This is a genomic window from Streptomyces sp. NPDC004610 (genome assembly GCF_040609715.1).
Taxonomy (GTDB): Bacteria; Actinomycetota; Actinomycetes; order Streptomycetales; family Streptomycetaceae; genus Streptomyces.
The window spans coordinates 1-57,671 of sequence record NZ_JBEXLA010000046.1 but is presented as its reverse complement, the minus strand read 5'-3'; the positions used below and the strand labels follow the sequence as shown (position 1 = coordinate 57,671).

Genomic DNA, 57,671 nt, shown 5'->3' with positions numbered 1-57,671 from the left:
TGGGACTCCAAGTACGGAGGCGGCGACTGGCGTTCGTCCATGGTGCCGGAGTGCCTGCGCGTGGAGGCCGCCCCGCTGCTGCTCGGCGCCTACTCCGACGAGGTCGGCCGCGCCCTGTTCGGGGCCAGCGCCGAACTCACCCGGCTGGCCGGCTGGATGGCCTTCGACACCGGCCAGCAGGAGGCCGCCCAGCGCTACTACATCCAGGCGCTGCGGCTGGCCCGCGCGGCGGCCGACGTCCCGCTCGGCGGGTATGTGCTGGCGTCGATGTCGCTCCAGGCGACCTACCGGGGCTTCGGCGACGAGGGTGTGGACCTCGCCCAGGCCGCGCTGGAGCGCAACCGGGGCCTGGCCACCGCCCGCACCATGAGCTTCTTCCGGCTGGTCGAGGCCCGCGCGCACGCGCGCGCCGGGGACGCCCAGGCGGCCGGGGCCGCGCTCAAGGCGGCGGAGGGCTGGCTGGAGCGGTCCCGGGAGGGCGACAACGACCCGTCCTGGCTGGGCTTCTACTCCTACGACCGGTTCGCCGCGGACGCCGCGGAGTGCTACCGCGATCTGAAGGCGCCGCGGCAGGTGCGGAGGTTCACCGAGCAGGCGCTGTCGAGGCCGACGGAGGAGTTCGTGCGGTCGCACGGTTTACGGCTCGTGGTGTCGGCGGTGGCCGAGCTGGAGTCCGGGAACCTTGACGCGGCGTGCGAGCAGGGGGTGCGGGCGGTGGAGGTCGCGGGGCGGATCTCCTCGGCGCGGACCACGGAGTATGTGAAGGATCTGCTGCATCGGCTGGAGCCGTATGGGGATGAGCCGCGGGTGGTGGAGTTGCGGGAGCGGGCTCGGCCTTTGTTGATGATGGCGCCGGCGTAGGTTTTTTTCGGGGGTGGGCGCGGGGCCGGGGGCGGGGCGGCTGTGGGGTGTGGGGTTGTCGGCGGGCTTTCCCCCGGTGGGGGTTCTCGCGCAGTTCCTCCCCCAGAGGGGGTACCCCCAGCGCCCCTGAGGGCGATGGCCGTCCCGGCGTCGCAGCGCACAGGTTCTTCCTGGCCCCGAAGGCACACCGACCGTCCCGGCGTCGCACCGCACAGGCACCTCCCCGCGTCCCGAAGAGCACGCCGCTCGCGCAGCGCGGGTCTGCTTCAGTGCCCCGAAAGGCACACGGTCCCGGGCGTCCGGGCTCGTCGGGTTTGAAGTGGATGTCAGTGGCGCAGTGCACTATCGAGGTGGGAGGTGGTGCAGGTGCGCAGTGCGGGTGGGTACGACTGTGATGTGCTCGTCGTGGGGGGCGGCATCGTCGGGCTGTCCACCGCGTTCGCGATCACCCGTGCCGCGCCCGGTACGCGGGTGACCGTGCTGGAGAAGGAGCCCGGCCCGGCCCGGCACCAGACGGGGCGCAACAGCGGCGTCATCCACAGCGGTATCTACTACCGGCCGGGCTCCCTCAAGGCCCGGTACGCGGTGCGCGGGGCCGCGGAGATGGTGAAGTTCTGCGCCGAGTACGGCATCGCCCACGCCGTGACCGGCAAGCTGATCGTCGCCACCGACCGCGCCGAGTTGCCCCGGCTGCACGCCCTGGTGCAGCGCGGCCGGGAGAACGGCATACCGGTCCGCGAGCTGGGCGCCGCCCAGATCCCCGAGTACGAGCCCGAGGTCCGCGGCCTCGCCGCCATCCATGTCGGCACCACCGGGATCTGCGACTTCGCCGCCGTCGCCCGCCTCCTCGGCGAGGCGTCCGGCGCCGAGATCCGCTACGGGCAGGAGGCCGTCCGGATCGACCGCCGCCCGGAGCGGGGCGTGGCCGTCCTCACCCGCGCCGGCGAGATCGTCCGCGGCCGGGTCCTGGTGAACTGCGCGGGGCTGTACTGCGACGAGATCGCCCGGCTGACCGGCGACGACCCGGAGATGCGGATCGTGCCCTTCCGGGGCGAGTACTACGAGCTGGCCCGCCCCGAGCTGGTGCGCGGACTGGTGTATCCGGTGCCGGACCCGGCGTTCCCGTTCCTCGGCGTCCATCTCACCCGCGGGATCGACGGCGGAGTCCACATCGGCCCCAACGCCGTCCCGGCGCTCGCCCGCGAGGGGTACGGCTGGGGCGTGGTCCGCCCGCGCGAGATCGCCACCACGCTGAGCTGGCCGGGTGTGTGGCACCTGGCCCGGCGGCACTGGCGGTACGGCGGCGGCGAGCTGCGCCGCTCGCTGTCCCGGCGGGCGTTCGCCACGGCGGTGCGCAGATTGCTGCCGGTGGTGCGGGAGGACGACCTGGTGCCCGCGGCGGCGGGGGTGCGGGCGCAGGCCGTACTGCGGGACGGGTCGCTGGTGGACGATTTCCTGATCAAGGAGGCGCCCCGGGCCGTCCATGTCCTGAACGCCCCCTCCCCCGCCGCCACGGCCTCCCTCCCCATCGGCCGGGAGGTCGCGCGAAGAGCGCTGTCGGCGCTGGGGCGTCCCGCCGCGTCTCGCCCGGGGTGAGGGGGTGGGGCGTCCCGCCGCGTCCCGCCCGAGGTGAGGGGTGGGGCGTCCCGCCCGGGGTAGGGCGGGGTCCGGCAGCGCGGCGGTACCGGCGATCCGGCCAGCACCGGTGGCCGTCCCGGCGGTCGGGGTGGTCCGGCGGTTCGGGTGGTCCGGTAGTCGGGGTGGTTCCGGGAGTGCCGGGCATCCGCAGTCCGGGCGATCCAGTAGCCCGGCGATCCGGGAGCCCCGGCAGCCTGGCCGTCCCGGCGGTCCGGCGGTCGCGGTGATCCCGGTAGTGCCAGCAGCCGCAGTCCGGGCGATCCGGCCATCCAACGGCCCAACAGCCTGGTCGTCCGAGCGGTCTGGCAGTCCAGTAGCCCAGCGATCCAACAACCCGGCGGTCCCGGAGCCCCGGCAGCCCAGGTGATCCGGGCGGTCCCGGAGCCCCGGCAAACCAACGACCCCGCAGCCCGCAGTCCCAGCGATCCCAGCCCTTCCGACCCTCCCGACCCTCCCCGGCAGTCCCACAGTCCCGGCGATCCTGCGGTTACCGCGGTCCGTCAGCACAGAGCAGCCCGCCAGCCCCGCGATCCCAGCCCCCGGCAGCCCGCCGGCCCCGGCGATCCCCCGTCCCCGCAGCCCCGGTCCTCCCCGCAGCCCCAGCGCCCCACCGCCCCCGCCACCCAGGTCACCGCCCACCCACCGACCACCACCAGCCCCCCACACCCACACCCACCCCACCCCTCCATCCCCCCACACCCCGTAAAATCACCCCACTGTGTCTGACTCTTCCCCCACCCCCGAACCCCCCCGATCCCCCACCCCGCACCACCTCCCCGCCGGCTCCGTGCGGGGCAGTCGGGTCAAAGGGGAGCCGCGGTTTCCGGATGGGCCGCAGGCCGACCCCGCCGGGTCGCACTTCGAGCGGCGGATCCGCAGCTTCCAGCCCCGGCGCAGCCGGGTCACCGCGGGCCAGGCGGACGCCCTCCAGCGGCTCTGGCCGCAGTGGGGACTGGACATCGACGGACAGCGCGTGATCGACCTCGGCACCCTCTTCGGCAACGCCCACCCCGTGGTGCTGGAGATCGGGTTCGGGATGGGCGAGGCGACCGCCCGGATGGCCGCCGCCGACCCGGACACCAACATCCTCGCCGTGGATGTCCACACCCCCGGCCAGGGCAATCTGCTCAACCTCGCCGACCAGGCCGGACTGACCAACATCCGGGTCGGCAACGGCGACGCGATCATCCTGCTCCGCGAGATGCTCGCCCCCGGCTCCCTGGACGGGCTGCGGGTCTACTTCCCCGACCCCTGGCCCAAGAAGCGGCACCACAAGCGGCGGCTGATCCAGCCCGAGTTCCTCACCCTCGCCGCGACCCGGCTGCGTCCCGGCGCGCTGCTGCACTGCGCCACCGACTGGGAGCCGTACGCGGAGCAGATGCTCGATGTCCTCACCGCCCATCCCGGCTTCGCCAACACCCGGGCCAACGGCGGTTTCGCCCCGCGTCCCGCCTTCCGCCCGCTGACCCGGTTCGAGGGACAGGGCCTGGACAAGGGGCACGCGGTGAACGACGTGATGTTCCGCCGCGTACCCCACGGGGAAGACCCCCTCAACCCGTAAACCGCCCCGGCCCCGGCCCCGGACCACCGGTCCCCCAGCCCAGCCCACAGCCCACAGCCCAGCCCTTAGCCCAACCCACAGCCCAGCCCTTAGCCCAACCCACAGCCCAGCCCAGCCCAGCCCAGCCCACAGCGGAACCCAACCTCCCAACCCCCCAACCCCCAGCCGCGCGCGTCCGCCCGTCCTCGCGCCCTCCTCGGGCATCGTCGCGGCCCGCGCACCGTCTCGTTAGGGTCGATGTCGTGGCCACCAACCCCCCGTACCCGATCCACCCCGGCGGCCCGGCCGCCGAGGCGCCCCGGCGTGGGCGGTGGTCGCGGTGGTGGCGGCGGGGGGAGCGGTTCGCGCGGGCCCACCCGACGGCCCTGCGGCGGACGCGCCACGGCGGGCTGGTGGTGCTGCTGGCGCTGTCCGGGCTGGTCATCCTCGCGCTGGTGCGCCAGGAGACCGGCACCGAGGGCTTTCTCGTCGGGCTGGGCCTGGCCCTGCTGCCGGTGCCGCCGCTGATAGCCGCCTTCCGCTGGCTGGACCGGGTCGAACCGGGCCCCTGGCGGAATCTGGTGTTCGCCTTCTCCTGGGGGGCCTGCGCGGCGGCGCTGATCGCGATCGTCGCCAACAGCTTCGCCACCCGCTGGATAGCCACCGCCACCGCCGACCCGACCGGCGCGGACACCCTGGGCGCGACCGTGATAGCGCCGGTCGTCGAGGAGAGCGCCAAGGCCGCCGCGATCCTGCTGGTCTTCCTGTTCCGCAGACGGGACGTCACCGGGGTGGTGGACGGGGTGGTGATCGCCGGGGTCACCGCCACCGGCTTCGCCTTCACCGAGAACATCCTCTATCTGGGCAGCGCCTTCGGCACCGACCAGGCCGACGGTCACACCGGGGTCGCCCCGGTCACCGTCGCCACCTTCTTCGTCCGGATCGTGATGTCCCCGTTCGCGCATCCGCTGTTCAGCGTCTGTGCCGGGATCGGCTTCGGGGTCGCGGCGCTCGCCGGGGAGAACCAGCGACTGCGGCGGGCGCTGGCGCCCCCGGCCGGGCTGCTGCTCGCGATGGGCCTGCACGCCTTCTGGAACGGCTCCTCGTCCCTCGGCGACCATGGCTTCTTCGCCGTCTACGGCGGCTTCATGGTGCCCGCGTTCGCCCTGCTGACCTGGCTGGTGATCTGGACCCGGCAGCGCGAACTGCGGGTGGTCCGCGAGGAACTGCCCGCCTATGTGGCCACCGGCTGGTTCTCGCCCGCCGAGCCCTACGCGCTGGGCTCGATGCGGGCCCGCCGACTGGCCCGGGAGTACGCCGGCCGCCGACTCGGCCGCCCGGCGGCCCGTACGGTCGCCGAGTACGAGACGTACGCGACCACGCTCGCGATGCTGCGCCACCGGGGCGACCGGGGCCGGGCCCGCGCCGACTTCGTCGCCCGGGAGCGGGAACTGCTCGCGGCGCTCTGGCGGCGCCGGGACATCGCCGGACCCGCCCTCGCCCACGCCGCCCATCTCACGGCCCCGCCGGTCCGGGTGTTCCCGGCGTACCGGCCGCCCCGGTCGGCGGTCGGCGCGCCCCACCCCGCGCACGACAACCCGTACCGCACCTGAAGGGCGGCGGGCGGACGGAACCGGCGGCCCTGACGTCGGGGGGTCGTCGTCAGGACCGCCGGGAGCGGGAGTGGTCCGTCAGGGGGTGAGGCCCTTGTCGCGGAGCCAGGCCAGCGGGTCGACGCTGCCGCCGGAGCCGGTGTGCACCTCCATGTGGAGGTGGGCTCCGGTGACATTGCCGGTGGCGCCGACGCGGCCGATGACCTCGCCGGTGGTGACCTTCTGGCCGACGCTGACACTGATCGAGGACTGGTGGGCGTACCAGACCTCGGTGCCGTCTTCGAGGGTGAGCACGGTCTTGTAGCCGTACGAACCGTCCCAGCCGGCCGAGGTGATGGTGCCGGAGTGGACGGCCTTGATCAGGGTGCCGGTGGGCGCGGCGAAGTCCAGGCCGGTGTGGTAGCCGGAGGACCAGAGCGAACCGGCCTGCCCGAAGGTCGAGGTGAGGGTGTACGACGAGGTCGGCAGCGCGAACTGCTTGGCCAGCTTGGCGAGGCGCTCCTCCTCGGCCTTGCGCGCGGCCTCCTCCTCCGCCTTCTTCTTCTCGGCGGCGGCCTTCTCCCGGGCTTCCTTCTCCGCCTTCTCGGCGGCCTCGGCGGCCTCCTTCTCGGCGGCGGCGAGCAGCGCCTTGGCGGCCTTGGTGTCGACCTGCTCCTGCTGGTTCTCGGCCTGGGCCAGGATGCGGGCGCGCAGCGCCTCACCGGCGTCGGTGGTGCCCTGGTCGGTGTCGACCGGGGTGACGCCGAGGCTGCTGAGCGGGGTGGTGCTCGGCTCGGGCTCGGGCTCCGCCGTGTCGCCCTCGTCGTCCGTGAAGGTGGCGAGGTCGGGCAGGGAGATGGCGACCGGCGGCTTGCCGGTCTGCGCGGTGGCCATGCCGCCCGCGCCGACGGCGGCTATGACACCGACGCCGAGGACCGTGGAGCTGCGGGCCAGGCCGCCGCGGGCGAGTCCGCCGCGCTGCTTGGCCACCCGGTGACGGCCGCCGCGGACCGGACGGACGGTCTCCGCGGTGGGGTTCCATTCCTCCCACGGGCCCTCGTCGGTGCGGGGGCCGCCATAGACGGCGGTACCGGCGGTACCGCCGGTGCCGACGGTGTCGGCCGTGTCGCCGCTGCGCTGGGCGGGGACGAACGGGGCCCCTGGAGCAGGCCGGTTTGACGCCACGTAGGCGTACTCCTTTCCTTCCCTCATCGCCTACCGGGTTAGCTGACGGGTTCGGAGAGGAAGGTCTCCTACGGGCGTCACCGGCCATGTCGCCATGGCGGTGTACGTCCGATTCACCCCAAAGTGGTGGTTCCCCGGTTCCCTTGCGGAATTCGGCGCTTGAGCACGGAGCCGTCTCTTGTGACGGCTGGGACGACCGCGCTGCGTTATCGGACAGTAATAGAACCCAGGGGTGATTTCCAAGCGCTTCCCGGAGATCCTTCACGCTCTTACGCTGGACACACAGGCGATGAACGGGCGAAATTCGGGCGAGTTGACCGCGATGCGGGCGATGGCCGACGGTCCCCAAAATATGACGGTGATTCAGATGTTATGCGGAGGGCGGTCGTTCATTTACTCACCGTGATCAAGCGCGGGTCTCCCCGGCTCCGCCCCGGGCCGCCGTACGGCGAGCAGCGCCATGTCGTCCGCCATCCCGCCCCCGCTGTGCCGCCGCACCTCCTCGGACAGCACCTCCACCAGCTCCGCCGGTCCCCGGAACAGCCGCCCCGCCAGCTCGTCCTCCGGGGCGAAGAACTCCCCGCGCCCGTCCCGCGCCTCGGACAGCCCGTCGGTGAACAGCAGCAGCGTGGCCCCGTCCGGGAACTCCGCCTCCTGCGCCCGGTCCGGCCAGCTGCCCAGGTCCCCCATCCCCAGCGGCAGCGCCGGTTCGGCGGCGGGCAGGGCGCGCAGCGAGCCGTCGGCGTACAGCAGCAGCGGGCCGGGGTGGCCCCGGTTGACCAGCCGGACCAGGTCCCGGCCGGGCGGGATCTCGGCGAGCACGGCGGTGGTGAACCCCTCGAAGGCGTCCAGCCCGTCGCGCCGGGTGCCCTCCCGGGCCAGCGCCCGCTCCAGCCGTCCGGCGACCGCCTCCAGGGTGGCCTCCCGCTCGGCGGCCTCCCGGAACGCCCCGATCACCACCGCCACGGCCGCCACCGCGCTCATCCCCTTGCCGCGCACGTCCCCGACCACCAGCCGGACCCCGTGCGGGGTGTCCTGCACGGCGTACAGATCGCCGCCGATGAACGCGCCCGCCTGGGCGGCCTCGTAGCGGGCGGCGATGTCGAACCCGCCGATCCGGTCGTCCGGTTCCGGCAGTACCGCGCGCTGGGCCGCCTCGGCGATCTCCCGGGCGGAGGCGAGCCGGGCGTCGCTGCGCCGCACCAGCACATTGATCAGCACGGCGAGCGCGGCGACGGTCGCCACCGTGATGACCTCGGTCATGGTCTTGGCGGAGAACGGCTGGTCCACCCCGAGGTGCACCACGAACATCACCGCCACCGCCACCACCCCGGTCAGGACGGTGTACCGCAGCCCGAACAGCGGCGCCGCGATCAGGGGCGCGGCGGTGAAGAACGGCACGGCGGTGAACTGGTCGGGCGTCAGGGACTCGTACAGCGCGCCGCCGACGATCATCAGGGCCGGCAGCACGCGCACAACCGGTCGGATGTACGAGAACCCGCCCTGCGGTGCCCTGCCGCGCGGTGCGCCGCGTCGCACGGTCTTCCCCGGCGGCCCGGTGTACGGCCCCTCGCCCTCCGCCTCACCAGGCCGCACCTCGCGTCTCCCACCGTCGTCCTTGTCAGTCCAGGGTTGCCGGAGCGGGAGTGGCGGGCGAGCCGGGCGGTCCGACCGGATGAACAAAGGAAACGGGGGAGGTGGGGGAGGGGAGCGAGGAGGGGGGAAACACTCAGGGCCGGAATCCGTGATCCGGATTCCGGCCCTGAGCCTTGAGTAGCGGGGACAGGATTTGAACCTGCGACCTCTGGGTTATGAGCCCAGCGAGCTACCGAGCTGCTCCACCCCGCGTCGGTGTTCCACCAGCATACGCCATGGACGGGAGGGGTTGCACACTCACCGGCGACCCACCTGCGCTTTGTCCCTGTTTCGGGGCTTTCGTTCCGGGGCTATTCGCCCGGGTTTCCGGCGTGGGTGAGGGTCTCCCAGGCGACCAGCAGTCCGTCCGTACCGGCCGGGCGGGAGGCGGTGGCCAGCCGGTGCGCGGCGGGGACGGGGGTGCCGAGCCGGTTCTCCAGATGGTTGAGGGCGACTTCGAGTCCGGCGACTTCGGGTCCGGGGTCGGGGTTCCGCTCGACGTCCCCGCCGCACAGCCGGGCGGGGGCGGGACCGCCCTTGCCCTGGGGCGTGTGCAGGGCGAGCGCCGCCCGGAGCCGGTCGGCGGCGTCCCCGTACAGGTCCACGCCCTGGTGCCAGGCCGTCTCGGCGGCGTGGGCGGTGGCGGCGATGGCGTGGCCCACCTGGGCGGAGCTCCGGCAGGTCTCCTGGGTGAGGCCGTCCTGGAAGGTGCGCGGCCGGGACCAGGACGCCCGGAGCTGGTCGTCGGTCCTCGCCGCCGCACCGGCCGGGGTGCGGGGCAGCGGGCCGTCCCGCCGCAGATAGAAGACCGCGGGGACGCGGTCGCGGAAGCGGACGAGGGCGGCGTCGAAGGTGCGGTGGTCGTCCAGGAAGACGGCGAGGGAGAGCGCGGCGGCGGTGGTGACCAGGGCACGGCCGCCCTCGTCGGCGGGCGCGGAAGCGGTGACGTGCGGGAGGTGGGCGGTGCGGAGCATGCTCTCGAAGCGGTGGACCCGGTCCTTCGGCCAGTGGGCGCCCGGGGTGTGCCGGACGATCTCGGCGGCCCGCGCCCAGAGGCCGCCGGACTGTCCGGCCTGGAGCGCGGCACCGGCCCCGCTGTGCCGCTTCAGCCGTGCCGACCAGGCGTCCATGATCTCGGCGGCCTTGGCGGCGTGCTGCCGCTTGCCGGTGACGGTGAACAGCAGGGCCTGGGTGTAGGCGGCGACGGCGTCCGCGCGCTCCTCGGCGCACCCGGTGCCCGGCCCGCCCCCGGCGGGGCAGGAGACGTCCGCGACCGGCCGCGCCCGGTACTTGTACGACCCGTACCGGCTGTCCCGCATGTCGAGGTAGGCCGACAGCCACGGCTGCTTCCCGGCCGTGACCTTCTTCCGTACGGCGTCCAGCTGGGCCTTGCCGACCAGGACACCCGGGTGGGTGAACGGCTGGTCGGCGGCGAGCGCGCGGGCCCTGGTCCGGGAGCCGGGGTCGAGGGTGCCGCAGGCGGTGACGGGGAGGAGCACCAGCACGGCCAGCGCGAGTGCCAGCCCCCGGGCCTTGGCCGTGAACCCGCCCCTGACCTCGGCTTTCCGCCCGGTCACGGCCTTGGCTCCAGGCCGTCCGCCCACCCCACGTCCGCCCACTCCCCGCATGGCCACCTCCGCGTCGTCCGCTGCCGGTCATGGCAGCGTGCCGGGGGGCGGGGGAGGGCGCAGAAGTTGTTGGGCCGATCGGCGGAGCGGGATCGGACGGTCAGTTCAGCAGGTGCTGGTGGGGGGCCTTCGCGTGCGGTTCGTGCTCCGGATGGTCAGTTCGGCAGGTGCTGGTGGGGGGGCTTCGCCTGCGGTTCGTGCTCGGGACGGTCAGTTCAGCAGGTGCTGGTGGGGGGGCCTTCGCCTGCGGCTCGTGCTCGGGATGGTCAATTCAGCAGGTGCTGATTGGGGGCCTTCGCGTGCGGCTCGTGCTCGGGCAGGACGACGACGGTGGCGCCTGCGGCGGTGAGCAGTCCGGTGCCGTCGGCGTCCGTGACGAAGGTGTCCGGCTCGCGCCAGGCGGTGACGACCCGGCGGACACCCGCGTCGAGGATCAGCCGGGCGCAGGGGCGGGGGCGGGAGGCGCGGTGGGCGCAGGGTTCCAGGCTGGAGTAGACGGTGGCGCCGGGCAGCCGGGGGTCGGCGGGGTCCAGCTTGGCGAGGGCGGCCTCCTCGGCGTGGGCGACCGGGTCACCGGCCTCGCGGGAGTGGCCCCGGGCCAGTTCGGTGCCGTCCTCGGCGACGACGACCGCGCCGACGCTGAACGCCGTGCGCGAGGGCGGGCAGTCGGCCGCGAGGGCGCAGGCCAGCCGGAGCCAGTGGTGATCGGCGGCGGACGGGACCCGGCCGGTGCCGGGGGCGGTGGGCCGGTAGCGCATCAGGACGACGTCCTCGATCCGGCGGGTCTCCAGCAGGCGCAGGCGGCCGGGCGGGTAGGCGCCGGGGCCGAAGAGGCGGGGGGCGGCCGGGTCGCCGACGAAGAGGGGGGCGATGACGAGCTGGAGTTCGTCGGCGAGGCCCTCGGTGAGGAGCTGGGTGTGGATCGTGCCGCCGCCCTCGACCATCAGGCGCCGGACACCGCGCCGGTCGTGGAGGTCGGTGAGGAGCGCCCGCCAGTCGAGGGTGGGGCCTAGGGGGACGATCGTGGGGGTGGGGGGGCCTTCGGGGGTGGGGGTGACGCTGGTGGAGGTGGGGGTGGCCAGGCCGGTCGCGCGGGCGCGTTCGGCGCCCTGGTCGGTGGTGTAGAGCAGCTTCTCGCCGCCGGTGTGCCAGAACCGGGCGGCCGGGTCGAGGTCGCCGGAGCCGCTGACGATGACCTTGAGGGGGTAGGCGGGCCGTCCGGCGGCGATCCGGGCGGCGCGGCGCTCGGCGGAGTTCACCAGCAGGCGGGGGTTGTCGGCGCGGAGGGTACCGGCGCCGATCAGGATGGCGTCCACCGACGCCCGTACCTCGTCCACCCGGTCGAAGTCGGCCGGGCCGGAGAGCAGCAGCCGGTCGGGGCCGGTGTCGTCCAGATGGCCGTCCAGGGAGACGGCGGCGGAGAGGAGGACGTGGGGGTGGGGCATGGGCGGGGTCGTCCCTCCGGGGGGCGTGGGCTCTAGGGGGCGGTGAGGTTGATGGGGTGGATCCGGGGTGGGATGGGGTGGGGTGGGTAGGCGGTGGCGGGTGTCGGGCTTGGCTTCAAATTTTAAGCAAACCTACACTGGAGCCATGACGACTCGCTGGCTCACCCCCGAGGAGCAGCGCGCCTGGCGCGCGTACGTCGGGACCGTGCTGCTTCTGGAGGACGCGCTCGACCGGCAGCTCCAGTCGGAGGCCGGGATGCCGCATCTGTACTACTCCATCCTGGCGCACCTCTCCGAGGCCGAGGAGCGCCGGCTGCGGATGACCGATCTCGCCGGGCTGCTGAAGATCACCCGCAGCCGGCTGACGTACGCCGTCGGCCGGCTGGAGAAGGACGGGCTGGTCCGGCGGGAGGGGTGCCGCAGCGACAAGCGGGGGAGCATCGCCGCCCTGACCGACGAGGGGATGGCACTGCTGGAGCGCGTCGCGCCGGGGCATGTCGAGACGGTCCGGGCGGCGCTGTTCGACCATCTGACGGCGGAGCAGGTGGGGCAGCTGGAGGAGATCTTCACGGGGGTGGCCCGAGCGCTGGAGGGGACGGAGGGGGCGGGTGAGGGGGTGGGGGGCGTTCCGTGGCTGCGGCGGTCGTCGGCGTACTCCTGAGGCTGGGCGCGCTTCTTAGGCTGGGCGCGCTCCTGAGGCCGGGTGCGCACCCCGGGGACTCGGCGCGCACCCCAGGCTCGGCACGCACCCCAGGCTCGGCGCGCTTCCGGGCCACTGGGACTTATGGGTTGCTTCAACTTTCAAGCGTGGCGTATGGTCACATTCGTCCGATGGGTTGCTTCAAAACTGAAGCAGCGAGCAGCGATGCGTCCGGAGACCTCCATGCCCCACAGTCCCGCCCCCGCCTCGGTCCGTACCCGCGTCCAGGTCCCCCTCCGCTTCGATGACGGCTACGGCGTCGATGCCGAGTTGGTCACCTTCCACGGGCTGACGGACGGGCAGGAGCATCTCGCCGTCGTCCTCGGCGACCCGGCACCCGGCGCGGTCCCCCTGGTCCGGCTGCACTCCGAGTGCCTGACCGGCGATGTCTTCGGCTCGGCCCGCTGCGACTGCGGCCCGCAGCTGCGCGAGGCCGTCGAACGCATCGCGGACCGCGGCGGCGTCCTGCTCTACCTCCGCCAGGAGGGCCGGGGCATCGGCCTCTACAACAAGCTCGACGCGTACGCCCTCCAGGACCAGGGCCTGGACACCTATGAGGCCAACGCGGCGCTCGACCTCCCGGAGGACGCCCGCGACTACACGGCGGCGGCCCAGATGCTCGGCGCGCTCGGCATCGGTGAGCTGGATCTGCTCTCCAACAACCCGGACAAGGCGGAGCAGTTGCGCGCGCTCGGGGTCACGGTCCGCGAGCGGGTCCCGACGGGGGTCTTCACCACCGCGCACAACGTCCGTTATCTGCGGGCGAAGGTGCTCCAGACGCGGCACACACTGCCGCTGGCGCAGTTGGTGGAGCGGACGGCGGGCTGAGTGGGGGGCGAGACGGCGGGCTGAGCGGGGGTCGGTCAGGGGCGGACCAGGGGCGGGTCAAGGCCGAACCGGTGTCACAGGTCGCACTCCGGCCAGCCCAGCAGCCGGGCGCCGATCACCGCGGTCTGGAGGGTGTAGCGGTGCACGGGGTCGGCGGGGTTGGTGCCGGTGAGCTTGTGGATGCGGTCCAGGCGGTACGTCAGCGCGCGGACGCTCAGGCTCAGCCGCCGGGCGGCCTCCGCGGCCACGCACCCGGCGTCGAAGTAGGCGGTGAGGGTGGCCACCAGCGGCCGGGCACCGCCGCGGGCCTCGCGCAGCGGCCCGAGGGTGTGGCGCACCAGGTCGGCCATGGCCTGCCGGTCCCGGGTGAGCACCGGGTAGACCAGCAGGTCGGCGGCGCGCAGCACCGGTTCCTCCAGCTGGAGCCGGGCGGCTAGGTCGAGGGCGCCCAGGGCCTCCTCGTAGGAGTGCGCGACCCCGCCCGCGCCGGGGTGGGCCCGGCCGATGACGACCTGGCCGCCCGCGGTGGCGGCGTGCGCCTGCTTGGCGAAGAAGGGGAGGATCTCGCCGTCGTCGCCGGGGACGATGCAGATCAGCCGTCCGTCCTTGGTGGCCAGCAGTATCCGTCGCTCGCCGAACCGGGCGAACAGCACCTGTTCCACCTGCCGGGTGGCCGGGTGGGTGTCGTCGACCGGGGTCGCGGCCTGGGCGACGGCGACCGCGTGGGCGTGGGAGAGCAGCAGCCCGAACCGCTCCGCCCGCTCGACGATCCGGCCCACGTCGCTACGGCCGTACAGCAGATCGTCGATGAATTCCCGGCGGGCCGCCTCCTCGCGGCGGACGGCGAGTTTCTGGGCGCGTTCATGGCCCTCGGCGAAGGCGTCGACGGCCTGTTCGACGGCGGCGAGGAGCTGTTCGCTGCCGGAGCGACCGGAGCGGCCTGAGCCGTGGGAGCCGTGGGAGCCACCGGACGACACCGGCAGGGTGGGCCACAGGGCCCGGGTCTCGGCGAGATGCCCGCGCACCAGCGCCCGCAGACCGAGCCCGGCCTCGGCGGCGCGCTCACCCTGGGCCCGCCGGGAGTCCAGCTCGGCGCGGGTCAGCCGGCGGCCGGTGGCTCCGGCGTCGCGGAGTATCTCGGCGTATCCGGCCAGGTAGTCATCGTCTTCCCCGGGCTCCGCCACGGCTTCGGTGTCCTCCCGGTACGGCCCGAACGGTTGATGCGCCACCGGCGCTCGCTCCGGGTGGGGGAGCTGGAGCCAGTGACGCATCAAGTCTGCCGGATTCCGGGAGGAGGGATGAGCGGGACGAGGGAGGAGAGAGGGGCGGGAGGAGAGAGAGGCGGGCCGGTCAGCCCGCGATCTCGATCTTCCCGTTGTTGCCGTTGTTGCCGTTGTTGGCGTTGTTGGCGTTGTTGGCGTTGTTGGCGTTGCCGCTGTCACCGGTTCCGGGGTTCGCGGTGCGGCCGGCGGTGAGGCCCTTGAGGAGTTCGGCGAGATCGACGCCGGTGGTGGCGCCGAGGAGTTCCATGCCCTGGGCGACATTGTCGGTGACGGTCCGGGAGAGCCGGCTCGCCCCGTCGGTGGAGATGACGGTCAACTTGTCCACCGCGCTGAGCGGCTCGGCCGCCTTCGCGACGACCTGCGGCAACACCTCGACCAGCATCTGGAGCACGGCCGCGTCGCCGTACTGCCCGAACGCGTCGGCCTTCTTCTGCATGGCCTCGGCCTCCGCGGCACCCTTGGCGCCGATGGCCGCCGCCTCGGCCTCGCCCTCCAGCCGTACCGCCTCGGCGATGGCCGCACGGCGGGACCGCTCGGCCTCACCCTGCTTGAGACCCTCGACGGCCTCCGCCTCGGCCAGCGCGCTGCGGCGCTGCTTCTCGCCCTCACCGGTCAGCCGGGACCGCTCGGCCTCGGCCTGCGCGGCGGCGATGGCGGCCAGCCGCTCCGCCTCGGCCTGCTTGACCCGGGCGACCCGCTTGGCCTCGGCCTCCTGCTCGGCGGCGTAGCGCTGGGCGTCGGCCGGCTTGCGGACCTGGGTGTCGAGCTGGCGGTCGGTGAGCGCGGCCTGGTGCTCGGCGACCTTCTCCTGCTCGGCGAGGATCTCCTGCTGCCGGGCCGCCTCGGCGAGCGGACCGGCGGCTGCCGCCCGCGCGGCGGCCTCGTCGGTCTGGGCCTTGATCTCGGCCTGCTTCAGGTAGAAGGTGCGCTGCGCGATCGCGATCTCCTCCTCGGCCTTCAGCCGCGCCTGCTCGGCCGCCCGCCGGGCCACCGCCTCGGCGATGTCGGCCTCCTGCCGGGCGCGGGCCGCCTCGGGCCGGCCGAGGTCCTCCAGATACGACCCCTCGGTGGTGATGTCCTGGATCTGGAACGCGTCCAGCACCAGCCCCTGCCCCGACAGACTCGCCTCGGCCTCCTCGGCGACCTGTCCGGCGAAGACGGCCCGGTCCCGGATCACGTCCTCCACCGACATCCGCCCGACGATCGCCCGCAGCGCGCCGGACAGCACTTCCTGGGTGAAGCCGACGATGCCGTCCTGCTGCATCAGGAACCGCTGGGCCGCGGCCCGTATCGAGTCCTCGGTACCGCCGACCTTGACGATGGCGACGCCGTCCAGATTGGCCTTCACCCCGCGCAGGGTGACGGCCCCGCGCACGGCGACCGGGATGTGCCGGGAGGACAGGTCCAGGCTGAACTTCTGCTGCACGAACGGCACGACGAAGACTCCGCCGCCGACCACGACCTTCTGCCCGCTGTTGTCGGTGAAGACCCGGCCGGTCTCGGGATCGGTCGACTTCTTGCCGCGCCGCCCGGTGACGATGAACGCCTCACTGGGCCCGGCGACCTTGTAACGGCTGATGACGACGAGCGCGAGCAGCACGAGGAGCACGACGACCCCGACTACGGCGACAAGAACAGGACTCATGGCGGCACCCCCGGTGGAGATCGGCTGACTGAGGATCGATTGATACGGCTGAGAATGTCTTCGGAACGATCAGGTACGACGATCAGGTACGACGATCAGCACCACCGATCAGCACCGACGATCAGGTACCGCCGATCAGATCGGCGAACGGACGGACGGGCTAGCGAACGGACGGACGGGCTAGCTAGCGGATCGGCGACCGGATAGGTCGGTCGATCACCGGGTGACCGGGCGGACCAGGACCGAGGTCGGTGACAGCACCGACTCCACCCAGACCTCCGCCCCCCGCGCCACCGGCACCGCGCTGCGCGCCGCGAACTTGACCGGCTGTCCGGCGAGCCGCAGCAGCACCTCGCCGAACCCGTCGGCGGGAATGGCCGTGACCACCTTCCCGGACGTACCGATCAAGTCCTCCCCCGTCGGCGTCACGGCCGTCTGATCGCGCATCAGGGCGTGGCTGAACCGATAGGTCAGCCACCCGGTACCGGCCCCCAGCACCGCTCCCCCGCCGGTCGCGGCCACGGCCCCGAGTCCGAACGCCCCGTGCGCGATGGCTCCGCCGAAACCGGTCATCGCCAGGAACCCGGCGACGACCGGCAACGACAGCCACCCGTCGAGGCCGCTCCCCAGGGCCCCGTCGAGCAGTCCCTCCACCACCCCGTCGAAGATCAGCGACAACGAGAGCAGCACGACCCCCGCTATGCCGAGTCCTAGAAACCAGACCATTCGCGCGCCCCCGTCCCCCGTGTCGCTGATCTCCGTCTTGATGGAATCTTGACACGGGTGGCGATGCTCGGACATTGCCTGATCCCGGCAATCTTTACGCGCTCTTAATGCCGCCTTCCGGCGACCGGTACCGCCGGCCTGCGATCAGCCCGCCGCCGTCCCCTCGCCGTCCCCCGCCGCCTGGCCACCGCCCTCCCGTCAGCGCTCCGCCTCGCCACCGAGCGGGCGGGAGGGGTAGCCGGTGTCGAAGTGCATGTAGTCCGGGACGTCGATGTCCTGCCAGACCCAGCCCTCGTCGTCGAACGCCCGCCAGACCGCGCCGCCTTCCAGGATCTTCCCCTCGCCGGGGGTCCGCTCCCGGAACTCGGCGCTGGGCTGCCAGCAGTCGCAGCGCAGGTCCTTCCAGGGGTTCTCCAGCGGATTGATGTCGATGGCCCGCCCGTTGGCGTGCGGGGAATCGGCCGGGGGCGCGTTGATCTGGTTCGGTCGGCGGCAGTTGAAGGCGGCGGTGTTGTCGGCGGCGAGACTCGCGGTGTTGTCGCCGTCGTACTCCTCCATCGGGCGCATGCTGCGGATCGGGAACTCGGCCTCGAAGATCGCGGTGAAGATCCGGGCGACGCTCTCGGCGGTGTCGGCGTTGACCACGAGGACACCGCGGTGGACGCGGCCGTCGAACCCGTAGTGGTTGACCTCGACCCGCCGCAACTGATCCGGCGAGGTCACCGGACACCCGTTCCGCACCATTCCCGCGTCCTCCATCGCGTCCCACTGCTCCCCGGACACGGGCCGGACCTCGGCGTCGGCGGAGGGGGTGGGTGAGGGAGTGGGCGTAGGGGTGGGACTGGGACTGGGGCTTGGACTGGTACTCGTACTCGTACTGGGACTGGGACTGGGCGATACCGGCGCGGGCCGCGATGTGCTCGGTACCGACTCCGGGTCGGGTTCCGGGGTGGTGGTCGTCGTGCAGGCGGTGGCCAGCAGGAGGGCCGCGGTCAGGATGAACGGGGCCGTTCGGCGGGCGGGGCGGATCATGGTGCGGTACCTCGGCGGGGCAGTGGGGGGCGTGGGGCGGTCGAGGGGAGCGGGAACTCGTAGCTGAGCAGCAGCCGTCCGTCGGGGGTGCGGTGTTCGTCGGTACGGTGCCAGCCGAGGCGCTCGTAGTAGGGGCCCGCGCCGCCCGGACCGGCGGCGGTGACCAGGCAGACCCGGGCGCACCCGGCGGCCGTGGCGTCGTCGAGGAACCGCCGGACGAGCGCCGACCCGAGCCCGTACGACCGCAGCCGGGTGCTGACGACGACATGGGCGAGGACGGCGCTGGCGCCGTCGGGCGGGGTGCCGATGGCCGGAGCGGGCTGCGGCGGACGGACGCCGGGCAGCAGTTTGCGGGCGTAACGGCCGAGCCGGGTCCGGGTGAAGTGCAGGGCGAGACCGGGCCGTACGCAGAGGGCGACGCAGGCGCGCAGGGCGAGGCCGCGGCCGTGCTCGGCCATGAGATGGGTGCGGTGGGCGGCCGGGTCGGTGACCCCGACCAGGAACCCGACGGGCGCGCCGTCGCACTCGGCGATGTAGGCGCGGGCGTGGGCGCTGGTCAAGTAGGTGCGGGTGTAGGCGGTGAAGTAGCGGCGGCCGAGCCGGGCGAAGAACCCCTCCGGGAAGTGCGCCAGATGCTCGGCGACGACGTAGTCCAGGTCGTCGGCGGCCATGGGGCGCAGCGCGAAGCGGCCGGGGGCGCCGGAGGCCGGGGAGGGGGCCGGGGAGGGGCCCGGGGTGGGGGATACGTGGACGACCGGGCCCATGGCTCTGGCATGGCGCAGCGACCCGGCGGGGCTGGCCGAACCGGCGGCGCCAGCGGCGCTGGCGGCGCTGGCGGCGCCGAACGCGTCCGGGAGGGGCCGTCGTTGCGGGCCGGGGCTCGATGCGGCGAGGGCGTTTCGATCGGCGTCCACATCGGCAAATTTGCTGGCCGGAGTAGAAAAACAAGGTAAAAATCGGCGCCCTGCTGACAGCGACCGCATCGGACGCGTACGGGCGCTCAGCCGGGCCCGGTGGGAGATGCCCGTCCCGGCGGACCGGAGGCGAGGGGGGTCGGGCGGGTCATTGACCAGGTCGGGGCGGGGGCAGGGCTAGTGAGTCGGGCGAGCGGGCCGGCCCGGCGGGGTGGGCGCAACGCCGAAGCGAACCTCGGCGCCTCCCGCCCGATGGTGCTGCTCATCACAGGGCCGGGAGCGCGAGGAGGGGGGCCGCCCGACCGTCCACATGCGGGCCCCCCGCGCCCGACCTAGCGTGGAAGAGCTGGAAGAGACATGGCACACCTACCCCGCCTACCCCACCCACGCACACACCGATCGACCCTTGGAGCCGGTATGTCCCTCGCCGCGCAGTTCACCGAGTACGGGTCCATTGAGGCCCTGGACGTCGTCGATGTGCCGCCGCCGGTTCCGGGGCGCGGGCAGGTGCGGGTGGCCGTGCGGGCGGCGGGGGTGAATCCCGCCGACTGGAAGATCCTGGGCGGGCTGATGAAGGAGCAGATGCCGCTGGAGTTCCCGGCGGGGCTGGGCAGTGAGGTCGCCGGGGTGGTGGACGCGGTCGGCGCGGAGGTCACGGCCTTCGCGACCGGCGACGAGGTCCTGGGGGCGCCCCTGACAGGGGCCTACGCGGAGTACGCCCTCGCCGATCCGGCGACGCTGGTGACCCGGCCGCGCACGGTGCCGTGGGAGGTGGCGGGCGCGCTGGCGGTGGCGGGCGGCACGGCCTGGACGGCACTCCAGCGCCTCGGGGTCGGGGCGGGGGACACGCTGCTGGTGCTGGCGGCGACGGGCGGGGTGGGTACGTTCGCCGTCCAGCTGGCACGGGCGCGGGGCGCGCGGGTGATCGGCACGACGGGCCCCGGCAGCCACGACCGTCTCCGCGCACTCGGCGGCGAACCGGTGACCTACGGCGACGGCTGGGAGGCACGGGTGCGGGAACTGGCGCCGGGCGGGGTGGACGCCGTACTCGACGCGTCGGGCCGGGGTGAGATCCCGGGCGCGATCGAGCTGGCCGGAGGCCCGGGGAGGGTGCTGTCCCTGGTGGCCTTCGACGCGGCGGACACGGGCATCATCCTGCACGCGGGCGGGGCGGCGGGCGGCACGGTACCGGCCCTCCACGAGATCCTGGACCTGATCGCCACACACCGACTGGAGGTGCCGGTGTCGCGGGTGTACCCGCTGCGGGAGGTACGGGAGGCGCTGGAGGAGAGCAGGGAGGGGCATGTGGGGGGCAAGATCAGTGTGGTGCCGTGAGGGTCGGGGGGGTAGTGCCGTGGAGGTCAGGGGCGGGGCGCCGTGAAGGTCAGGGGCGGGGCGCCCTGAGGGTCAGGGGCGGGGTGAGGCGGGAGGTCGACTGCGCTGAGCGGAGACCGCCGCCGTGCGGGTCTCCCGGTACGTCTCCCGGGTCAAGTCGTCCGGCCCGATGCCGAGTTCGGCGAGGACGGCCCGGACATCGGCGAGGGCGGAGGCCACGTCGTCCTCGCCCGTCATCGTCTCCACTTCGAGGAACGTGCCGTCGATCTGCGGGACCCGGACGAGGGTGGCGAGCATCTTTCGACCGCGGGCCTCGAAGGCATAGTTGCGGCACCGCAGCGGAGTTGCTCCCCCTCACCCCTGATCAAACCTGCGGCGCCGTCGGCGTCTAGGACGTCACCGAGACCCGCCTGTCCCCCGAGACCGCCGTCGACCTCGGCGAGCGCACCGACGACAGTGGCCGCCACGCCACTGGCTCCCCCACGCCTGCCGCCGCCACACGACGAAGAAGGCGTACCGCGCCCTGCTGGACCACTCCGACCTCTACGAACAGTGCACCCGAGGACGCGAGCACCCGCTCCACCGGCATCACCCTGCGCCCCCTAATCCGCGAGGGCCGCCGCCGATGACCTGCCGACGCCGCGCCAGACCCACCCGCCCGGACACGCCGGAACCGCCACACGCATCACTCACACCCAGCCCGGAAAACGAAACAGCGCCCGACCCGACCGAAGCCGACTCAGGCGCTGCACAGCAGGTCAGAAGGGGTAACCCCTCCCCCGCATCCGTAGGCCCTGTGGGACTCGAACCCACAACCAATGGATTAAAAGTCCTGGCCAAAGCTTGTTGGGTGGTTCCGGACGGTTCTTCGGTATCCGGAACCACCTGGTCAGAGCAGACGTGGCTCACGCCCCGGTCTTCTCCGTCGTGACCTGTGCGGCTCCGTCCGCTCACGCATCGCTCACGCATCTGTCGACGCGGCCATTGCCGCCGAGCTGCGGCTTCTCGGTACTCACGGACCCACGCGCTGAGGGGATGAGCCGGACGGGCGGGTGCACGCCGCCTGTTAGGCGAGCACGCTGCCGCACTCAAGATGCTCACCGCCGGCCCGGGGAGCGAGCGGGTCTGACCAGGGTCGTGCCATTGTTGAGCCCGTTGATGACCGGTTGGCGCGAGGGGAACGGCGTGCGGCTGTCGCGGGACCTCACCGGGTGGGCGTTCATAGTGGAGGTGGACGGTGTTCGGCATGCCGGACTGGCAGTAGGACTGGCCAGCATCAGCCCGTTCACCACCGGTGACGGGGCCGGAGGCAGCCTGTTCACCCGCGCGAACGGCTGGTGGGGCCTCCCGGTGCTCCTCTCGCTGAACGAACTGCCGTTCGGCCACCCCGTTGATCACAGGTGGCGTGTCACGCCGGATGATGGAGGCTTGCTGTCCGTCCTCAGCCCAGACGGTGCGTACTTTGTGCACGACCTCCGCCTGGAAGAGCCGCTGGGCTGGCGGGACACGGCAATCTCCGCAGGCTCGGTCATGCTGGTCGTCTCCCACATCCTGTCTGCCATGGACGATCCGATTGGCACGCTCGACTTCGAAACGCGGCAGGGGATGGTATGTGCCGGCCCTGTGCGCTTCGGCGAGCCGGCCTACGAACCGCGTGGCGAGGAGGACGGCGCACCGACGGTCAGGTTGCTCATCGACCCGGTCGGCACGCTGATGGAGCTGGCACATTACGCGTGCGACCGCATCCTGTCGTTGTCCCAGGCGAAACAAAGGGCGCGCGAACTGGAGATGACGCGACAAGCCTTAGCTGAACACACGGACCAAGCGCTGCCCGCCGAGGCGATGGTGGAACTGCTGTTCCGGGACGAGTTCCTCAACCACCGCGGTCTGGTCGAGCTCATGTACGTCTACTGGAGACTGGTTGCCGAAGTCGCCGACGCTTGCGGGATGGGGGCCGCCTGGCGGGACGCGGTGCTCCGTACCGTCGAGTCGGCCGTCCACCTGGTGGCGGACCGGTGTGATCGCGCGGTGTTCGAGGAAGCCGACGCGGTGGTGTCACGGCTGATCGACAAGTCGAGCGATCCCGCCGAACTGGAAGCCGGGTTGCTGGCCGCCGCCCGGCTACGGATGGCCACCCGGGGAGCGGAGGACTTCGCCGCTGACTACTACGCCCGCGGGATGCGTACCGTCTGGTCCGCTCGGCTGGACGCGGACCTGTACCGCACGTGGTTCACCAACGAGGAGCCCTTCCAGGCCGAGTCCCACCGGCTGGTGGCGGACGCTGGGCACCTGGTGGTGCGCGCGCTGGAGCTGGACGGCGGGACGCGAAGGCCCCGGCTCCTGGCGTCGTTGGCGCAGATTCTCGCGGGCGGGGAGGGAGTTCACCGGGATGCCGCCGATGCCGCGCTGTCGGCATGGCTCGACTCGTCCACCACCGACGATCCAGATGTCGCCCTGTTCCTACTCAGGGTGATGAACGGGATTCCTCCGGCTCTAGCCGACGGGTTACCCAGGGCGGTGTTCGGGTCGCCCTTGGCTGATTTCGTCGCTGCCAATGGCAGCAACGTAACCGCGAAGGTGATCAGCCAGGGAGTCAACCTGGCCCGGGAACACGCCGACCGACCACTGCTGCGCGCCGTACTGGACTGGGCAGAGCAGCTCGACCTCCGCTGGGACGCCGCCCACCGCCGGCAGTTGATCGAGGCGCGGCTCCACGTGCTGCCCGACGACCCCACCGACTGCCCGGGTCCCGACCATCCGCTCGCGGCGTCGTTCCCGCAATCCTGGACCCCGACGCAGCGGTCGGCGGCGCTCCTGCATAGGGCCGCACACGCCCGCGACCTGCGGCAGCCGGCGCTGGGGCTAACCCTCCTGAGGCAGGCGGGCGACGTACGGAGCGAAGAAGCCAGGCTGCTGACGGCGGACCTGTACTACCAGTCGGCCCAGGCGGGCGAACCGGTCTCCAGCCCTGTCCCGTTCCCGTGGGGTTACTACACATACGCGGCACTCGGCTACGCCTCGCTCGGCTTCGAGGAACTGGCGCGGGCGAGCCTGGTGCCGTTCGTGCAGCAGGTGGGCAACCTCCACGGCGAAGAACTCAAGGCGGCGCTGTCCGCGATCATTGTGGACGTGCCGAACTTCGACACGAGCCGCACGCCCGAACTCGGCGAGGTACTGCGCGACCTCGTGCACTCGGCGGTCTGGCAGCTCACCGCGGATTCCGAGACACTGCCGCTGGGGCTGATGCTTGGTCTGCACCAGGCGGGCAAGGGACCGGAGCTGGGCGCATGGTGGCGGATCGACGGTCCGCTCGCGCTGCCCGCGCACATCCAGCACCTTCTCGGCAAGCTGCGCGACCTGGAGGAACCCGCCGCCGCCCATGGAGCGTCTGGCGCGTCGCCGCACCTGCTGAACGTACTGGACTCTGACCGCCGTCCCGGTGGTCACGACACCCAGCAGATTGCCCGGAACGTGCGGTGGCGCATCTCGTCGCTCATAGACGATGAGCTGAGTCACCGCTCGGCACCGCTCATCGACGACCAGCACCTCTGGGCGAAGACGCACGAGCTGCTGGACGACCGCACAGTACTGCTGACCTGGTTCCTGCCCGCCGCTGTGAGCGGCGCGGCCGTGCTTCTCACTGTAACCAGGCAGGGCCAGGAGCTCGTCGTGCACCTAGGCGACGGCGCGGACGAGAACAATGACCGGCACCCGGTGGCGGACCGGGTCGAGGCGATCCGGACGGAGGTCGAACGCGACCCGTTGTTCGGCGACGTGACGCCGGAAGGCAGCCGACTACTGCGTCAGCCGAGCGACATGCCGCTCGGCGTCAGCGAACTGTGGGACACATGGCGGGCCCAGGGCAAGGACCGGATCCTGGCCTGGCCGCACGGCGCGCTGCACTACCTGCCGCTACCGCTGTGCCGCACCGGGGATCGGATGATCGCCGACGACTGGACGGTCACCACCATCGCCGGTCTCGAAGCCCTGACGCCCACCGCAGGCCCCGTACGGCCGCGCCGCACCGCCGTGCTGGCCTCCGCCGTCGGAGGCGTGCCCTACGGGCTGCACGCCGAACCGGCGCTGGAGGAGCACGCCCGGAAGGTCGCCGATACAGTCGGCACGGACGCCGTCATCGGACTCGCGGCCACGCGTGGCAGGCTGCTCGCTGAATTGTCCACGGCAGACGTGGTCCACATCGCCGTACATGGGACGCTGGACCAAGACGCGCCGTGGCTGCACTGCCTCTATCTCACCCCGGACCGTGACGACGACGGCCGGGTCTTCGCTTACGACTTTCTGGAGGTCGATCTGCGCGGTGTCCGCCTAGTCACGCTCGCCGCGTGCGAGTCCGCGCTGGGCCGGTTCGACCGGGCGGACAACGTCCGCGGCATCCCGCCGGCGCTGATCACCGCTGGCGCGCAGGCCGTCGTCGGGTGCCTCTGGCCCGTACGCTCGGAGTCAGCCACGTACTTCTACCACCACATGCACCACAGGATCGCGCACGGCATGGACCCGGAGCACGCCTTCCGCGAGGCCCAACTCGCCACTCGTGCCCGGCATCCCCACTACCGTGACTGGGGAGCGTTCACCTACCTGCACGGTCGGAGCAAGGGAGCCGCTGCATGACCGAGGTCCGGTTGCACGATGTCGAGCTCGTGCCGGAGCGCACACTCGGCAGCTCGGCCGAGGACGAGCCTCTGCGCGGCAGGCTCACGTTCGGCTGGGACGTGCTGTCCGCCGACCACGACGGCGTCCCCGCCCAGTGGTCGTCCTATGTCAGGGCAACGCCTGACCGCGACTTCCGGCAACTGCTGATGGTGTGCTCGTTCCGTCCTGAGACACCGGCTAGCAGAGGTTCGTTCCACCACGCATCCCTGGGCGTGGCACTGTCCACACCGGACGACCGGACACGGCCCGTCGCGCGGCTGATCGACCCCGGCGAGCGGTCCCATCCGGTCGGCGGCTCCGGCCTGGGCATGAGCTTCACGGTCAAGGCAGGTCTGCTGGACGTGGGCGTGGAGAAGCCGCCGGGTGCGGGGCCGGAGAGGGACGAGTGGATCGTCCGCGGCCACGGCGCGTCCCAGCCGAACCCGCAGTGGGAGTTCCGCCGCGTCAAAAATTTCCCGTTGATAGGCGACCACCCGGTGGCCGCGCTGGTGGAACTCGTTCCCGACCGGCTGAACACAGCGGAGGTCCTTCTGGCAGCAGAGCTGGAGCACCGCAGTTGGGGAATCCGCCGCTACCGGGCACGGCTTGCGCCGTCGCGGCACGCCATCGTGCTGGCTGGGTGACCCCGCCACATCCGTCAGCGGCTGGCGCGGACCATCACGGTGAGGACGAGGCCAGTAACGGCGGGCTCTGGCCGATGCCTTCGTACCCCCACGATGTCCGGGCCCGCGACGCGGAGAAGCCCAGGACTGCACCTCTACGGACCCAGAACCCCACGCCTCGCTTGACGAAAGGCATAGAGGCACCCCCCACAGGAAGAAGTGGGATGCCACCCCGTCCACTGTTTCCGATAGGGTGCAGCCCGTTCAGCTACCTGCGGAACTCGATACGCGCAGCCCGCACGGCATTCACAGTCCGCCGCCCCCACGATCGCGAGGGAGCGCCGTGGGGATTTGCCAGGGCTGCTTGTACAGCCGCATCGTCACGATCGACCGCTTCATCAGAGGTAATCAGGGCCAATAGTGCGCAGGCTCGCAGACCAAGAGCTGCCGTCTCACGACCCACTTCATTCATGAAGCCGTGAGCCATGAGGTTGCGAACGTTCATCCCCTCCCCAAGCAGGAAGGTTGCGAGGAACCGACTCCAGTCGGGATCAAAGCCATTCTCTGTCAGGGGTTCGAGAAGGACTCCCAATCCAGGAAATTGGCCACTCTTGTCGCCGACTGCCGTTCGATACATTGGCTCATTGAGCTCCAGTAGAAGCGCGCGAGCTGCCGCTTCAACCTTGGGAACTGCCAAATAAGCACTGGCTTCAAACTCGCCCACCCAGTAGAGAACGAAAGATTTTGCCAGGGCACGCGCCAAGCCAGGATGAGCTCCCGATTCAACCAATGACACGTTTAGATCTTCGAATGACGGAATACCAAAGCGCGTCTTGATGAGATCCAGAGCATCCGCCAGAACAATCCCGTGCAAGTGGATGTTCATGGTCTCAACACGGATGAGCTCCCGCTGGAGGGCGTCATCCTCGCCGTCAAGAACGCGCTTCGGCAGATCGTTGTCGCCGAACATGACAGTGGTCGCCAGTCGACTAAACACAGACTGATTGAAAACATCGCGCGCCGTGCGTTCATTGACCGCAAGTGTACCGCTCGGCGAATCAGTATGAAACCAGTACCCTAGGGCAGCTAGCCACGTGTCCGCGCGCTCAAACGGACGCAAATAACTGCGAAACAGAGCGTTCGGAATCTTGATTTCAGACTCTATCGTCTTCCATTCCACGGGCGGTGCCGACTGCAGGCGGGAGACCGCAATTTTCTCCAACTCAGGCACATCTAGCTGGCGCGCCCTGGAGGCCGCATTGCTGAGGTGGGTTCTGACAACAATCGCATCGGTGGCTCGGTCGGCGTCGTTCAGATAAGCCATCACCTCAGCCTCACTAGCATTCCGAATACGAAGGCCGTCACCGACGGCTCTTCTACGCACCAAGGCAGCAACACGAGCGACAATATGTGTATCGGTGTACGTCAACAACGCCCGATCGAGCAGATCGTCCACTCTCGGATCCACTTGCTGTGCATTCTTTTTGCGCTGTGGTGCCGTAAGCGCATCCAGCAGGTACACAAACACATAGGGGTCGACTTGGCGCGTCAGTGCGTCTCGTGCCATATCGAACATGACGGAGGCCACTTGCTTAGCTAGTGGCACGAGCTTTACCGAACGAGCCAGCGTCCATGCGCGGAGCAACGCATGGCTCTGCTCGGTCATCCGAAGGCTTCCACCGACCAAGTCGAGATAACCGCGAGCAGCCTGCTCGGCCGCATCGCGACGATTAGCAAGGCGGAGAGTGAAGACAATATCAGCGCAGCGAGCCCGCGCCGCAGGATGCGCAACGGCACCTGTTAGCTCGCGCCACAGGGAACGAACTTCATCATCGGAATCATTCAGTGCTCCAGAAAAAGCGGGTCCGTCTAGTGGAACGAGGGATGCACCAGGCCGAGCTGATCCGAGTGGTGTCACCATAAGGTGACACATGAAGATCGTCGCCAGTTCGCGCACCGCCGCAGGATCGAGAGGCGGCGTCAACTTTGCAGCGATCTTCTGTACATTGATACTCACCTCGTGGAAGCCCTCGGCTCCTTCGCAGGCCACGTCGGCAAGTTGAGCCAGGGCTGGTACGACGGCAGAGTCATGCTGGTATGGGGCGAGGCCCGATGCAGGAGGCTGATCACGCGACGCGCTGTCAACGAGATTTACATCATGATCTTCAGTTTCAGCACGTTCCACTTCTTACCCCGCTCACATGACACAGTCGGCGTCGGCGTGTTCAGTCAACCAGAGCCGAACCTCGCACTCAAAACGGGTATTTGCGCGATCTTCTCCGCCGTGAGGTCGTTCCAGACGAGCCCGAGGGGCCGCCTCAGGTGCCGTCGGGAGTGAGCGTGGTCATCATGCGGGCCACACCCTCCCTCTCGGCCACCGTCGGCCCGATCGAACGGGCGGGTGCAGGGCGCCTCGGGGTCCTCTGGGCACTGTGGGACGATGCCGATGCCTCCACGCGAGCGCGGACCTTGGTAAACATCTCCTCGTCAAGCCGGTACAGGTCCCCATCCCCGGATTCGTAATGACGGAAGATAGCCTCCATCTCGGGCAGTTCATATCTGGACCCATCACTGTGTTCCATCCAGCTCTCCAGGGCCCATTCGGCGTATTCGTCCATGCGGTCTACAACATACTCATGCACCTCTTCGCCTTTTTCGAAATCCGTCAATAGTGAGGCGAAATCCAGGGCATCGCTCAAGGATCGCCAGTCTGGAAGATCGAGCTCCATGATCCATTCGGCTGCCTGGTCGACTGCTCGCGGGAAGAATTCTCTGAGGTCCTGCCTCTTCGAATCACCGAGAAAGCCGAGGATGTCCTGAACCGTCTGCGCATCCCATGCTTCGCTGATCACGCTGCCTTCGCTGATACTCCGCCACCCAATATCATGCACGCGCTCGGACCCCAGAGCGATTCCCAACTCCAGGAAGAGCAGAGCCCGATGGGCGTTGTCATGGGCGGAGTAATGACCTCTCACCACGACGGTCTCCGCCCGGAAGGCAAGCTCCGTACTACGCTCCAACTCCGACATACAGCGCATCAAGGCTTGCAGCACCTGCTCCGCGTTACGGGAGGAGAGCATGGACCATAGCGACTCGACTTGCTCGAAGAGGCGGATGCGACCGACGAAGTCCTTCATCTCGGAGTGATCGGAAGAGATGAAATCGCGCATGTAGTCACGCACTGACGGGTTATGGAACTCCACGAACACTACTTCTCCGTGACGCACACTCCTGAGCATCGTCCCATCCAATACCTTCAATGAATTGCGCAGGTCCTGGAGTGCACCCCCCGAAGAGACCCAGACGCCTTCGAGGGTATCCATCCGGATACCGGATAGAAAGGAAAGTTGCGTTTTTAGCAAGAGGATTTCGGATGCACCGATTTGATGGTTCACGATGTGACCCCAAACGCGAGCGGGGTCATTCAGGTTCGCAATCATTTCGGACGCGATGTGCTTCCCAGCAGTCCCGAACGCTACAGCCTCGGACAGCGTCGCGGCAATAACGCGCGGATTGAAATTCTCGTGCTGCACAACGGGCACGTACGCACCAGGAGAGGCAAATATTGACTTCGTGCGGGCCGGAAGACTGGAGGCAGAGACGTGATTGTAGAGAATTGACGCCCTCGCCTCGTACGTGTAATCGGCTACATCGAGCACGCACGTCTGGACATCGAAACGGTGCCTGTCGAGGCGCTCATATTTCTGCCTGGCCTGCGCGAGAATGTACTCCCGTGTGGTGAGCAAAAACCTCTTGTTGGGGGAGTTCGCTGTCCGTTGCATCAGAGATAGGAGGCGGCCGTCCTCGTTCTTCCCTAGCTTTTCATCGATCGCGGTCTGGCCCAGAAAATCGTCGTAGTAGAAAAGTTGAGGAACGTCAGGGTCCCATAGCGCATTTGCTTCCTCCACGTCTTCGGAGATCTCTACGATGTCATATCCGTGACCCACGTAGTGGGCACACAGCACATGGCTGAGCGTGGTCTTACCTACTCCCGGAGTCCCGGCGACCACGCACACATGCCGATCGTCAAGAAGTCGCAGCGCCTCCCCGAGGCTGCCGTTGTCGGCATACGTGCGCAGTGTGGCCTTTACTGCGTCGGCGAGGGCGTGGGAACGCGTGACGATGCTCTTGGAAATGAGAGAGTTGAGTACCGAAGCGCTCGTCAGCCAGAGTCGCAGATGCCGTCTGACCACCTGGTCGTGCTTGCGGAGAAGCGCATCGATGTCATCTTTGCCGTAGATGTCGCCCGGAGACCTGACGAACGGCTGCAGCATGTCGTACAGCTTGTCCTTGGCGGCACGGCTGAGCTCGACCGATGTGGCAAGGACATAGCGCCCCGGCTTGAGATGGGCGAGCTTAGGGGCCTCGGTCTTCCGCATGTGGGCCAGCAGCTTGGCTCGGCCGGACCGGGGGAAGTGCTTGCACTGCACGATGAGGGCAGGATCGCCTCCCTGCATATGCCGCAGATCCACGCCTCCGTCCGGGCCGGAGGTGAAGATCTCCAGCCGAACGCCGAATTCCAGCTCGAAAAGGTCCTTGCACACGGCCTCGAAGTCGAAGTCCGTCAGCCTGCCGACGTCGAACGTTTCCACGGCCCGCCCCCTGCCTGATCATCCGCGGACCGGGCCACTAGCCGGGACTGCGGCCCCGTGGTCCCACTGAACGGGGCGTGGATCAGCATTCCATGAGTCGCGATGCCATGCGTACGGCTGGCGCTGGCCATGGCTTTGGATATGGCAGAGCAGTCGTGTCGTTCGAAGACAGCGGGGTCGTAAGCGCCGATCAGCGGATGACGCGGATCATCACGGTGAGGACCGGCGAGGCCGACCACGGATGGCTTCGCCCGATGTCCTCGTACCCCCACGACCTGTAGAGCGCGTGGACCTTGCCGTCCCTGGGGGCCGGGTTGCCCATGAGCGTGACGAACGGTTCGTCGCGTGTGGCGAGGAAGGCGTCGTGGATATGGCGGGCGGCGCCGGTCTTCCGCCAGGTCGGCCGGACGCCGATCTCCTTCAGCGCCACGGCCGGGCGCTCGGTGTACTTCTCGGCCGGCATCGGGCTGGTGCGCTGCCAGTAGCGGTCGCCGTGCTCGATGGTGTTGCCGTAGGCGTAGCCGACCGGGTGCCTATCCGCGTACGCGAGGACGGCCGTGAACCCCGGCTCGGTGCCGTGTCGGTCCAGGCGTTCACCGAACGCGGTGACCGCGTAGTTAGGCAGGTGGAGGAGTGGGGCGCGCACGTCGGCGTATACGTCGTCGGCCCCGCGCCTGCGGGGGTGGTCCCCATAGGCGAACGGCCAGGGAAGCCCACGCTCCGCCCCAGGGCCGCCGTGATGCCAGGCCACCTCGCGCAGAAGGGTGGGAGCGGCGATGGGTACCCCCCTACGGAGTCAGCAGAGCTGCCGACTCCGGTCGCAGCCTTCCTGCACCCCTCAGTTCTCACACGGCAGACAGGAAAGGTCCCGCAACGACTGGAACACCGCATGCGGGCATGCCAACGTAGACGACTTCCCGAACTCCCAGGCCACCGACGGCTATCCGCCCGTCACCCAGACTCCTTGGAGACGCCCCTGCACCCGCACCACCCCCACACTCCCGTCCCACCCGACTCCCCGGCCCCGGTGTACTGGGTCACCCCACGCCACCTCGCCGGCGACGACAACGCCCTCGCCGAGCACATCGGCGACACCCTCGCCGCCCTCGACTGGCGCATGTGGCCCACCGCCCGCAACACCCTCCTCTACACGAGCCCCGACGGCCTGCGCGGCGCCGAATGGACCCTCGCCGCCCATCCCTTCGAACTCGGCGGACTGCCCGTCGCCTGGCAGCTCAGTGCCCGTACGCACGCCCCGTCCGTGATGACGGAATGGAACGCGTACTTCACTCCGGGCACTCCTCCTGAAGCCCTCGCCGACCTCCTCCGTGCCCTGCATGCACACAAAGCTCCCGGCGTCACCTCCACGGGAACGGGCGACGGTGTCCTTGTCGCGCTGACCGCGCTGGGTTGGTTCCGTGATCTCGACAGCCCTCACACCACCGCCGCAGACCCCGGTTTCTCCTCCACCGTCTCCCTGGGAACCGTGCCGCCGCTCATCCAGGACGCCGACCCTCGTCCCGACGGCGAGGGCTGGCAGGCGTGGGCGCAGCCCCAGCTCAGCGAGCCGTACCTGTGGTGCGCGGCCTTCAGCCCGAGCGTCCCCCACGAGTTGGTCGCCGCCTTCGCCTCCTCGCTCGCCTCACCCGTCCCGGTACCCCGCCGCACCCTGCCCGACAGCTCCAGGGACCGGCTGACCATCATCCACCGCACCCAGTAGGGCCCGTCTCAACCGCGCAGTGCGGACCGTCAGGGCAGGACCGCAGTGTCCGCCAGAAGACCTGGTTCGTCTCGGCCTGGAGGGTGAGGGCCCTCTACTGCGTGCACGACCGAGGCGAGGACGTCGGCGAGGGTCTTGTCAGTGATGCGGAGATGGTGATGGCGGGCAGCGGGCTCTACTACCGTCGTACGGTCTACTTCCGCCCGCCGAACGCAACGTTCAACAGAACCTCCACCAGTCGGGACGCGGCGTCGGGCATGCCCATCGCGCGGGCAGCTGTCGCCATCGTCGCCCGACGCTCCGGGTCGGACAGAACCGGTTCGAGGGCCGCCCTGAGCGTGGGGGCGTTCACCTGCTCCCTGGTGAGTGCCACGGCGGCCCCGGCCCGCTGGAGATGGAGGGCGTTGTGTTCCTGCTCGTTGCCCGCCGAGGTGGCGAGGGGGATGAGGAGGGACGGTTTGCCGAGGGCGGTCAGTTCGGAGATGGTGCCCGCGCCGCTGCGGGAGACGACGACGGAGGCGAGCGCGAGGACGTCGGGCAGTTCGGGGCCGACGAATCCGTCCACCCAGTACCGGGCGTGCAGTTCGGCCGGGAGCCCTGCGGCGGCCTGACGCGACTTGTCCACCCAGTTCGGTCCGCACTGGTGGATGACGTTGGCGACGGACAGCAGCCAGGGCAGGTTCTCGCGGATCAGGCCGTTGATCTGTTCGCTGCCCTGCGCGCCGCCCGTGATGTAGACGGTGGGGAGGGCGGGGTCGTAGCCGGTCATGCCCAGGGCGGGGATGGCCTTGGCCGCATCGCCGGTGAGGACGGTGGGGCGTACGGGGTTGCCGGTGACGACGGCGGAGGTGGCCACGGAGTCCGGCAGGAGGCTGAGGGAGTTCTCCGAGGACAGAGCGACGGCGGTCGCGGAGCGGGCGAGGACGCGGTTGGCGAGGCCGAGCCGTACGGTCTGCTCGTGGATGACCAGAGGAGTCTTGGTGGCGCGGGCGGCGAGCCCGACGGGGACGGCGACGTATCCGCCGGTGGAGAGGATCACGTCGGCCCGGAAGCGGCGGGCGATGGTGCGGGCCTCCAGGACGCCCTTGGGGACGCGGCCCATGTCCCGCACGTTCTCCGCGTTGATCATCTTCAGGGGGTTGCTGGACCGACGGAGCTTGCCGGTGGGGACGGTCTCGAAGGGGATGCCCTCGGCGGGGGCGACACGGGATTCGAGTCCCGTTGCGGTGCCGACCCACAGCACGTCCACGCCGACACTGTGCCTGTGCATGACGGTCTGCATCTCACGGACCGCGGTGAGGGCGGGGTAGGTGTGCCCGCCCGTTCCGCCCCCGGTCACCATCAGCTTGAACGGACGGCGGAAGGAGGCGAAACGGGCAGCGAGGGCATCGACGGTCACGGGGTGACGGCATCCGATCGTGAGGGCTCCGCATCCGACGAGCCGGAGCCGACGGCGGTCATGCGAACCTCCCGGACGATATCAGGCAATCTGACCTTGGTGAGGAGCCAGCCGAACCCGGCCACCGTGGCGCCCATCTCCCCCACATAGGTACGCAGAGTGGACCGCTGCCGGTCGGTGAGGACGAACGTACGCATCATGGGCTCTCGGAACTGGTAGCGGCGCGCGTCCGGCGATTCCGCCCCGGTCCGCGCGTCCTCCAGCAGCAGTTCGATGTCGAAGTCGGCGATCTGCTTGAGGGCGGCGGGAGGTTCGGGGGTGAAGACCTGCGACAGCTTCAGCCGGTGATACGTGGCGCCCTCGCGGATCAGACGGGCGACCAGCGAGGTGCTTCTCGTCCTCGCCCCGGCGCGGCGCAGGACGGCGAGGGCGGCCCGCACCGCGACGTCGGTGAGATCCTCCAGGGCCTCGGAGATCATCCGCATGCGGTAGGTGTAGAGGAGGTTGTTGCCCAGTTCGCCGTCGATGTACCGGTCGACGTTGGCTGTGGCGTAGCGCATGAGGTCCTGGCGGTCGTCCCACAGTTGCTCGTCGGTCGCGGCAAGGAATCCGTTCAGGACGCGGGTGAGGTTCTCGCCATGCTGCTGGCTCCGACACTCCTCCAGCCACGTCATCGGGGAAATCTCGTGGGCGCGGAGCACGGCGAGGATCGTGCCGAAGGCGCCGCTGTTGTAGAGCGAGGCGACCAGCAGGTCCATCAGCCGGCATTCGCGGTAGTCCTCGTACGGCAGGTTCGGCAGTTCGACGCACACCTCGTCCAGCTCGGCCGCGCGGATCTCCTTGCCCAGGACGGTGTAGCGGCCGAAGCAGCGCGGCATGACCCGCCACTTCGTGCCCAGGCCCCACCGGGCCCGGTACGCCGCCGCGTACATCTCCGAGGAGGGCAGCAGGGTGAGCTGGAACATGTTGAGCCGGTCGAACCGGGCGTCCATCAGCCCGCGCAGGCTGTCGAAGTGCTTGTCCTTCGAGTCGTCTGGCAGGGCGAGGATCACCTCGCTGTACGACTGGGACCCGGCCTGCGCCGACTGGAGGGCGATCTCCATCATCTTCTCGGCCGAGATGTTCTTGCGTGCGACGGCGGTGAGGACATCGGTGTCGAGGGACTGTACCGACCCGGACAGGCTGATGGTGCCGGGCACCTGGGCGACCGCTTCCAGGACCCGTTCGCGCTGGTTCTTGCCAGTGGTCACGTTGACGACCCGGGGCCAGCCGTAGAGCTTCTGGCATTCGGCGAGGACCTGGCAGGTGTGCTGGTCCTCGGGGAACATGCCGAAGTTGCTGTCGGTGATCAGCAGCTCGTTGCGTGCCGTTCCGGCGGTGACGAGCGGTGCCATGCGCCGCCCGATGTAGTGCAGCTCGGCTTCGACCTCGGCACGCGGGCGCTTGGCGACCCTGGAGAAGTAGTGCTGGCCCTCGGTGCAGAAGGTGCAGGAGAACGGGCACCCGCGGGTGGTCGTGACCGTCGGGACGCCGCCGCGGTCGAAGAACTGGTCGAGCAGCCCGGCCGTGTACGGCGAGGGGACGTCGGCGAGGTCGCGGATGCGGTTGCGCGGCCGGGGGGTGTGCACCTCGCGCCGGTCGGGGGACAGGGAGTGCACGCCGGGGATCGTGTCGCGGACCTTGGGCGCCGGCTTGCTGTCCAGGTGCAGCAGCAGTTCGGCGAACGCGGCCTCGCCCTCGCCGTCGACGTAGAAGTCGACGGCCCCGGCCAGACGCTCGTACCAGAAGCGGACCTGGTCGGCGCGCAGCAGTGGGTAGTGCGGGCCGCCCATGACGACGGTCGTGTCCGGGAACTTCTCCTTGATGACGCGGGCGAAGCCGATCGACAGGTGGGCGTTCCAGATGTAGTGGGAGAACCCGATCACGTCGGGCGCTCCGTGCGTCTCCAGTGCCTTCGCCAGATCCTCCGGGAATTTGAAGATCTGCGGGACGTGCTGGAAGTCCATGACGGTGGTGGCGTGGGTGGCGAGTCCGGCGACGGCCTGCGGCATTGTCTCGGCGGACACGGTCTGCTGCGTGTAGGTGAGGTCGCAGAGCCAGACCTTCAGCCTCATTTTCGGCCGCCGGCCGGGAGCAGCGGGGTTCTCAGAGGGGGGCGCTGCGGTGAGTGGCATCCCCAGGTCGGCGGTCGTCATCGCGCATCGGCTCCCGCAGCCCGCAGGAACATCTGCCACAGCAGGCGGCGCCGTTCCTCCGGCACCTCCCCCTGCCCCGGCCCCAGGGCCTCGCGGCCGTGCACGCACAGGTGCTGGTTCACGACGATCAGGTCCCCGAAACCGAGCAGGAACCTGCGCTGCCCGGCGATCAGCGCCCGTTCGAGTGCGCGAACAGCGCCGGTGTGCGGGTCCTGAGGGTTCATGGCGGCCAGCATCTTCGCGGTGAACCGCACGAAGCCTTCCGTGGGCGGCCTCCCGTCGAGCACGGGGAACGGGTCGTACTTCTCGCCGACGCCGGTCAGGTCGTGGAAGGCGCCGTCGCGGAACACCGGCTCCGCGAGGAGGGCGCGCTCGCCCTCGCTGAGCCGGTCCACGGCCCGGCGGAGCTGCGAGACGATGCTGTACCCCTCGCCCTGCGGGTCGGGGCGCACGCACAGCAGGGCGCTGTAGTCGGGCGGCTCGGTCGCGTTCACCACGTCGATGTGCAGCGGGTTGTACCCGGAGCCGGTGGCACGCATCGGGTCGATGGCCAGATTCGTGCCCAGCGGCTTCCACAGCGGCCACTTGTCAAACGCCCGCAACGGCCGGCCGAGCCAGGACAGCAGGACCGTGGCGGCCTTCTGCCCGTCGTCCAGGCCGTAGTGGTCGAGCAACGGCCCCGCCTCGATGACGGCGAACCCGTCGCCGTCGGGGTCGTCGAGGAGGGCCCGGCAGCGGCGTACGACGATCTGCGCGTCGGCCGACTCGTCGCGGACCCGGTCGTAGGCCGCACTGACGTCGCCACGCAGCAGACCCCTGTCGAGTTCGGCGGACGGAAGGCCGATGACCTTCGCGCCGAGGAGTTCGATCAGCGGGTCGGGCAGGGGGACACGGAAGGTGGTGCTCGGTGGCACGGTCATACTGGTTTTCTCCTATGCCTTCGGAGCTTCACGGAGCAGAGGGAGGCACCGGCGCGGGGCGCTGTGCGCCCCGTGGGAGAAGGCGGGTGGTGCCGCGTTCTCCGCACGCCGGACGATGGGAGCCGTCTCCCGGCCCACGCCCTGCGAAGCGGTGGGCCGGGAAGCGGAACGAACGTGGAGCAGACGCCTGCGCTTCGTGGCCGGTGTGCCTCGGAGCGCAGGCGGCGATCTAGGAACCGTCCTGCTGCTGGTCCTTGAGGTGGCCGGTCAGCAGATTGACCAGGCTCGCGTCCGCAGCGCGTTGAGCGGCGGTGCGCGAGGCGTCCGCAGCACCGGCGGCTGCCTGGCCCATCACGACGAGGGGATCGGGCTCGCTGCTGTTCGGTTTGTCAGTCATGTGTGGTGCCTTCTGTGGGATTCGGAGTCGCGCGGAGGAAGCGGGTGGTGCCGTGGCATCGGTTACTGGTTGTCGGAGCTTCATCCCGACCTGCGAAAAGAGCAGCAGCGGGCTGGTAAGGGGAGCACGCGGCCGGAGTCAATGAGGGAGAGGACGGTCACCGGCTGGGCCAGCCAGCAGGCGCGTGGCAAGTGACCCTTCACATCCGACCTCCGCCGACGAAATCGGGCAACGGACTGGTGTCGTCGCTGGCGGCATCGAGGAGGTCGGAGGCGGCAAGCGCCAGCCGGCGCAGGTGGGTGCGGTCGTCCATGAACTCGCCCATAGGTCGCGTCCAACCGGCGCGTACGCCCTCAGCGCGTGCCACGGCGTCGGCGAGAGCGGGGACGGGGGCACCGAGCCCGCCCATGCGCTCCCGGGCGATGCGCACGAGTTGGCCGAGTATGCGGTCCAATCGAGTCAGGCATCGACCCAATTCCGCCACCGCCGCACTTCCGGGGTCCGGGATCTCCTCCGCAACAGTCTTGCGGCGGCGAATCAGGCCACGCCCATCAGTTCGATGCTTAGGTCCTGCGATGCCGATCGGTCCGGCGGATTCGCCCAGGACGGCATCGAGATCGTTTTCTAAGTCATCGTCATGGAGAAAGGAGTGCTGCAGGGCGGCCAGCAGTGCCCCGGCACTCTTGGCGAACTGCTCATCGGTGAGCCGATCCGAGGCAGCGCTCATTCCGCCTCACCAGACGTCGTCTCGTACAGGAACGAGCACCACGTCTCCTCGCCCGTGCTGTCCCATTCGTCCGCGAGCGCGTTCACCAAAGCGATCCCCCGCCCTGAAACATCGTCGGGGCCGGCCTCTTTCAGCACTGCCGGAGCCGGATCGCTGTCCACCACCGAGATCAGGAGCCTGCCCTCGGCGGCGCGGACCAGAAGATCGACCGGTCCGTCACCGTGCTCGATGGCATTGGTGACGAGTTCCGACAGCGCCAGCACGATGTCGTCGAGGACCAGCCCCACCAGCCCGGACCGCCTCAGGAAGGCTTTCGCCGCCGCCCGCATCTCCGCAACGGCGGACATGTCGGGCAGGAACACCGCTTGGAAGACATGGGTCTCCGCTGGTGCGCACTCTTGCCTCGGAGGATTCTGTCGGGCCTGTCGAAACGAGCGCGCGCTCGACGGGCGTTCTGTCACTGCACGGCTGTCGGTGCCCCCACCGGGCGGGGCCGCCTCTTGGAGCCTGGTCATGGAAGCCATGGCACCGCGTGTCTGAGCGAACCACCAGGGGAACTCAGAGGGGGGAAACTCCGTCAAGGGGGGAAATCGACGGGGGAATCGGGGTCATGATTGGATTCGCCCCCCAACAGAGGTCACACTCATGTCAGAGCCAGATCCGTTCGCCGCGCTGCTGCTACGGCTCCGGAAAGACACCGGCCGGACCCAGGAAAGGCACGCGGAGGCCATCAACGCCGTCTCCGGCAGAGAGACACTGACCCGCCGCGAGATCAGCCGCTACGAGAAATTCGAGACGGTTCCGACCGACCACACGCTGGAACACATCGCGGTGGCCTGCGGTATCCCGTTCGAGGATCTGAGGCGGGAGGCCCAGGCCGCCCGCGCCAGGCGGAAGGGACGCGATCGTGACGAAGAGGAACAGGACGACGTGAATCGTCGCAGACTGCTGGGCGGTGCCGCCATAGGTGTGAGCGCGGCGGCCGAGCCGTGGGGACGGCTCGCCTTCGCCCTCGACAAGGGCTCCAAGATCGACACTCCTTCGGCGAACGCACTCGTCGAGCGGGCCGCCGAGCTCCACGTCCGGGAACTCAACCTCAGTGCCCGGCAACTGCAGAGCACCGTCGAATCCCACCTCGACGCGATCACCCAAGCCCTGCCCCGCGCCGGTGAGAAGGAGCGAGCGCTCACCATCGCCGCCGGAGAGACCGCCGCCCTGGCCGGTTGGCTGGCCTGGGACCTGGGCCAGCACGACAAGGCAGGCGCCTACTACAAGGTCACCTCACGATGCGCCGGTGCCGCCGGGTATCCGCCGCTCCGAGCGCTGGCCCTGACGTACGCCAGCTACGGGACCATGGCGCCCAAGAAGAAGCTGGAGATCCTCTCGCAGGCCACCCAGGACGTACGCGGCCGGGGGAACGCCGCCGCTGCCGCCTGGGTCTTCGGTCGGCACGCCGAGGAGAGGGCGGCACTGGGAGACGGTACGGGGGCGCTGCGCGCACTGGAACGGGCTCACGTTGCCTACGACTTCGCTGATCACGCCAGTGAGCAGTCCTGGGTACGGTTCGTCACCCCGTACCGCATGGACTCGCTATCGCTGTCCGTGTACGGACAGCTGGGACGGTTCGAACTCACCTCCATGGCCGACACCGCCGTGGACCGGCTGGGGAAGGGCCTGTCCGCCGGCGGGGTCGTCGTACTCGGTGATCTATCGGCGGCGTTGCTCCGTGGCGGAGACGTCGACCGGGGCATCTACGTGGCACGTCAGTTCGTGGCTGCATCGCAGGCCAAACCGAACACGATGGGCAGGCAACGCGCTCGGGCGGTTGCCCGCAATCTGCCCGAGCGGGAGAGGGACCTCGTGCATCACCTCCGCCAATTCGCAGCCTGAACCCTCAACGGTCTCGCGGTCCGGTGCCGGGGCGAACAGCGGTCGCACGGCGGCGCGTCAGCTCCGGGCCGTCTCTTCAGCCACCCAGGACAGGTAGGCGTCAGACCCACCGGTGACTGGCAGAGTGGTCCAGTGAGGCACCTCGTAGGGGTGCCTCTCGGCCACCCACGCCTCCAGTTCCTGGAGACGGTCCGTCGTCGTCATGTACGAGACTCGCCACTCCTTCGCCGTCACGACCGTGCCCTTCCACCGGTAGACAGCGGTGATCGGCGCGTCGATGTGAACCCCCGCCGCCAGCCTGTTCTCCACCGCGCCCCGCGCCAGCGCCTGCGCCTGGTCCTCGTCATCGCTGGTTGTCTGCGCAATCACGATGTCCGCCACGCCACTGCCTCTCCAGGTGGGAATGGCTCGACCCTACCCAGCGGCCTTCCGCCCTACGGCTCACTGCCCCAGCACGGAGGCCGAGGCACCGACCACACGTCCTACGCACTGACACGCAGACCGACCCGCGCGTTGTTGCCCAGCCGAGAGGCGTCACCCGTGGTCAGTGGTGTCTCGTCCCGGGCGGGTTCGGGGTGGTGATGATGGCGGTCCTGCCGGTCGGGATCGTGATGCGCTGTTCTGTGTTCTTGGTCCGGGTGGCGTGTGCCGCGAGCGCTGCCGGGGTGGTGGTGAGGCGTTGGATGCGCCAGAGGAGGACGCGTGCGGGGTGGCGGGCGTCGTCGAGGCGGCGTTGGCCGGCGGCATGGCGGAGGAGTGCTTCCGGGTTGTGGCCTGTGGATTCGGCGTGGGCGAGGACGGTGGTGAGGGCGGGGAAGTCCTGGTCCTTGGTGATCTGCTCGGCGTGGGTGGGGAGGGTCTGGTGGAGGTGGCGGATGTAGCGGTCGGTGTTGTGCTGGGGTGGGCGTCGGGCGGTGAGGGCTGCCAGGGGTGCGGCGGCTGCTTGGTCGTAGGCGGTCTGGATGTGGGTGAGGGTGTTGTGGGCGGCGGTTGTCTGCTGGTCGTGGTGGCGGAGCTGGTGCCAGCGGATGACGGCGACGATGGCCAGGAGCGTGACGTCGAGGAGCATCGCCAGGCCGGTGTCGCCGTGTGGGGCCGGTGTCCGGAGTACGTCCCTGACCGCGTTGCGCAGGGTGCGGGCGTGGTGGTATTCGGCGTGGATGCGAGAGCGGGTGGCGCGTTCGTAGGCGGCTGCGGCTTGGCGGAGTTGTGGCTGGAGGGGGTTGGGGGCGAGGAGGGGGAGGATGTCGAGGACTTCGCCGAGGGCGGTGATGTGGGCCTGGGCGGCGGGGTCGTCGTCGTGGGTGAGGTGGTGGGGGATGCGTTCGGTGGCGGTGATGATCTCGTGCCAGGGGTCGGGCAGGCCCCGGCCGGGGCGGTCTTCGGGGTTCTGGCCGGTGTTCTCCAGGCGTTTGCGGATCTTGGGGAGGGAGAGGTCGGGGGCGAGCTGGGAGCCGGAGAACCAGACGGGTTCGCCGGTGGCGGTGACGGTGTCGGTGGCGGCGACCTTGTAGCCGCGTACGTCGCCGGAGGGGAAGTGGACGAGCTCGGCGCGGATGCCGTCGGTGTGCTGGAGGAGGTGGAGGAATTCGTCGGTGCTGGTGGCCGCTGCGGCGGCGGTGCGGACCATGGTGCGGAGGCGTTCGCGGGCGGTGCGGGTGTGGCCGTTGCGGTGGGCCTTCTCCTGTTCGGCGCGGGTGGGGCGTTTGGCGGCGGTGCGGTCTCCGCGTGCGACCCGGTGCAGGCCGTGTTCCTTCTCGATGGCGGCGAGTTCGCGGTCGGCGTTGAGGTAGTCGTTCCAGTGGCGGGCGGTGCGCAGGTCGGCGCGGACTTTGGTGGCGGCGATGTGGATGTGGTCGGGTGCGTGGCGGACGGCGACCCACCGGCAGGCGTCGGGATCGCCGTGGGGGGCGATTCCGGTGGCGGCGACGACGCGACGGGCGATACCGGCCCATCCGTCGTCGCTGAGGTGGCGGTCGCTGCGGGTGGCGCGGATGGAGCAGTGCCAGACGTGCCGTTCGGGTGCCCGGCCCAGGCGGCGGGCCTGTTTCACGTGCAGGTCGAGGTCGGCGACCAGGTGTTTCCGTGTGGTGGTGGGGTTGGTGGTGCGGCCGGGGTCGGGGGCGAAGCCGTCCCAGGAGGCGACGAGGTGGGGGTCGGTGTGTTCATTGGCCTTGCCGGGGCCGAAGAGGTAGCGGATGAGTCCGGCGGTGTCCTTGCCGCCGCTGATCTTCGCGATCACCGGACGCCGTTCCGGGTGATGGCCTGGGTGGCGGCTGTGGCGATCTCGGCGATGGTGGTCCGGACGGTGGTGAGGGTGTGTTCGGCTTGGGCGAGGGTGGTGGTGTCGGCGGGGTGGGGGTGGGCGCCGGAGTTGAGTCTGCGGGCGATCTGGTTGATGTTGCCGCCGATCCGGGCGACCTGTGCTCGGAGGGCGTTGAGTTCGTCGATGTAGTCGTCGAGGGGGGTGCGCTGGCCGGGGAGGGTGAGGTCGCCGTGGAGGTGGGCCATGACGACGGCGCCGATGTAGTGCGCGCCGGCGATGTTCAGGGAGCGGGCCCTGCGCAGGATTGCGGTCTTCTCTTCGTGGCTGTAGCGGACGTCGACGCGGTGTGTGCGCTGGGTGTGCTCGCGGGTGCGGCGGCGGGCGACGCGGTGCACGGCGGCGGCTTCGGCGGCACGCGGCAACGGCAGCACGACGGTTGCGGTGTCGGCGGACGGTTCCTCCTTTCCGGGCGCCCCCTGGTGCCCGGCCGCCTCCGCCACCCCCGGGGCGGAGGCACCGCCGGTGGGGCCGTCCTTGGACGGTCCAGCGGCATACCTTGCTGGCCTGGGCCCGGCTGGATCGACGGCTTCCCGCAGCGGGGGCGGCTCGGCAGCGGGCTTCGGCTCGGGCGGGGGCATGTCGGGAGTGTGGTCGGGGTGGTGCGGGTGGTGGGGCACGTGGGGTTCTCCGGAAGTGACGGTGTCGATGGCTCGGCGGTTGGGGCGCAGCGGGGTGTGGTGGTCGGCGCGCTGTCCACAGGTGTGGACGAGCCGGTGCGGGGTGGTGTGGTGGTCTGCTGGGCGGGGTGACCGGAAGGGGGTTCCGGTCACCCCGCGGGAGTTGCGGTCAGCCGCTGTGCGGACCGGCCGTGTGGGCGGCTTCGATCTCCGGGCGGAGGATCGTCATCACCTCGGTCTGCCGCTCGCTTCCGATCGTCAGGTCCCGGTCCTCGACGGCTTCGCGGAGGAGGGCCCGGCTGAGGGTGCTGTGCTCGGCGAGGGCTGTCCGGCCGATCTCCACCAGCTCGTGGATCGTGGCCTTCGCCGGACGGCCACCCCGGGGCCGGGGCCCGTCATCCGCCCTGTCGGGTGATGGCGGCGCAGGGGAGACGGGATCGGGAACGGCAGCAGGGGGCTGCTCCGGTGGTTCGGGAGCACCGATGGGTGGAGTGACCTGGGGTCCCGGCGCCCGGAGTCGCTGGTCTGCTGGCGGGCCGACGAGTTGGTGGATCTGGCGCATCAGGACGCCGAAGGCGAGCAGTGCGGCGGTCGGGGGCACCGCCGCGACGACGTAGTCGAGCAGGGGTACGGGGCGGGCGCCGTCCGCACCGGCGACTCCGGCGACGTTGAGCGCGATCGAGCCGAGCGCTCCGGTGCCCGTCAGCGCGACGGCCCACCCGTCGGTGACGCCGCGCAGGCCGGCGCGGAGCATCAGCAGCTCGCCCGCGACGATGAACGCGTCGAGGGTCGCCGGCCAGGCCCAACGCCTGACCGGCGAGTGCCCCAGCCCGTGCTGACCAGCGACCTCGGCCAGGTGAGCGTAAGACAGCCAGAACGCTCCCACGGTGAGAGCGACGATGACAGCCCCGGCGGCAGCAAGCACGTACCGCTCGGCGGTCTGCCTGCTCTGCGTCGGCCGGTCTGGGCGGAGATGGTGAGCGGGTGTCGGGGTGGGTGTGGCGGGGTGGGGCAAGGTGGGAGGCTCCTGGTGGGGTTGGGTGGTGTGATCCGTCTTGTCCGTCCCGGGCGTTGCAAACGCAGGTCAGGGCAGGTACGGCAGTGGTCCCGAACGTCCGTCCCTGCGGTGTCCCCGGCTGTTTGCGTGCGTTGCCGGGGCTGGCCGGCGACCGGGCCCGTGCCGGGCGGCCGGGACGGCACGGTGGGTTCGCGCCGTCCCAGCCGACCACGCCCTGACCTGGGGCGATACGGCAGGGACGCCCGGGACGACACAAGACGGATCAGGTCGACTTTCAGGCTGTTCATGATCGGGTTGCCGTCCCGTCCCGGGCTCCCGTCCCAGCCGCAGGGTGTCTGGCCTGCACGATCACGGCAGGGACGGCAGGGACGGCCACACCGGGGGATGCGGGCCTCAGCCCGAAGCAGGGACAGCGGATTCGGCGTTCACTGAGTGAACGCTCAGCCCGGGGGACCGTTCGGCGTTCACTGAGTGAACGCTTAGCCCGAGCCCGACAGCGGTGCTGGTCCGGTGTCCACGGGGTGGGTGGTGGGGCAGTAGCGGCGCCAGGCGTCGAGGAACTTGTTGCGGGTGTAGCCCTTGCGCTGGGTCTGGTCGGTGAGGCGGACGTTGCCGGGCTTGATGCCGTACGGGGTGAGCATCCTGGCCAGTTCGCGGGCGTCGAGCCCGGTGCGCCCCCATTGCGCCCACGGCGCCTCCGGGTCCTGCCGCAGGTGGTACAGCAGATCGTCCGTGGAGAGGCTGTCAGTCTCGCGCTGGGCGGCGAAGACCCTGCGGATGTCGGCCAGGATGCGGGCGCCGCCGGGCCGTTCCTCCTCCGCCTCGACCTCCGCCGCCACCATCCGCTCACACGCGGTGCGAGCCCGGCGGGGCCAAGTCCCGGCGGCGAGGTCGGCGATGATGATCAGGGGTTCCCAGGTGTCGGCGGCCCGATCCTCGACCGGCATCTCCGGCTCCAGCTCCCCCGCCTCGTCCAGGAGCGGTGCGGTCCAGGCGGCGATGCGGTCGCGCAGTTCGTGCAGTGAGGGGATGTCGCGGCGGGAGCGGAAGGGCTTGACGCGTTCTCCCTCGGCCCGGCGGCGCATCCGGATCACGACGGCCCGGTCCATGATGGTGTCGGGCAGGTCACCGATCCCGGCGAGGGCGGCCATGGCGAAGGTCGCGAACCGGTGCGGGGTGTGGTCGTTGCCGACGACCCGGGTGACGTACCGGTTGCGCTGGTGGCCGGCGTTGAGGAGGCCGCGCATCTCCTCGTTCTTCTCCGCCTGCTTCGGCGTCCCGAAGATCGTGTCGGCCTCGTCGACCAGGAGGGTGGGCGGCTCCTCGGTGATCGACCGGAAGACGGCCGCCGGGGTGGTGTTGATGGTGAGCATCGGCTCGTGGACCGTCTCGGTGAGCACGTCCAGCAGCCGTGACTTCCCACACCGCTTCGCCGGTCCGACGACCGCGAGGCGCGGCGCGTGCTGCCACGAGGGCTGCAGGTGCGTGGCCGCCACCCACAGCGTCACCGCGTCCAGCGCCTCCGGCGACGGCAGGATCACGAACCGCGCTATCCGCGCACGCAGTTCATCCAGCAGCACCGAACCAGCAGACGGCTCCAGATCAGGCACCGCCGCCTCCGCCGCCGGGACCGGAGCGGTGTTCTCCGGCGCGTCCTGATCAGGCTGGCCCGGGACTGCGACGGGCGGCCAGGCACCGGAAGGTGCAGGGTCGGGTCGGGGACGGAATGGGGCAGGGGGTTGTCTGGTTGCACCAGGCGGTTCCTCTCCTGCGCCGCCGGGCACACCGGCCCAGCGGCGCGCGTCATTCGATGGATGCGGGAAGCGGGAGTTCCGGGACCTCGGGCACTGTGGTACCGCAGGCCCGTCGCGTTCTGATCCGGAGTGTTCGCCCGGTTCGGTGCGGGGACGCCAGGTCTGTTCCGGTCCGGAACGTTCGCTCCGTTCCCCGGGGGACCACAGACCGTACGTCCAACCCCGCCAACAGTCCAGCGTTTCCGTGTCAGCTCAGCGCAGAACCCTCCGCTGACGTGCCGTCGCCTCACGCGGCCAGCCCGAGCAGCGCCAGCAGATCCGCCGTCACCACCCGGTACGCGTTGCCCAGCCGCAGCACCCGGCACGGATACATGCCGCGCTTCGCCAGCTCGTACCCCTTGCTCCGCCCCAGCCCCAGCGCCCGGTTACCGGTCTCCAGGTCAACCGATACCGGAAGCGCCAGCAACTCCTCCCGGCTCATCCCCCGCGAACCCTTCGGCACGGTCGATCCCGCCGTCGGCCCGGCCTTCGCGTCTTCGCGCATACGCGTGCGCCCCTCTCGATACAGCCCTCGGCGAACGCGGTGATCACATCCGGCTCCAGGCGTGTATCCACCACGATCCTCACGCTACTGTGTCTTCATGACACAACACGATATCGACGATGAAGAGACCGACGACGTCCCCGAATGGGCGGACCGCGTCAACGCCACCGTGGCCCGCGAAGTCCGCCGCCGCAGAAAGGAGATGAGGTGGAGCGCACAGGACCTCGCCGACGCATGCGAACGCCTCGGGCACCCCATCCCCCGCAACGTCATCGCCAACATGGAATCCGGCCGCCGAGCAAACCTCCCCCTCGTCGACATCATGATCCTGGCCGCCGCCCTGCGCACCTACCCCATCTGCCTCATCTTCCCCGTCGGCTACACCGACCAGACCCAGGAACTCCCCTTCGAGGAGCTCGTCCCCACCCGTACCGCCCTACGCCACTTCACCGCAGACAAACGGATCACCGGCCACGACCCCGGCATGCTCCGCGACTTCGACGCCCACACCCGCCTCACCACCAACGCCCTCACCGCCCTCGCCGAAAACGACGACAACGACGAAGCCATCACCGCCAAATACGAACTGCGCCACCTCCGCCGCCGCATCCGCGAACGAGGCGCCACCCCACCCCACCTCCCCCACACCCTCCACGACGTCGACCAACCCACCACCGTGCCCACCACCCCAACCGGACTCGACAACCCCACCCCCACCCCGGAGGAACGCATTTGAAGGGCTCCACCCACCGACGCTGCTACTGCCGCGACCCCCACACCGGCAGACCCCTCGGCAAGAAGTGCCCCAAGCTCACCAACCGCAAGCACGGCACCTACTCCGTCCGTCAGGAACTCCCACCCCGCCAAGACGGCGCCCGCCGCTCCTTCAGCCGCGCCGGCTACACCACCCTCAAAGACGCCCAGAACGACCTCGACCAGGTCCGCGCCCTCATCGCCCTCGCCGAAAACGACGACCCCGAGAACCTCGCCCGCATAGCCGACCTCCTGGAGAAGGTCGCCGACGAAAAGGCACCACTCCCGAACGTAGAAGCGACCCGTCGCCGCCTCAACCACGGCCTCGACCTCACTGGACGCCTCACGGTCGGCGAATGGCTCGACCAGTGGTTCGCAGGAAAGCGGCGTCGCAAGACCACGCTGAACAGCTACGGTTCCCACATTCGCGTCCATCTGAAGCCCCGCATCGGCCACGTGCGTCTGGACCGGCTCAACGTCGGCCACCTGGTGGAGATGTTCGACGGCATAGCCGATGACAACGAGACGATCGCCGCCGAGAACCGGGCCCGCCGCGAACAGATCGCCCGTTGCAAGCCGAGCAAACCAGGACGGCCCGCTGGAGCCGAACGACCGTTCCTCGCGTCCGAACGAGCCAAGCTCGCCGAGATGAAGCCCTTCCGGAAGATCACGGGCCCGGCCAGCCGCCAGGCCATCCGCCGCACCCTCCGCGCGGCACTGAACGCGGCGATCGCCCAGCAGTTGATCACCTTCAATCCGGCGTCCCATGTCGAACTGGAATCCGGCAAACGCCCGAAACCACTCCTGTGGACCGAGGAGCGCGTACGACGCTGGCGCGAGACCGGGGAAGTCCCCGGCCCGGTCATGGTGTGGACCCCACAGCAATTCGGCGCCTTCCTGGACGCAGCCGAGGGCGACCGCCTGTACGCGATCTTTCACCTCATGGGCACCCGCGGTCTCCGTCGCGGCGAGGCGGTCGGCCAGGACTGGCACGAGATCGATCTCGACGCCGGCCTCATCACACCCGCCAAGGAGATCGTGGTGGACGGCTGGGACCCCTACGAGTCCGAGCCCAAGACGGACGGCAGCGCCAACACGATCGCGCTCGACAGCACGACCATCTCCGAACTGCGCGACCACAAAGCTCGCCAGGAGAAGGAGCGCGCGGGGTGGGGCGAAGCCTGGCATGACACCGGCAAGGTCTTCACCAAGGAAGACGGCTCCTGGCTACACCCGGAGACCGTCTCCGAGACCTTCCGCCGCGTTCTCGCCACGACCGACCTGCCTCCCATCACCCTGCGAGACCTGCGTCATGTGGCCGCGACGCTCACACACGGAGGCGGCGGCGACATCCACACGGTGAAGGAGACACTCCGCCACTCCACGATCACGCTGACCTCGGACACCTACACGAGCCTGCTCCCTGAGCTGGACCGCGAGATCGCCGAGAAGGCAGCGAATCTGATCCCCCGGTCGCGCAGGGCATCTGCCGATTCGTCCGCTCAGGCAGCGCCCCATCCGCAAGCCACGCCCACATCCGCTCACGCATCGCTCACGCAGTGGCTCGAAAACGAGGAAGCGCCCGAGTCGACCGAAGCCGACCCGGACGCTGCGTAGCAGGTCAGAGGGCATATCCTCCACCCGCATCCCGTAGGCCCTGTGGGACTCGAACCCACAACCAATGGATTAAAAGTCCACTGCTCTGCCAATTGAGCTAAGGGCCCACTCACCGCCACACCCAAAGGCGCACCCGGCGATGCGTGATGTTGCCTCCCCGAGCATAGCCGGAGCGGGCCGCGTCTCCGATCGGGTATCGCGACACGGCCCGGCGCACAGCCGAAGACCCTACGCGCCCACCCCGCCCGAGGCCCCGGAGCCACCCCGCGGGCCCCTCAATCCACCCCCGGAACCCCCGGAATCCCCACCCCACCCCGAACCCCACCGTCATCCTCACGCACAAGCTCATCCCCAACCCCAACCCCATCCCCCCGCAAAAACCACTTCCGAGCCGAAACCCCCCACCACCCCGCCGCGAACCCCAGCACCACCAGCACCGCCACCGGCGCGTAATTGAACGTCTCCCAGGTCACCGGCGACACCTGCGGCAGCATGAACAGCACGGTGATCACGCCGACCCAGGTCACCGCGATCACCCCGATCACCCGCGACCACCGCCCCAGATGCCACGGCCCCCGTTCGAAGTCGTCCCCCTTCCGCAGCCGCAGCAGCGTCGGGATGACGTACGCGATGTAGAGGCCGATCACCGCAATGGACGTGACCGCCGCGTACGCGGTGACATTGATCAGGTACGGCAGCCCCAGCACCAGCGCACCCCCCGCCGCCAGCCACACCGCCGCGACCGGCGTCCGGGTGCGCGGACTCACCGTGTGCCAGACCCGGGAGAAGGGAAGCGCGCCGTCCCGGGAGAAGGCGTAGATCATCCGGCTGTTGGCCGTCACCGACGCCATCCCGCAGAACAACTGCGCCCCGATCACCACCAGCAGCAACAGCTTCCCCGCGGTCACGCCCAGCGCGTCCAGCAGGATCTGCGCCGGCGGCGCCCCCGTCGGGGAGGCCAGCGCCCCCTCGTACGACTGGATCGCGAAGGTGAAGCCGAGGAGCAGGACGAAACCGGCGATCCAGGAGGTCCAGATCGACCGCACGATCCCCTTCGGGCCCGCCGTCGAGGCGTCGTGCGTCTCCTCCGTCATATGGGCGGACGCGTCGTACCCGGTGAAGGTGTACTGCGCCATCAGCAGCCCCAGCAGCACCACATACAGCGCGCTGCCCCACCCCGTGTTGTTCACGAACTCACCGAAGACGAAGGACGCCGACTGATGGCGGTCCGGGACCAACGCCAGCGCGCCCACGATCACCGCCACCCCCACCACATGCCACCACACACTCACACTGTTGAGGAGGGCGACGATCCGGACCCCGAAGGTGTTGAGGAGGCCGTGCAGCAGCAGGATCCCCGCGAAGAGCAGGATCGTCCGGCCCGGAGTCACCTCGAAGCCGAACTGAAGGTTCAGATACGCGCCCAGGAAGGACGCCGCGCCGAAGTCGATCCCCGCGGTCACCGCGACCTGCCCCAGCACGTTGAACCACCCCGTGAACCACGCCCAGGCCGCCGCCGTCCGCGGTGGCGCCAGCCGGTGCGCCCAGAAGTACAGGCCCGCCGAGGTCGGGTACGCCGAACAGATCTCCGCCATCGCCAGCCCGACGAAGAGCGTCATCAGACCGACCCCGACCCAGCCCCAGGTGATCACCGCCGGGCCACCGGTGTTCATGCCGAACAGATACAGCGTCAGGCAGCCCGACAGCACCGAGATGATCGTGAACGAGACCGCGTAGTTGGAGAACCCGGACATACGGCGGGCCAGCACCTGGGTGTACCCGAGCTGAGCCAGCCGTTCCTCATCGGTGAGGCCCCCGGCCCCGGTGACCCCCGTCGGCGAACCCGCCCCTGCGTCCGCAGCTGTATCTGTCATGCCCCCAGCAATTCCCCCACCAAGCGCGTGACACACGTCACAACTTGACCCCCAACGAACGCCACCACCCAGGACCACGACCGGGGGGGCCAGGGACCGGGACACGCGGAAGGGCCCGCACGACCGAAGCCGTACGGGCCCTTCCTCAGCACTCTTGAGTACTCCTCAGCCCTCTTCAGTGCTCTTCAGCACTCCGCCCCGGCGTCAGCCGTTGCGCTTCCAGCGCGGCTTGTCCTCGCGGCGTCCGAAGGAGGACCCACCGCCGGTCCCCCGGTGGTCGTCACGGCGACCGTGCGGCCGCTCATGGCCACCCGCGCGGAAACCGGGCCGCTCGCCCTGCCGGTCACGGTTGAACGGCCGGTCGCTGCCCCGGTGCCCGCTCCGCTCGTCCCGCCGCTCGAAGGAGGACGAGGAACGGCCCGGACGGTCGTCCCGACGCTCGAACGAACGCCCACCACGGTCATCACGGCGGTCATCGCGCCGGTCGTCCCGCCGCTCGAAGGAACGCCCGCCACGGTCGTCCCGACGGTCATCCCGACGCTCGAACGAACGCGCACCGCGGTCGTCCCGCCGCTCGAAGGAACGGCCACCACGGTCGTCCCGACGGTCATCCCGGCGCTCGAAGGAACGCCCGCCCCGGTCATCCCGACGGTCATCCCGACGCTCGAACGAACGCCCACCACGGTCATCCCGCCGGTCATCCCGACGCTCGAACGAACGCCCACCACGGTCATCACGCCGGTCATCGCGACGGTCGTCCCGCCGCTCGAAGGAACGCCCACCGCGGTCGTCCCGACGGAACCCACCGCCGCCCCGCTCACCCCGGTGATCGTTACGGACGTAACGCTCCCCGCGCTCCGGCCGGTCCTGCCGCTCGTACGACGAAGACGAAGACGACGAAGAGGATGAAGACGAGGAGGGCGACGAAGATCCCGCCCCGCGCTCGGACTCCCGCGCCTGCTCCGGCACGGACACCGCCGTCACGGCCTCCGCCGCCTCCAACGCTGTCACCGTCGCCGCCTGGGCCTCGGCCACCGCCGTCTCCGGGTCCTCGCCCCGCTCACGGGCGGCGCGGGCGATCAGCCGGTCCGCCTCCTCGCGCAGCTCGCCGGCCCGGCGCTGGGCCCGCTCCAGCTGCTTGGTGAGCTGGCCGACCTCGCGCTCGGCCTGCTGGGCGGCGTTCCCGGCCGACTCGGCCTGGACCTCCGTCATGGAGCGCGCACCGGTGATCTCGGCGACCTCCGGGTCGAACGCGCCGGCGCCCTGGATGATGTGGCGCGAGGCGTCGACGCCCGCGTCCTCCATCAGCCGGAAGATCTGCCGCCGCTGGTGCGGCAGCGACAGCGAGACGACCGTGCCGGTACGGCCCGCACGCGCGGTACGGCCCGCCCGGTGCAGATAGTCCTTGTGGTCACCGGCCGGGTCCACGTTCAGGACCAGGTCGATGCCGTCGACATGGATACCGCGCGCGGCGACATCCGTGGCGACCAGGACATTGACGTAACCGTCCTTGAAGTCCGCCAGCGTGCGGGTGCGGGCGCCCTGGGTCATGCCGCCGTGCAGTGCCTCGGCCTTGGCGCCCGCGTCGCGCAGCTGCTCGGCGACCCGGTCGGCGCCGAGCTGGGTGCGGACGAAGATGATGGTGCGGCCCTTGCGGGACGCGATCGCCGCGGTGACCGGCGCCTTGTCCTTGGGCTTCACGATCAGGATGTGGTGGGACATGGTCGTCACCGCGCCCTGCGCCGCGTCGACCTCGTGCAGCACCGGCTCGGTGAGGTAACGGTCGACGAGAGTCTTGATCTCGTTCTCCATCGTCGCGGAGAACAGCATCCGCTGACCGCCCGCCGGAATCTGGTCCAGCAGCTCGGTGACCTCGGGCAGGAAGCCCAGGTCGGACATCTGGTCGGCCTCGTCGAGGACGGCGATCTGGACATCCTCCAGGGAACAGGCGCCCCGGTTGATGATGTCCCGCAGCCGGCCCGGCGTGGCGACCAGGATGTCGACGCCCTTCTCCAGGGCGTAGATCTGGTTGCCCATCGACGTACCGCCGCAGACCACCTTCATCCGCAGGCCGACGACATCGCCGTACGGCTGGAGCGCGTCGGCGACCTGCATGGCCAGCTCGCGGGTGGGGGTGAGGATGACGGCGCGGGGCTTCTTGCGCTCGGTACGGCCGCCGGCCAGCGTGGCCAGGGTCGGCAGTCCGAAGGAGAGGGTCTTGCCGGAGCCGGTGCGGCCACGGCCGAGGATGTCCTTGCCGGCCAGGGCGTCCGGGATGGTCGCGGCCTGGATCGGGAACGGGACGGTCACCCCGTTCTGCGCCAGCTTGCGCACGACGCCCTCGGGGAGACCGAGGTCGGCGAAGGTGATGTCGGGGGTGTCGTCCTCGGCGTCGGCGCCGGTGTCGACCTCGGCGTCAATGTCGGCCTCGGTGTCGGTGTCGGTGTCGGCCGCGACAGCGGAACCCGTGTCCGAGTCCGAGGCGCTGTCGGCGCCCCCGGCACTCTCACTGGTCTCGGTGTTCTCGGTGTTCTCGGCATCGACGACGACGTCCTCACGGACCTCGTCCCCGGGCACGACAAAGTGATCGGCAGTGGAAATGGACATGCGAATGCGAAACCTTCCGGAGTCTCGTCGGCACGCGCCCGTCAACTCCGTGATTCGCACCACGACCGCCTCAATGCGGTCAGCCACGGCAAGGGAGAGAACGCGCCACACGGCGCGCTCTGCATTGGCGCCGGGCAAATGGGATCAAACGATCTACCACCATACGCACCCAAGGCCCCGCTAGGCAAATCGCCGACAGAACCCCTCTCCCACCGGGCGAACCCCACCCCTCACCGGGTGGCCCCCCTCGCCCAGCAGCCCCCCGCCTCACACCGGCACCCCGGCCCGCGGCGCCGGCTCCCGCTGGACGAGTTGCGTTCCCGTCTGCTCGTGCGCCGAGGAGGACGGCTCCGCGACCGTCGGGTCCGGTGAGGCCGGCGGCTCCGGCGTCGGCTCGGGCGGCGGGGGCGTCTCACTGGTCCGGGTCGGCGACGGCAGCGGCTTCGGCGGCACCGGATCACCACCCGGCGGCACGGTCCGCCCCGGCCCGACCGGCACCGGCCCCGACGCCCCCGGCCGCACCGGCGCGGACGCGGAGGGCGCCCCGGACTCCCCCGGCCCGTCCTCACGACCCCCCTCGCCGTCGCCGTCCTTCTCCTTCCCGCCCTTGCCGTCGCCCTTGCCGTCCCCACGGCCGTCCAGGGCGCCGCCCGCCTCCCCGCCGCCGGACCCGAACCCGCCGCCCGTGACCGCCGCGCCGCCGTCCGGTGCCTCACCGCCGGGGCGGCCCGCGGAGTGCGACGGTTCGGCCCGCCGGTCTTCGTCGTCGCCGACGCTCATACAGCCGGCGGCAGCGGCGACGGCCACCACGGCGGCGGCCAGGCGGACGGGTACGTACAAAGGGCGCACGGGAGCCACCTCCGAGGGGGCGAAGAAGTCAGCGTGCCCAACTCCCCCCGCCCGCAGGAGGACACGCGCGCCACGCCGGGCCCGGTCACCGCCCGGCGCCGTTTCGCCGCCCGTCCCGGACAATGAACAGGTGCTGGAGATGACACGCGAGGCGTTCGAAGAGCTGGTGAGTGAAGCACTTGACCGGATCCCGCCGGAGCTGGCGCGGGTCATGGACAACGTGGCGGTGTTCGTGGAGGACGAACCACCCGCCGACGATCCCGAACTGCTCGGCCTGTACGAGGGCACCCCGCTCACCGAACGCGGCGAGTGGTACGCGGGGGTGCTGCCGGACCGGATCAGCATCTACAAGGGCCCCACCCTGCGCTACTGCGAGACCCCGGAGGACGTGGTCCACGAGGTCGCCGTCACCGTCATCCACGAGGTGGCCCACCACTTCGGCATCGACGACGACCGCCTCCACGAACTCGGCTGGGGCTGACCCCCCGCCGCTCCTCCCCCCAGGGCATACGGCACAGGCCACCGCATATCCGCCCCCCAACATGGGCATACGGGATCAATGGCCCGCACCCGTCCCCTCCCCGCCCTCGAACTGGCCGCCCGCCCCAACCCCTGGATCCGGGCCGCCGGCCTGACAGCGGTGGTGGTGCTCGGCGCCTGGCTGGGGCTGCTGGTCGTGGGGAACGTACGGGTGCCGGTCGGGCCGATGGACACCACGATGACCCTGCGTCCGTCGGCCACCGGCGGCACCAAGATCAATGTCTCCCCGCTGGGGGCACTGCACCTGAACAGCCACACCGCGCCCTTCCGGCTGGATGTGAACGTCGACCAGCTGGACCCGGTCCGCTCACAGGCCCTGGTGGACCACCCCGAGCGGCTCTCCGGGCTCCAGGACGAGGTGGCCGAGGACGTGGGGCGCGGCACGCTCGATCTGGCGGTGCGCTCCTGCGCGGCGGTGGTGATCGGGGCGACCGCGCTCGGGCTCGTGGTCTACCGGCGCCCGCGCCGGGCGCTCGCGGCCGGCGGTCTCGCCCTCGCCCTGCTCGCCGCGTCGGGCGGGACGGCGCTGGCCACCTGGAACCCCAAGTCGGTCCTGGAGCCGCGCTTCTCCGGTCTGCTCTCCTCGGCCCCGTCCCTGGTCGGCGACGCCCGCAGCATCGTCGCCGAGTTCGATGTCTACCAGCGTGAGCTGGCCCGGCTGGTGACCAATGTGACCAAGCTGTACGACGCCACCTCCACGCTCCCCGCGTACGCGCCCGACCCGTCCACGATCCGGGTGCTGCATGTCTCCGACATCCATCTCAACCCGGCGAGCTGGAAGATCATCGCGTCGCTGGTGGAGCAGTACAAAGTGAATGTGATCGTGGACTCCGGCGACACCATGGACCACGGCTCGGCGGCCGAGAACGGCTTCCTGGACCCGATCGCGGACCTCGGGGCGCCGTACGTCTGGGTCCGCGGCAACCATGACTCCGACCTCACCCAGGAGTACCTGGAGGACATGGAGAACGTCCATGTGCTGGACGACGGGCGGGCGGTGGACGTGGCCGGGCTGCGGTTCGCGGGCATGGGCGACCCGCAGTTCTCCCCGGACCGGACGGCCCAGCAGGGCGGCAAGGAGGTCCAGGTCCTGGCGGGCGCCCGGCTGGCCTCCGCCCTGCGCGACCAGGAGCAGGCCGGTACGCCGGTGGACATCGCCATCGCCCACGACCCGAACGCGGCCCGGGAGACGGACGGACAGGTCCCCCTCGTCCTGGCCGGCCACCTCCACCACCAGGAGATGGAGGTCATGCCGTACGGCACCCGGCTGCGGATCGAGGGCACGACCGGCGGCAGCGGGCTGCGGGCGCTGGAGCAGAAGAACCCCGACCCGATCGAGGCGTCGATCCTCTACCTCGACCGCGGCACCCGCCGTCTCCAGGCATGGGACGAGATCCGCCTCGGCGGTCTGGGTCTGACCACGGCGGAGGTCAGCCGCCACCTCCCGAAGGAGAACCGCCCCGGAGCGACCACCGCCGGCCCGACTCCTTCCTCTTCCCCGTCCCCCTCCCCCTCCCCCTCCTCGACCACCGCCCCCAGCACCCCGGCCTCCCCGTAAACCGTTTTGGCGATACCTCCCGCCATCCCATATGCTTCTCACGTCCCCGACGCGCTGAGAAGCGCCCAGGCGGGCCGATAGCCCTCATCGTCTAGCGGCCTAGGACGCCGCCCTTTCAAGGCGGTAGCACGGGTTCGAATCCCGTTGGGGGCACGCAACACCGTGTGCGACACTGTCGTGCACAACGCTTGGTCCTGTGGAGCAGTTTGGAGTGCTCGCCACCCTGTCAAGGTGGAGGCCGCGGGTTCAAATCCCGTCAGGACCGCTGGTGTTTCACGTGAAACACCGTGGCTGGGTAGCTCAGTTGGTACGAGCGTCCGCCTGAAAAGCGGAAGGTCGCCGGTTCGACCCCGGCCCCAGCCACCGCAAGCCCCTCTCCTTCCGGAGAGGGGCTTTTTCGTGTTCCCTTGCCCTATCTGTCACCCATATGTGTCACACCGCTACGTGTCACACCCGTCGCACAGACCCGTCGCCGGGATCTGCATGAAGCAGCGTTCGCAGATCCGCGCCGGCCGCTCGGTGTTCCGGCGGTGCCGGTCGACATGCGCCTGGTGCCGCGGTGACAGCGCCGGGGTTCCCCCGCCGGGCGGCAGGGTCGCGCCGAAGCGGCGGTAGCAGGCGAGACGGGACTCGGCGGCATGCCGCTCGCGTTTCAGCTCGTCGTCCAGCGGAGGCTGGCCCGCGATGGTCAGGACCTCCTTGTAGCCGCTGCCGACTTTTCCGTCGTCGGTGTGCACCACCAGGGCGGTCAGCGGCGGGTCGCCCCGCCGGTGGGCCTCGCGCACCACCCGGCCCAGGACCGGGCCGATCCAGTTCTGGAGCAGGGCCTTGGTACGGATGCCCGACCTGCTCTGGATCTCCTCGCCCAGCTGCTTGTAGGTGATCACCGCGTGGTACGTCCCCGCCACACCGGTGAGGACCTCATACGCCTCCGCCGCCCAGATCTCTCCCGGCGGTGCGCTCCCCGACTGTTCCTGTGTCATCCCATCCCCATCCCCACCCCAAGGCGCTCGCGTCGATCGTTACCCCCGCATCCTCCCCCACCGCGAGCCCGGCGCGCCCCAGCCGACCGGCGGGACCGCCCGCTTCGCCCGCTTTCCCGCCGGGGATGATCGACGCGTGGTGCTTGAGACCGTATCCGTGGTGGCGCTGGTCGTCGTGCTCGTCTGTGCCGTCGTACGGCCCTTCCGGTGGCCGGAGGCGGTGTTCGCCGTGCCGGTGGCGGGGGTGGTGGTCGGGGCCGGGGCCATCTCGGTGGCGGACGTGGGGGACGAGGTCTCGCGGCTCGGGCCGGTGGTGGGGTTTCTGGCCGCCGTACTGGTGCTGGCGAAGCTCTGTGCGGATGAAGGGCTCTTCCATGCCTGCGGGACCTGGATGGCCCGGTGGGCGCACCGGCGGCCCCGGCGGCTGCTGGGGGCCGTCTTCGGGCTCGCCTCGGTGATCACGGCCGCGCTGAGCCTGGACGCCACCGTCGTCCTGCTCACGCCCGTGGTGTTCGCCACCGCCGCGCGGATGGGGGCGCGGCCGAAACCGCATGTCTACGCCGGTGCCCATCTGTCGAACACGGCCTCGCTGCTGCTGCCGGTGTCCAATCTGACCAATCTGCTGGCCTTCGCCGCGACGGGGCTGACCTTCACCCGGTTCGCGCTGCTGATGTTCCTGCCGTGGGTGGTCGCGATCGGGGTCGAGTACGTCGTCTTCCGGCGGTTCTTCGCCCGTGACCTGGACGCGCCGGCCACGCCCGTCGCGCCCGAGGAACCCGTCGAGGTGCCGGTGTTCGCGCTGGTCACCGTGGGGGCCACCCTCGCCGGATTCGCCGTGGCCTCCGGGCTCGGGATCGACCCCGCCTGGGCCGCGGCGGCCGGCGCCGCCGTGCTGGCCGTACGCGCCCTGGCCCGGCGGCACACCACCCCGCTCGCCGTGCTGCGCGCCGCCGACCCGCTGTTCCTGGCGTTCGTGCTGGCGCTGGGGATCGTCGTCCGGGCCGTCCTCGACAACGGGCTCGGCGACGCCCTCGACGGGCTGCTGCCCGACGGCACCACGCTGCCCGCGCTGCTCGCCACGGCGGCGCTCGCCGCGCTGCTGGCCAACCTGATCAACAACCTGCCCGCGGTCCTCGCCCTCGTCCCACTGGCCGCGCCCTCCGGGCCGGGGGCCGTCCTCGCCGTGCTGCTCGGGGTGAACATCGGCCCCAACCTCACCTACGCCGGGTCCCTCGCCACCCTGCTCTGGCGCCGGATCGCCCACCGGCACGACCACGAGGTGGAGCTGAGGGAGTTCACCCTGCTGGGACTCCTCACGGTGCCCACCGCGCTGCTGGCGGCGACGGTTGCTCTGTGGGTGTCGCTGCGGGTCATCGGCACGTGAGCCGGGGACGGGGCCCAGCGCCGGACGCGGCCGGGGCCTGAGTCCAGCGGCGGGGGGGGGTGCCCCTATGGGTTTGGTCAAGGTGATGGGGCAGGTTGGGGATCGTAGTAGGTGCCGTCTCGGAGCATGGCGAAGAGGACGTCGGCC

Annotated in this window: 43 protein-coding genes, 5 tRNA genes, 2 pseudogenes and 1 riboswitch (1 of these 51 running past the window's edge); of the genes and pseudogenes, 19 read left to right on the top strand and 31 right to left on the bottom strand. The window is 70.4% G+C overall.

The genetic code is table 11. From position 1 onward, the window contains the following. The 4 genes from ABZX40_RS36390 to ABZX40_RS36375 all read left to right on the top strand — a co-directional run. On the top strand, positions 1-861 hold the 3' portion of the coding sequence (locus ABZX40_RS36390) for an MFS transporter (protein WP_355748606.1). It extends 567 nt beyond the left edge of the window; the window shows 861 of its 1,428 coding nt (coding positions 568-1,428); its start codon lies off the left edge, out of view; it ends in the stop codon at positions 859-861. Positions 862-1,218: 357 nt separating this feature from the next. After that, positions 1,219-2,457, top strand: coding sequence for an L-2-hydroxyglutarate oxidase (gene lhgO / locus ABZX40_RS36385; RefSeq protein ID WP_355748609.1), 1,239 nt, complete (start codon positions 1,219-1,221; stop codon positions 2,455-2,457). Between the two features lie 760 nt (positions 2,458-3,217). Continuing rightward, the gene (gene trmB, locus ABZX40_RS36380; RefSeq protein WP_355748612.1) at positions 3,218-4,060 is read left to right on the top strand and encodes a tRNA (guanosine(46)-N7)-methyltransferase TrmB; all 843 of its coding nucleotides are present in this window, start codon (positions 3,218-3,220) and stop codon (positions 4,058-4,060) included. A gap of 242 nt (positions 4,061-4,302) precedes the next feature. Continuing rightward, on the top strand, positions 4,303-5,652 hold the full coding sequence (locus tag ABZX40_RS36375; RefSeq protein ID WP_355748615.1) for a PrsW family intramembrane metalloprotease: 1,350 nt from the start codon (positions 4,303-4,305) through the stop codon (positions 5,650-5,652). Positions 5,653-5,730: 78 nt separating this feature from the next. Here the strand turns inward: ABZX40_RS36375 and ABZX40_RS36370 are convergent, their stop codons facing one another. From ABZX40_RS36370 to ABZX40_RS36350, 5 genes are all read right to left on the bottom strand, one after another. Continuing rightward, positions 5,731-6,816 (bottom strand): M23 family metallopeptidase, encoded by a 1,086-nt coding sequence (locus ABZX40_RS36370; protein ID WP_355748618.1) that lies wholly within the window; start codon positions 6,814-6,816, stop codon positions 5,731-5,733. A gap of 12 nt (positions 6,817-6,828) precedes the next feature. Continuing rightward, a riboswitch (cyclic di-AMP (ydaO/yuaA leader) is annotated at positions 6,829-6,984 on the bottom strand. A gap of 225 nt (positions 6,985-7,209) precedes the next feature. Further along, the gene (locus ABZX40_RS36365; protein WP_355748722.1) at positions 7,210-8,304 is read right to left on the bottom strand and encodes a PP2C family protein-serine/threonine phosphatase; all 1,095 of its coding nucleotides are present in this window, start codon (positions 8,302-8,304) and stop codon (positions 7,210-7,212) included. A gap of 286 nt (positions 8,305-8,590) precedes the next feature. Then, positions 8,591-8,664, bottom strand: a tRNA-Met gene (locus tag ABZX40_RS36360). Positions 8,665-8,762: 98 nt separating this feature from the next. Then, positions 8,763-10,028 (bottom strand): alginate lyase family protein, encoded by a 1,266-nt coding sequence (locus ABZX40_RS36355; RefSeq protein ID WP_355748621.1) that lies wholly within the window; start codon positions 10,026-10,028, stop codon positions 8,763-8,765. A 317-nt stretch (positions 10,029-10,345) separates the two neighbouring features. Further along, entirely contained in the window at positions 10,346-11,524 is a 1,179-nt protein-coding gene (locus ABZX40_RS36350) for a dihydrofolate reductase family protein (RefSeq protein ID WP_355748624.1), read from the bottom strand. Between the two features lie 145 nt (positions 11,525-11,669). Here ABZX40_RS36350 and ABZX40_RS36345 point away from each other — a divergent pair, with 145 nt between their 5' ends. Then, positions 11,670-12,185: a MarR family transcriptional regulator gene (locus ABZX40_RS36345; protein WP_355748627.1), complete on the top strand. Its 516-nt coding sequence runs from the start codon at positions 11,670-11,672 to the stop codon at positions 12,183-12,185. Between the two features lie 222 nt (positions 12,186-12,407). After that, on the top strand, positions 12,408-13,052 hold the full coding sequence (gene ribA, locus ABZX40_RS36340) for a GTP cyclohydrolase II (RefSeq protein WP_355748630.1): 645 nt from the start codon (positions 12,408-12,410) through the stop codon (positions 13,050-13,052). Between the two features lie 74 nt (positions 13,053-13,126). Here the strand turns inward: ribA and ABZX40_RS36335 are convergent, their stop codons facing one another. From ABZX40_RS36335 to ABZX40_RS36315, 5 genes are all read right to left on the bottom strand, one after another. Beyond that, the gene (locus tag ABZX40_RS36335; protein WP_355748725.1) at positions 13,127-14,236 is read right to left on the bottom strand and encodes a helix-turn-helix domain-containing protein; all 1,110 of its coding nucleotides are present in this window, start codon (positions 14,234-14,236) and stop codon (positions 13,127-13,129) included. A gap of 166 nt (positions 14,237-14,402) precedes the next feature. After that, positions 14,403-15,980: an SPFH domain-containing protein gene (locus ABZX40_RS36330; RefSeq protein WP_355748633.1), complete on the bottom strand. Its 1,578-nt coding sequence runs from the start codon at positions 15,978-15,980 to the stop codon at positions 14,403-14,405. Between the two features lie 216 nt (positions 15,981-16,196). After that, a complete protein-coding gene (locus ABZX40_RS36325) occupies positions 16,197-16,706 on the bottom strand; it encodes a hypothetical protein (protein ID WP_355748636.1) in 510 nt (169 codons plus the stop codon). Positions 16,707-16,904: 198 nt separating this feature from the next. Further along, a complete protein-coding gene (locus ABZX40_RS36320; protein WP_355748639.1) occupies positions 16,905-17,489 on the bottom strand; it encodes a M15 family metallopeptidase in 585 nt (194 codons plus the stop codon). Positions 17,490-17,734: 245 nt separating this feature from the next. Next, positions 17,735-18,652, bottom strand: a complete 918-nt coding sequence (locus tag ABZX40_RS36315) for a GNAT family N-acetyltransferase (RefSeq protein WP_355748642.1) — start codon at positions 18,650-18,652, stop codon at positions 17,735-17,737. Between the two features lie 417 nt (positions 18,653-19,069). Between ABZX40_RS36315 and ABZX40_RS36310 the strand changes: the two genes are divergently transcribed. Further along, positions 19,070-19,987 (top strand): NADP-dependent oxidoreductase, encoded by a 918-nt coding sequence (locus ABZX40_RS36310; protein WP_355748645.1) that lies wholly within the window; start codon positions 19,070-19,072, stop codon positions 19,985-19,987. Between the two features lie 72 nt (positions 19,988-20,059). On the opposite strand, the pseudogene ABZX40_RS36305 reads toward ABZX40_RS36310, so the two are convergent. Further along, positions 20,060-20,323, bottom strand: a pseudogene (locus ABZX40_RS36305) (adenylyl cyclase); the annotation flags it as partial. A gap of 822 nt (positions 20,324-21,145) precedes the next feature. Here ABZX40_RS36305 and ABZX40_RS36300 point away from each other — a divergent pair. Together ABZX40_RS36300 and ABZX40_RS36295 are read left to right on the top strand one after the other, a co-directional pair. Continuing rightward, the gene (locus ABZX40_RS36300) at positions 21,146-24,616 is read left to right on the top strand and encodes a CHAT domain-containing protein (RefSeq protein WP_355748648.1); all 3,471 of its coding nucleotides are present in this window, start codon (positions 21,146-21,148) and stop codon (positions 24,614-24,616) included. After that, positions 24,613-25,281, top strand: coding sequence for a hypothetical protein (locus ABZX40_RS36295; RefSeq protein ID WP_355748651.1), 669 nt, complete (start codon positions 24,613-24,615; stop codon positions 25,279-25,281). The genes ABZX40_RS36300 and ABZX40_RS36295 overlap by 4 nt, the downstream gene beginning before the upstream one ends. A gap of 247 nt (positions 25,282-25,528) precedes the next feature. Here the strand turns inward: ABZX40_RS36295 and ABZX40_RS36290 are convergent, their stop codons facing one another. The 3 genes and pseudogenes from ABZX40_RS36290 to ABZX40_RS36280 form a co-directional block, all read right to left on the bottom strand. Beyond that, positions 25,529-27,445: a hypothetical protein gene (locus ABZX40_RS36290; RefSeq protein ID WP_355748654.1), complete on the bottom strand. Its 1,917-nt coding sequence runs from the start codon at positions 27,443-27,445 to the stop codon at positions 25,529-25,531. A 133-nt stretch (positions 27,446-27,578) separates the two neighbouring features. Further along, complete coding sequence (locus tag ABZX40_RS36285) at positions 27,579-29,852, bottom strand: restriction endonuclease (protein WP_355748657.1); 2,274 nt, start codon at positions 29,850-29,852, stop codon at positions 27,579-27,581. A 190-nt stretch (positions 29,853-30,042) separates the two neighbouring features. Further along, a pseudogene (locus tag ABZX40_RS36280) lies at positions 30,043-30,513 on the bottom strand (GNAT family N-acetyltransferase); the annotation flags it as partial. 366 nt (positions 30,514-30,879) lie between these two features. Between ABZX40_RS36280 and ABZX40_RS36275 the strand changes: the two are divergent. Next, positions 30,880-31,572 carry a DUF317 domain-containing protein gene (locus ABZX40_RS36275; RefSeq protein ID WP_355748728.1) on the top strand — a complete coding sequence of 231 codons (693 nt, stop codon included), beginning with the start codon at positions 30,880-30,882 and terminating at the stop codon, positions 31,570-31,572. 193 nt (positions 31,573-31,765) lie between these two features. Here the strand turns inward: ABZX40_RS36275 and ABZX40_RS36270 are convergent, their stop codons facing one another. From ABZX40_RS36270 to ABZX40_RS36245, 6 genes are all read right to left on the bottom strand, one after another. Next, positions 31,766-32,971 carry a UDP-N-acetylglucosamine--N-acetylmuramyl-(pentapeptide) pyrophosphoryl-undecaprenol N-acetylglucosamine transferase gene (locus ABZX40_RS36270; protein ID WP_355748660.1) on the bottom strand — a complete coding sequence of 402 codons (1,206 nt, stop codon included), beginning with the start codon at positions 32,969-32,971 and terminating at the stop codon, positions 31,766-31,768. Continuing rightward, positions 32,968-35,085, bottom strand: a complete 2,118-nt coding sequence (locus ABZX40_RS36265; RefSeq protein ID WP_355748663.1) for a cobalamin-dependent protein — start codon at positions 35,083-35,085, stop codon at positions 32,968-32,970. The genes ABZX40_RS36270 and ABZX40_RS36265 overlap by 4 nt, the downstream gene beginning before the upstream one ends. A gap of 77 nt (positions 35,086-35,162) precedes the next feature. After that, positions 35,163-36,086: a TauD/TfdA family dioxygenase gene (locus tag ABZX40_RS36260; RefSeq protein ID WP_355748666.1), complete on the bottom strand. Its 924-nt coding sequence runs from the start codon at positions 36,084-36,086 to the stop codon at positions 35,163-35,165. A 229-nt stretch (positions 36,087-36,315) separates the two neighbouring features. Continuing rightward, positions 36,316-36,483, bottom strand: a complete 168-nt coding sequence (locus ABZX40_RS36255) for a hypothetical protein (protein WP_355748668.1) — start codon at positions 36,481-36,483, stop codon at positions 36,316-36,318. A 199-nt stretch (positions 36,484-36,682) separates the two neighbouring features. After that, positions 36,683-37,210 (bottom strand): hypothetical protein, encoded by a 528-nt coding sequence (locus tag ABZX40_RS36250; protein ID WP_355748671.1) that lies wholly within the window; start codon positions 37,208-37,210, stop codon positions 36,683-36,685. Beyond that, positions 37,207-37,572: an ATP-binding protein gene (locus ABZX40_RS36245; protein ID WP_355748673.1), complete on the bottom strand. Its 366-nt coding sequence runs from the start codon at positions 37,570-37,572 to the stop codon at positions 37,207-37,209. Before ABZX40_RS36245 ends, ABZX40_RS36250 begins: the two co-directional genes overlap by 4 nt. Before the next feature lie 283 nt (positions 37,573-37,855). Between ABZX40_RS36245 and ABZX40_RS36240 the strand changes: the two genes are divergently transcribed. After that, positions 37,856-39,100: a helix-turn-helix transcriptional regulator gene (locus ABZX40_RS36240; protein WP_355748676.1), complete on the top strand. Its 1,245-nt coding sequence runs from the start codon at positions 37,856-37,858 to the stop codon at positions 39,098-39,100. A gap of 57 nt (positions 39,101-39,157) precedes the next feature. Here the strand turns inward: ABZX40_RS36240 and cutA are convergent, their stop codons facing one another. From cutA to ABZX40_RS36210, 6 genes are all read right to left on the bottom strand, one after another. Further along, entirely contained in the window at positions 39,158-39,481 is a 324-nt protein-coding gene (gene cutA / locus ABZX40_RS36235; protein ID WP_355748679.1) for a divalent-cation tolerance protein CutA, read from the bottom strand. A 163-nt stretch (positions 39,482-39,644) separates the two neighbouring features. Continuing rightward, positions 39,645-41,342, bottom strand: coding sequence for a mobilization protein (locus ABZX40_RS36230; RefSeq protein WP_355748682.1), 1,698 nt, complete (start codon positions 41,340-41,342; stop codon positions 39,645-39,647). Further along, a complete protein-coding gene (mobC, locus tag ABZX40_RS36225) occupies positions 41,339-42,004 on the bottom strand; it encodes a plasmid mobilization relaxosome protein MobC (RefSeq protein ID WP_355748684.1) in 666 nt (221 codons plus the stop codon). The genes ABZX40_RS36230 and mobC overlap by 4 nt, the downstream gene beginning before the upstream one ends. Before the next feature lie 208 nt (positions 42,005-42,212). Further along, positions 42,213-43,058 carry a DUF2637 domain-containing protein gene (locus ABZX40_RS36220; protein ID WP_355748687.1) on the bottom strand — a complete coding sequence of 282 codons (846 nt, stop codon included), beginning with the start codon at positions 43,056-43,058 and terminating at the stop codon, positions 42,213-42,215. A gap of 482 nt (positions 43,059-43,540) precedes the next feature. Continuing rightward, a complete protein-coding gene (locus ABZX40_RS36215) occupies positions 43,541-44,671 on the bottom strand; it encodes a DUF3631 domain-containing protein (protein ID WP_355748690.1) in 1,131 nt (376 codons plus the stop codon). A 430-nt stretch (positions 44,672-45,101) separates the two neighbouring features. Next, positions 45,102-45,359, bottom strand: a complete 258-nt coding sequence (locus tag ABZX40_RS36210; RefSeq protein ID WP_355748693.1) for a hypothetical protein — start codon at positions 45,357-45,359, stop codon at positions 45,102-45,104. Between the two features lie 97 nt (positions 45,360-45,456). Between ABZX40_RS36210 and ABZX40_RS36205 the strand changes: the two genes are divergently transcribed. Both ABZX40_RS36205 and ABZX40_RS36200 read left to right on the top strand, forming a co-directional pair. Further along, a complete protein-coding gene (locus tag ABZX40_RS36205) occupies positions 45,457-46,095 on the top strand; it encodes a helix-turn-helix transcriptional regulator (RefSeq protein ID WP_355748694.1) in 639 nt (212 codons plus the stop codon). Next, complete coding sequence (locus tag ABZX40_RS36200) at positions 46,092-47,729, top strand: tyrosine-type recombinase/integrase (RefSeq protein ID WP_355748698.1); 1,638 nt, start codon at positions 46,092-46,094, stop codon at positions 47,727-47,729. Before ABZX40_RS36205 ends, ABZX40_RS36200 begins: the two co-directional genes overlap by 4 nt. A 34-nt stretch (positions 47,730-47,763) precedes the next feature. On the opposite strand, the gene ABZX40_RS36195 is transcribed toward ABZX40_RS36200, so the two are convergent. The 4 genes from ABZX40_RS36195 to ABZX40_RS36180 form a co-directional block, all read right to left on the bottom strand. Then, positions 47,764-47,836 (bottom strand) — tRNA-Lys (locus tag ABZX40_RS36195). A 168-nt stretch (positions 47,837-48,004) separates the two neighbouring features. Further along, complete coding sequence (locus tag ABZX40_RS36190; RefSeq protein ID WP_355748701.1) at positions 48,005-49,603, bottom strand: amino acid permease; 1,599 nt, start codon at positions 49,601-49,603, stop codon at positions 48,005-48,007. Between the two features lie 204 nt (positions 49,604-49,807). After that, the gene (locus tag ABZX40_RS36185) at positions 49,808-52,210 is read right to left on the bottom strand and encodes a DEAD/DEAH box helicase (RefSeq protein ID WP_355748703.1); all 2,403 of its coding nucleotides are present in this window, start codon (positions 52,208-52,210) and stop codon (positions 49,808-49,810) included. A 267-nt stretch (positions 52,211-52,477) separates the two neighbouring features. Then, positions 52,478-53,059: a hypothetical protein gene (locus tag ABZX40_RS36180; protein WP_355748705.1), complete on the bottom strand. Its 582-nt coding sequence runs from the start codon at positions 53,057-53,059 to the stop codon at positions 52,478-52,480. 130 nt (positions 53,060-53,189) lie between these two features. On the opposite strand from ABZX40_RS36180, the gene ABZX40_RS36175 reads away from it, so the two are divergent. The 5 genes from ABZX40_RS36175 (at position 53,190) to ABZX40_RS36155 (ending at position 55,520) form a co-directional block, all read left to right on the top strand. Further along, entirely contained in the window at positions 53,190-53,540 is a 351-nt protein-coding gene (locus ABZX40_RS36175) for a metallopeptidase family protein (protein WP_355748708.1), read from the top strand. Positions 53,541-53,618: 78 nt separating this feature from the next. Continuing rightward, positions 53,619-55,157, top strand: coding sequence for a metallophosphoesterase (locus tag ABZX40_RS36170; RefSeq protein WP_355748711.1), 1,539 nt, complete (start codon positions 53,619-53,621; stop codon positions 55,155-55,157). Positions 55,158-55,237: 80 nt separating this feature from the next. Continuing rightward, a tRNA-Glu gene (locus tag ABZX40_RS36165) sits at positions 55,238-55,310 on the top strand. 37 nt (positions 55,311-55,347) lie between these two features. Then, positions 55,348-55,422, top strand: a tRNA-Asp gene (locus ABZX40_RS36160). Between the two features lie 24 nt (positions 55,423-55,446). Then, positions 55,447-55,520: transfer RNA gene (locus tag ABZX40_RS36155), tRNA-Phe, on the top strand. A gap of 77 nt (positions 55,521-55,597) precedes the next feature. Here the strand turns inward: ABZX40_RS36155 and ABZX40_RS36150 are convergent. Next, a complete protein-coding gene (locus ABZX40_RS36150; RefSeq protein ID WP_355748714.1) occupies positions 55,598-56,140 on the bottom strand; it encodes a hypothetical protein in 543 nt (180 codons plus the stop codon). 136 nt (positions 56,141-56,276) lie between these two features. On the opposite strand from ABZX40_RS36150, the gene ABZX40_RS36145 reads away from it, so the two are divergent. After that, positions 56,277-57,524: an SLC13 family permease gene (locus ABZX40_RS36145; protein WP_355748717.1), complete on the top strand. Its 1,248-nt coding sequence runs from the start codon at positions 56,277-56,279 to the stop codon at positions 57,522-57,524. Positions 57,525-57,671 lie beyond the last annotated feature (147 nt).

Excerpts from the sequence above, each read along its gene's own strand:
- ABZX40_RS36350 (WP_355748624.1), bottom strand. The coding sequence starts at position 11,524 with ATGCCCCACCCCCACGTCCTCCTCTCCGCCGCCGTCTCCCTGGACGGC.
- ABZX40_RS36345 (WP_355748627.1), top strand. The coding sequence starts at position 11,670 with ATGACGACTCGCTGGCTCACCCCCGAGGAGCAGCGCGCCTGGCGCGCG.
- ribA (WP_355748630.1), top strand. The coding sequence starts at position 12,408 with ATGCCCCACAGTCCCGCCCCCGCCTCGGTCCGTACCCGCGTCCAGGTC.
- ABZX40_RS36330 (WP_355748633.1), bottom strand. The coding sequence starts at position 15,980 with ATGAGTCCTGTTCTTGTCGCCGTAGTCGGGGTCGTCGTGCTCCTCGTG.
- ABZX40_RS36325 (WP_355748636.1), bottom strand. The coding sequence starts at position 16,706 with ATGGTCTGGTTTCTAGGACTCGGCATAGCGGGGGTCGTGCTGCTCTCG.
- ABZX40_RS36310 (WP_355748645.1), top strand. The coding sequence starts at position 19,070 with ATGTCCCTCGCCGCGCAGTTCACCGAGTACGGGTCCATTGAGGCCCTG.
- ABZX40_RS36300 (WP_355748648.1), top strand. The coding sequence starts at position 21,146 with ATGACCGGTTGGCGCGAGGGGAACGGCGTGCGGCTGTCGCGGGACCTC.
- ABZX40_RS36295 (WP_355748651.1), top strand. The coding sequence starts at position 24,613 with ATGACCGAGGTCCGGTTGCACGATGTCGAGCTCGTGCCGGAGCGCACA.
- ABZX40_RS36265 (WP_355748663.1), bottom strand. The coding sequence starts at position 35,085 with ATGAGGCTGAAGGTCTGGCTCTGCGACCTCACCTACACGCAGCAGACC.
- ABZX40_RS36260 (WP_355748666.1), bottom strand. The coding sequence starts at position 36,086 with ATGACCGTGCCACCGAGCACCACCTTCCGTGTCCCCCTGCCCGACCCG.
- ABZX40_RS36255 (WP_355748668.1), bottom strand. The coding sequence starts at position 36,483 with ATGACTGACAAACCGAACAGCAGCGAGCCCGATCCCCTCGTCGTGATG.
- ABZX40_RS36250 (WP_355748671.1), bottom strand. The coding sequence starts at position 37,210 with ATGAGCGCTGCCTCGGATCGGCTCACCGATGAGCAGTTCGCCAAGAGT.
- ABZX40_RS36240 (WP_355748676.1), top strand. The coding sequence starts at position 37,856 with ATGTCAGAGCCAGATCCGTTCGCCGCGCTGCTGCTACGGCTCCGGAAA.
- mobC (WP_355748684.1), bottom strand. The coding sequence starts at position 42,004 with ATGCCCCCGCCCGAGCCGAAGCCCGCTGCCGAGCCGCCCCCGCTGCGG.
- ABZX40_RS36210 (WP_355748693.1), bottom strand. The coding sequence starts at position 45,359 with ATGCGCGAAGACGCGAAGGCCGGGCCGACGGCGGGATCGACCGTGCCG.
- ABZX40_RS36205 (WP_355748694.1), top strand. The coding sequence starts at position 45,457 with ATGACACAACACGATATCGACGATGAAGAGACCGACGACGTCCCCGAA.
- ABZX40_RS36190 (WP_355748701.1), bottom strand. The coding sequence starts at position 49,603 with ATGACAGATACAGCTGCGGACGCAGGGGCGGGTTCGCCGACGGGGGTC.
- ABZX40_RS36185 (WP_355748703.1), bottom strand. The coding sequence starts at position 52,210 with ATGTCCATTTCCACTGCCGATCACTTTGTCGTGCCCGGGGACGAGGTC.
- ABZX40_RS36170 (WP_355748711.1), top strand. The coding sequence starts at position 53,619 with ATGGCCCGCACCCGTCCCCTCCCCGCCCTCGAACTGGCCGCCCGCCCC.
- ABZX40_RS36150 (WP_355748714.1), bottom strand. The coding sequence starts at position 56,140 with ATGACACAGGAACAGTCGGGGAGCGCACCGCCGGGAGAGATCTGGGCG.